The organism is Gammaproteobacteria bacterium, from assembly GCA_037388465.1.
Classification (GTDB): domain Bacteria; phylum Pseudomonadota; class Gammaproteobacteria; order SpSt-1174; family SpSt-1174; genus JARRKE01.
The window spans coordinates 56,924-106,206 of sequence record JARRKE010000002.1 but is presented as its reverse complement, the minus strand read 5'-3'; the positions used below and the strand labels follow the sequence as shown (position 1 = coordinate 106,206).

Below are 49,283 nucleotides of genomic sequence, written 5' to 3'. Positions count from 1 at the left end.
ACGGTTGGTGTCCTCGCTGGTGGCGGACAGCTCCTCGGCCGCGGCCGCCAGCTGCGCCGTCGAACCCGCCACCTGGCCCACCAGTCCCTGAATACGTTCCACAAAACGGTTGAAGGCGTTGCCGAGTTGATCAAGCTCGTCGCGACTGCCCTTGAGCGGCATGCGCTGGGTGAGATCACCCTCGCCGGCGGCGATGTCCTCCATGATCAGCGTGACACCGTTCAGACGGCTCACCACCATCCACACCATAAAGGCCACCAGGCCGCCGCCCAGCACCAGCGCCAGGATATTGAGCACCGCGCTCCAGAAGATGGTGTTCTCGAATTTCGCATGCAGCACGGTATCGTCCGCCCGCATCTGTTTGGAAAGCGTGGCTTCGACCTTTTGCAGATTGATGCGAATGCGGCGCCAGTCGGGATGCGCGTCGTGCATCAGCACCTGCTGGGCCTGCTCGTACTGGCCGTGCTGCGCCATCTCCAAGGCCTGCAGGCGCTGTGCCTTGTTGCGCATCCACAGCGTACCGATCTCGCCGAGCTGGTCGCGAATCTCCGATCCCTTAGGCGCCAGTGCCATCGCCTGCTGATAAGCTTTGTCGAACTTGGCGATGGACGCTTCGCGCTTTGCATGATCCCCTGCTGATAATTGCTCATGGCGGCACGCTGGCCGGTCACTGAGACCACCAATGCGGTAACCACCAGGACGCTTGCAAAAACGATGACTCCCAACAGTTTTGCCTTGATCGTGCGAGGCAGAATTTTCATGCTCAACTCCTGAAAACGTTTCGGGTATAAATGCCCGGACGTATTAATCGTTATGGTTATGGGCAAACCGGGCGCTGCTGCTCCCTGCGCAGTGCTAATCGTTCTAACGTTCGTGGAAGGTATCGGCCCGAAGCGGCAAAGGTTTACCTCGAATGCCGTGCGGCTGTTCAGACGTAGGTATCGAACAGTCCGCGCCGGTAGATCCGCCAGCCGGCCCCGACATCCGGCTCCGCCCCGCCGCCCTCGGCGCCGGTGCCGGCCGACCAGGACGGCGTGGACGACCAGGGGCCCGGCTGCGACTGCGCACCACCCTGCTGAAACGCCTGCTGGCCGCCTGTCCCCTGCTGGTTGAGATCCACACTGACGCTGACCGTCTGCTGACCGCCCTGACCCAGCAGGTCACGCAGATGCGAAGCGGTCGCCTCCAACGCGCTACGCACCGAGGGATGGTGCGTCTGGAACAGGACCTGGGTTTGGTCCCCGTTGACGTGGACGTGCACGGACAGCGGCCCGAGCTGCGGCGGGTTGAGATGCATTTGCACGGCGTGCTGGCCCTGTCCGGTCATCCAGCTGATCTGTTCGCCCACGGCCTGGGAAAATGCCGGATGCCCCACCGGCACGCTAACAGTGGCCTGTGACGCGGCGGTCGGCACGGGCATGGGCGTCGCGGCCTGCCCGTTGGACACCGCGGCCGTTTGTACCGCGGACAAAGTCGGGGCGAACGGCTGCGGCAGAGTATGGCCGGCAGACGTCGAACCGCCCGCCTTGGCGGCCTCGCCCGATGCCGGCGTGCCGGCGGCTTCCAACAACCGGTCCGCCCCGCCTTCATCCGTGAGCGTCGGCATGGACGGTCCACCGGCGGCAGTCGCCGCGCCCTTATGAATATCGTCAGCCTGCGGCTTCGCGGTTGAGCCGGTTTGTGCCGAGCCAGGCGCAGGATGAGGAGTGACCGGCAAAGCGAGCGGCAGAATCGGATTCGCGGACGGCAAGTTCTTGCCGTTGTTCGAGGTATCGTCTTTTGCGGTTTGCCGCGATGCCGGATCGGAATCCCGGGGCGTGGCCGCCGTATCCTGCCCGTCCTTTTCGTTTGCCCGACCGTTTGCCGCCTGATGGAATGTCTTGCCGAAATCCTTGCCGGACGGCCTATGTGCGGGTTTTGCCGACGCCTGCGGTGACGTGTCGTGTGACGTCGCCTGGACGGACGGTTTACCGCCGGCATCGGGCGCGGATGCAAACTGCGAAGATGAAACGGGGGTTGCCAAGATTGCCACTCGTACGTGTTGTTGATGTCCGAGTGGACTAATGCAAAGGGCGTGCCGCTGCCCGGTTACTCTCCCTTGTTCCCGGCGTGATGACGCGCAGCGAATTCGTCCGACTGCTGTTGCTCGCGGCGCTGTTCCTGACGCTCGGCATCGCGTCGATATTGCTCGATGACCTGGGTCAGCGCCGTATGCCGGGTGTGGGTGGCCAGCCATGCCTCGCGCCCGAGCGCCAGCGCGGCTTCCGCCTCGAGCACCACCATGCGCTGTTGTTCGATGGCGTCTCCGAGACGCAACATGAACTCCCGCAGCCCCTGCAGCTCGGCCAGATTGAAACTGCCTTGTGCACGGTCCTCGGCATACTCGCCGTCCCAGGCCTGCAACTCGACCAGGCGTTCCCGCGCCTCGTTGACGCGGCGCTGCAACTCGTTCAATTGCCGGGCGGCGGCACGCTCCTCGCGTGCCGCAATCTCCTTGACCGGCTCGAGACGTTTGGCGCGCGTCACGCCAGCGTCTGCGTTGTAGTGTAATCCGCCAACGGCCGCTGCGGGGCGTCAGCCGAAGGGACATCCCCCGCCTGCAGGCCGGACTCGTCCGCTTTCGCCGGGGCGAACAATTCGCAAACCTGCTGGACGCTGTTCGCGTAATCGACCGCCTCGTGCATGTCCTGGCGCAGGAAGTCTTCCAGCCGCGGGTAGATATCCATGGCTTCGTCGACCTGCGGATCGTTGCCACGCTGATAGGCGCCGACGCTGATCAGATCGCGATGCCGTGCATAGGTGGAATAGACCTGCTTGAAACGTCGTGCCAGCAACAGGTGCTCGCGGTCGACCACGTCGTGCATGATGCGGCTGACGGAGGATTCGATATCGATGGCGGGATAACGGCCGCCGTCGGCGATCTGGCGCGACAACACCACATGACCGTCGAGAATCGCGCGCGCCGAATCGGCGATCGGATCGTTGTGATCGTCGCCCTCGGTCAGCACGGTGTAGAAGGCCGTGATCGAACCGCCGTCGGCGCGGCTGCCGTTGCCCGCCCGTTCGACCAGTTGCGGCAGCTTGGCGAACACCGAGGGGGTATAACCCTTGGTGACCGGCGGCTCACCGATGGCCAGCGCGATCTCGCGTTGCGCCTGTGCGAAGCGCGTCAACGAATCGATCAACAGCAGCACCTTGAGCCCCCGGTCGCGAAAATATTCCGCGATCGCGGTGGCGTACCAGGCGCCGTGCAGACGCGCCAATGGCGGATCGTCCGCCGGCGAGGCCACCACCACGGAACGCTGAAGCCCCTCGGAGCCGAGGCTGTTGCGCACGAACTCGTTCACCTCGCGGCCGCGCTCACCGATCAAACCGACCACCGTTATGTCGGCGCTGGTGTAGCGGGTCATCATGCCGAGCAATACGCTCTTTCCCACGCCGCTGCCGGCGAACAGGCCCATGCGTTGTCCCCGACCCACGCTGAGCAGACCAGCGGCCGCCCTACGCCGTCCACCACCCGGCCCCGCATTTCATGGCCGACCGCAACGGAGTGATCCGTGCCCAACGGTACGACCCGGGCATCCGGCGTCAGGCCGTGGACATGATCGACCGGCATCAAAAAGGTGTTTCCGCCGGAAAACCCCACGACCTCGGCCTCGATCCGCGCACCGCGATCGGAAACGATCTCGCAGCGTCCGCCGAGCGGCACCTGCAGGCCGACCGCTTCCAGGGTCAGCCCGACGATGCGGGTCAGGCGCCCTTCAGCAACCACGCCGCCCGCCAGGCGGGCGCGGGCGCCGGCCTTGTCCAGGGTCTCCAGCCAGTGCTGCGGACGCAGCGCGGGGACCTTCATCCCCCGCCTCCCGTGCGCGCATCCCCCCATACCGAGGCGATGACCTGGTTCAGGCGGTGCTCCAGCGTGGCGTCCACCCGGCTGACGTCGGTGTCGATCCGGCACCCGCCGCGGGTGAGGGCCGGGTCCTCCACGATCCGCCAGGCCCGCTCCTGCGCCGTATCCGACAATACTTCGCGCACCAGCTGGGCGTCGTCGGGATGCATGACCACCCGGATATCGTTCGAATGCGACGGCAGCACACCCAGCGCCTCGCGCACCACCGCGACGATTTCGTCGGGCGAGGTCTGCAGTTCGCGCCGCACCAGTTGCCGGGCGACGGTCACGGCCAGTGTGACGAGTTCCTGCTCAACCTGCTCGTCGGCGGTTTCCAGCGGCCGGGCCAGACTGTGCAGCAACTGATCGAGCTGATCGATCCGGGCGTGGATTTCCTGTTCCCCGGCCTGCAACCCGGCCTCGCGGCCTGCCTGATAGCCTTCTTCATAGGCATCCGACTGAATCTGTTCAAGATGTTCGGCGGTGGGCGGTTGCAGCGACGCCTGTTCCTCGGCGCTCGTACCCCCGGCGGCCACCGTCGGCACCTGCCAAAGGGAAACGACCGTATCGTCCTGCGCCTGTATGACCTTAGACATACTCGTCGCCGCCCTTGCCGCCGAGACTGATCTCGCCGGCGTCGGCCATGCGCCTGGCCACCGCCAGAATCTCCTTTTGCGCAGCCTCCACGTCGCTCAGGCGCACCGGGCCCTTGGCCTCGAGGTCGTCGCGCAGCATCTCCGCCGCGCGCTTGGACATGTTCTTGAAGATCTTCTCGCGCAGCGCTTCCTCCGCCCCCTTGAGCGCCACCACCAGGGTTTCCGTCGAGACCTCGCGCAACAGGGTCTGAATGCCGCGATCGTCGATTTCGACCAGGTTGTCGAACACGAACATCAGTTCCTCTATCTCCTCGGCGACGGAGGGGTCCGATTCGGAGACCTTTTCCAGGATGGAGGTCTCCGCACTGGATTCGAGATAGTTGAGGATGTTGGCCGCGCTCTTGAGTCCGCCCACGGTCGACGACTTGACGCTGGTGTTGCCGGAGAATTGACGTTCCAGCACCTCGTCGAGTTCGCGCAGGGCATTCGGCTGCACCGTCTCCAGGGTCGCGATACGCAGGACGATGTCGGAACGGACGTTCTCCGGCAGGTGCATGAGCACCTCGGCCGACTGGTCGGCGTCCAGGTGACTGAGGACGATGGCGATGATCTGCGGATGTTCGAGCCGGATGATCTCGGTGATCGCCCGCGCATCCAGCCACTTGAGCTGGTCGAGGCCGCTGGTGTTCTGGCCAGCCAGGATACGGTCGATGATGCCGCTGGCCTTGTCCTCGCCCAGCGCCTGCACCAGCACGCTGCGCAGGTAGTCGTCGTTGCCGATGCCCAGCGCGGTCTGGTCGCCCGCCGACTCGTTGAACAGGGTCAATACGTCATGGACCGTGGCGCGCGTCACCTGGCTCAAGGACGCCATGGCGGAACCGATCTTCTGCACCTCGCGCGGGCCCATGTGCTTGAGCACCATGGCGGCGTCCTGTTCGCCCAGGCTCATGAGCAGGATTGCGGCGCGCTCGGCGCCGTTCATAGCCAGCGCCTCACTCATCCTTGGCCAACCAGGTCTTCACGACTTGCGCGACGCGTTTGGGGTCGGATTCCGCCAGGGTGCGCGCCGCCGTCAGCTGCTGATCGTAACCCGACCCGTCCGTCAGGGCGGGCTGAGGCTGGCCGGAGAGGGACACCGTATCCACACCCAGCACCGCTGGCGCCACACCACCCTGGGTAAGGGCGGGAGCCCCCTGCCCCGCGCCCGCCGTGCTTGCAGTAGAAAGGCTGCGCAGCACCGGCCGCAGCACGCCGAACATCAGGAACAGTACCGCCAGGCCACCCAACACCTGCTTGGAAATATCCCAGAACCAGGGCTGGGCCCAGAACGACGGGCCGGCGGGAGCGGCGGCAGTCTGCGGGCGGGCGTCGACCATGAACGGCGCATTGATGACGTTGACCTTGTCGCCTCGTGTCGCGTCGAAGCCGACCGCCTCCTTGACCAGGTTGGTGATATTGGCCATCTCCTGGGACGAGAGCGGAACCTGCTGGGTCTTGCCGTCCTTGCCGACGGTGGACTTGTAATCCACCACCACGGCGACCGAAAGGCGCTTGATGATGCCGGGCGCCTGCTTGATATGCTGAATGGTCTTGTCGATCTCGTAATTGCGCGTCGCCTGCTTGCGCGACTCGAGCATCTTGCCGTTGTTCTGCGTGCTGGTGGCGTTCTGGCCGGTCGCCGTATTCTGGCTGCCGCTGGCCGACTGCTTGGCGGGCTTGCCGGCCGCGGGCGGCTGGTTGGTCAGCGAACCGGGCACGCCGCCGTTTTTGCTGCCGTCCCAGCGGCTGTCGTCGGAGGTCTGTTCGCTGCGCACCACGCTGCTGTTCGGATCGTATTTCTCGCTGGTGGTGTTGATCAGGGAATAATCGAGATCGGTGGTAACCTGGGCGCGTACCCCCGAGGCGCCGACCAGCGGCGAGAGGATATGCGTGATGCGCTTGGCGTAACTCTCGTCCAGGCGGCGGGTGAGCGCATACTGGGCGCTGCTCATGGCGGAACCGGCCATGGCGTCTCCACCGCCCTGGTTGCCGGTGAGCAGGTTGCCCTGCTGATCCACCACGGTGACCTTGTCGGTCTGCAGGCCCGGCACGCTCGAGGCCACCAGGTGCACGATGCCGGCGACCTGCGCCGCATTGAGTTTGCGCCCGGCATACAGATTCACCAGCACCGAGGCCGAAGGCTTGGGGGAATCCTGAATGAACACCGACTGCTTGGGCAGGGCCAGATGCACCTTGTCGTCCTGAACGCTATCCAGGCTCGCGATGGTGCGCTCCAGTTCCTGTTCGATGGCACGGTGATAGCGCACCGTCTCCATGAACTGGCTGGTCCCGAAGGGGCCGGCATTCTTGTTCAGCATATCCAGGCCAGAGGCCGTGCCCTTGGGCAGGCCTTCGGTGGACAGTTTGATGCGGGCCATGTACACCTTGTCGGCCGGCACCATAATGTTGCCGTTGTGGGGATCGACCTTGTACTCGATGCCCGCCGCCTGCAGGGCGTTCATGACCTGCGCGGAATCCTTGTCCGACAGCCCGCCGTAGAGCAGACCGTAGGTCGGTTGCTGCGACCACAGCACGATGGCCACGCCCAGGGCCACGCTGGCCGCCAGACCGACCATGAGACCGAGTTGTCTGAATGCGGAAAGCCCGGCGAAGTTGCCGAACTGGGTGCGCAGTGTTTCGAGGTTGAGCAATGCCATATGAGCCCGGCCGGTTCCTTAAACCTGCATGTTCATGATTTCCTGGTACGCGGAAACCAGTTTGTTGCGCACCTCGGTCATCGCCTCGAAGGAAAGGCTCGCCTTTTGCAGGGCGACCATCACCTGCCCGAGTTCGACATTGGGGTCTCCCTGGGTAAACGAGGTGGCCAGATTGCCCGCATGCTGCTGCGCCTCGTTGACCTTGTCGATCGACTCGGAAAGCAGCTTGCCGAAATCCGGTTTGTCGGCGCCCGGCGCAGCCGTCGCCGGCTGCGCATTGTCGGCGGCCGCGGCCATGGACCGCATCTGGGCCAGCAACTGATTGATCTCGACTTGACTCATCGGTTCGTGATCCCGTTATTTCACTTCCGTTTTCCGCGACCCGCCGGCGATCCGCCACCGGGCGGCGGCAACATCCTGCCGCTGTGGCGCGAATCTCCCATCGATGTCCGCCGTCCCGGTGTTCGCGCGACGGAGGATTGACGCTCGCAAGGTATCAGGCAAATTCAATGCCAACCTCAGGTCGGTACCGCCAGGCCCGCCTCGCGCATCTTGGCGAGCTTGTAGCGCAGGGTGCGCGGGCTGATCCCGAGACGTTCGGCGACCTCCTTGCGGTTGCCGTTGGCGGCGTGCAGGGTGTCGAGAATCAACCGGCTTTCGCGGCGCTTGAGGTCGGTTTCCAGCACCCGCCCCGCCACCGGTTCGGCGTCCTCGGCCGGCGGCGCATCGCGGCGTGAAACCGACTGCAGGCAAATGTCGCCCACCTCGACCCGTTCGCCGTTGCTCAAAATCAGCGCCCGCTGCATCACGTTGTCGAGTTCGCGCACATTGCCCGGCCAGTCGTACGCCAGCAGCCGCTGTTCGGCGGCGGCCTCCAACATCACCTGCCGCCCCGCGTGACGCTTGAGCAGCAACCGCGCCAGCGGCAAGACGTCGGCGGGACGTTCGGCCAGCGCCGGCAGATGCAGCGGGAAGACGTTCAGACGATAAAACAGGTCCTCGCGAAAGCGCCCCTCCGCCACCGCTTCCTGCAGGTCGCGGTTGGAGGTGGCCAGCACGCGCACATCGAGGGGAATCATGCGCTGGCCGCCCAGGCGCTCGACCTCGCGCTCCTGCAGCACGCGCAGCAGCTTGGACTGCAGGTTCATGTCCATTTCGGTGATCTCGTCCAGCAGCAGCGTGCCGCCGTTGGCCTGTTCGAACTTGCCCGGCCGCGCCTCGTGGGCGCCGGTGAAGGCGCCCTTCTCGTAACCGAACAGAATGGCCTCGAGCATGGATTCGGGTATGGCCGCGCAATTGAGCGCCACGAAGGGTCCCTGGGCCCGGCGTGACTGGCGATGAATGATGCGGGCGAAGACCTCCTTGCCGCTGCCGGAGGGCCCGGTGATCATCACGGTGGCCTCGGTGGCCGCCACGCGCCCGGCCAGCGCCAGCAGTTCACGGGTACGGGCATCCTCCGCCACCACCTCGCCGTCATCGGCATCCGCCGGGAACAGCCGCGTCACCATTTCCACCAGCACCGAAGCCTCGAACGGTTTGACCAGATAATCGGTGGCCCCTTCGCGCATCGCGTCCACGGCCTTTTGGATGGTGCCGTAGGCGGTCATGAGCACCACGGGCAGGTCGGGGAAACGCGCCTTGATCCGTTTGAGCATGACGAGCCCGCCCATGGGCTGCATCTGGACGTCGCTGACCACCAGGCCCACCTCCGCCCGCTCCAGGCAACGCAACGCCTCCTGTCCGTCGCCGGCGGAAATCACGTTAAAGCCGGCCAATTCCAGGGTGTCGCACAGGGCTTCCCGCAAATCGATGTCGTCTTCGACTACCAGCACTTTTCGATCGTCGCTCATTTCCTCACCTTCATTCCGATGCTTCAGGTTGCTTCCGGACACTCAATCAAGGGCAGGCGCAGGGTGAAACTCGCGCCCGTCGCACCCGCCTTATCCAACCGCACCTCGCCGCCGTGCGCCTCGATCACGTTGCGCACCACCGCCAGCCCCAGCCCGGTTCCCTGGGTACGGGTGGTAAAAAACGGTTCGAAGATTCTTTCCACTTTATTGGCCGGAATGCCCGGCCCGTTGTCCGCCAGGGTCAGCGACAGCCAGCCGGCGGCGGGACGTGAAATCCTCAGCGTGATGCGCGCCCCGTTACCCGCGGCGTGGATGGCGTTGGTGGCCAGGTTCAGCAGGGCGCCCAGCAGCGCCTCGCGCTGGGCGGCCAGGCAGAGGGCGGCGCCCGGTGCGGACCATTCGATTTCCAGTCGGCCTTCGGCCTCGTCAAGCAGCGGCTTGACCATATCCTCGAAGCCGTGGATCAGTTCCGGCACGCGAACGGGCGTCAACGTCATGGACCGGCCGCGGGCGAACTGCAGCATCTCCATGACCAGGCTTTCCAGATGCTGAACGCGTCCGCGGATCTTGCCCAGCAGACGGTCGCGCTGCGCCTCGTCGAGGTCGCGCCGTTCGAGATGTGGGAGATAAAGCAACACCGAGGACAGTGGGGTACGCACCTGATGCGCGAGACCGGCGGCCATCTCGCCCATGGTGGCCAGCCGGCGGTGGCGGTCGAGCTGTTCGCGCAGGGCGCTGGTCTCGGTCACGTCCTGCAACAGCAGGATCTCGCCGGGTTCGGCACCCAGGGCACGGGTGGACATACTGAGCTTGCGCCCGTTGGGGAGGGTGGCCTCGCCGCCGCGCGGCCCGCCCCGCTCGAAGCGGCGGGCGACGACCGACCATGCGAGGCCGAGCAGCGGGGTACCGAGGAACTCGAATGCGGCCGGATTGGCCTCTGTGATGACGCCGGCGCCGTCCGTGACGACCACGGCGCCGGGCAGCGATTCGAGCAGCCGGCTCAGGCGGTTGGCGAGACGCTCTTTTTCCGCCAGCTCTTCCAGGCGTTCGGAGCGGGCCGCGGCCAGTTCGCCGGACAGCCGCTCGACCTTTTGCTCCAATTCCCTGTAGGAGACGGCCAGTTCTTCGGAAAGCCGGTTGAAGGCGGCAAAGGCCTCAGCCAACCCCTGTTCCTGCGCCACACCCGCCTTCATCAGGGCGGTCGCGGGTGCATAAACGTCGGTTTGCTGTCTGCTCGGATTCATACCCACCATCCAAGCAGAAAGCATACCAATCTTATTTTTTAGTTACTCTTCATATAGTTAAGGTTGAATCAGGCTTTACCGCGTCAACATTCCGTCATCTCGTCGGAACGCGTGATGTCGTACTTACGCAGCTTCTCGACCAGCGTGGTACGGCGCATGCCGAGCCGCTCCGCCGCACGTGCCACCACACCGCCCGCCTCTTCCAGCGCCTGGCGGATGAAGGAAACCTCGAGCTGGGAGAGGTATTCGCGCAGATCGAAGCTCGTCTCCGGGAGCGCGGCGATACCGACCACCGGTTCCTGGTTCGCCGCCGATTCGAGATAGGCAGCGGTCGTGTCGGGAATGCCGACCCGCTCCAGAAACTTGGCGGGCAGATCGCTCACTTCGGCGACACCGTCGGGAATCAGAATCGACAAGCGCTCGACCAGATTGGCGAGTTCGCGCACATTGCCCGGCCAGTCGTATTCCTGCAGGGCCTTCACCACGCCGGCGGACAACATGACACCGCTGCGGCCATCTTGCTTCAGGCGCTGGATGAAATGATCCGCCAGCAGCGGGATGTCCACCTTGCGTTCACGCAGTGCGGGCAGCTCCAGCGGAAACACCTGCAACCGATAGTAAAGGTCTTCGCGGAAGGAGCCTTCGTGGATGGCTTCATCCAGATTGCGGTGAGTCGCGGCGATTACCCGCACGTCGGCGGAAATGCTCTTGTTGCTGCCCACCCGTTCGAAGGTGCGTTCCTGCAGCACCCGCAACAGTTTGACCTGCATGGCCAACGGCATGTCGCCGATCTCGTCGAGAAACAGGGTACCGCCCTGCGCCAGTTCGAAACGCCCCTGGCGGGAAGTGATGGCTCCGGTGAAGGCGCCCTTCTCATGCCCGAACAGCTCGCTCTCCAACAGTTCCGGCGGAATCGCACCGCAGTTGATGGCGACGAAGGGTTTGTCGCGCCGGGTGGAGGAATAGTGCAAGGCCGCGGCCGCAACCTCCTTGCCGGTCCCGGTTTCCCCCTGCAGCAGGACGGTGGCGTCGGTGGCCGCCACGTGTTCGATCAAACGGCGCAGGCGCTGCATGCCCTGACTGCGGCCGATCAGAATCCGATCCAGCCTGTCGCTCTGACCCGCCTCGGATGTATTCACCACATTCGCGAGCGATGTTTGTACCGACTGCAGGGCCCTGGCCTTTTCCAGCACCATGATGAATTCGGAAGAATCGGGCGGCCAGAGCAAGGCGGCCATGGGGTCGATGACACCCTTGACGCCGCGCCGGTCACCCAGGGTGATGAGCGGCAGAGACTCGTTGGTACGCTTGCGCCACGCCAGGGCGTGGTTCAGCATCTGCTCGTCCGCTAGCGTGTTGATGATCAGCGCACAACAAACGGTGTCGACATTCTCATCGAAGCGAACCGGCCGGTAGCCGAGAAAGCCGAGAATCGCTTCGAGCATGCTCAGCCGGTCCTCGCAAGAGTCGGCCAGAATGACGGTTGGCGCTGCCTTTTTCAGTCCCGCGGTATCAAGGTCATCGAGTCGTGCAGACATGGCTTTCACCCTAGGTGTCTAATAATAGTCTTCACGCGGAAGGTCCGTACTCCGCGGTGTCACTTCGCCAAAGCACACTGTCCTGCATGCTGTTTTAGTCAATGTGTGGGACGACTCCGGCCTCAGGCCCTGACCAGGCGATCCGCACACTCACGAAGCGCCCGGGACCTGTTCAAACGGCTGCGTTGCCAGTACCTGGCAACGGGATGATCACAACTTGGAAAGGCTAGCCCGTGGGCTTCGCCAATAATCCGTCGTCATGCCATCCGGTCATGCCGGAAAACTCACACACTGCGACGGCTGGCGATCAGTCTTCGGTGGTGTCTGAAGATCAGCTTGGCAAGACCGTCACGAACATCTTCACTTAATCCCGAAAAGCGCGCCAGTATTTTGGCGGTACCACTTTCCTGTTTTGTGACGGCGTTCACAATTGCGCACACCTTTAGTGGGCGGGGGAAGAAAACATTGAGATAAACCTCCACCAGAACGTGCCGATTTACCTCCGGCAGCTCGGTGCCCTGCCATTCGATTCCATACTCGGAAACGGCGACGGGTGTAGGTTCGGGGACATCCAACTGATGGGCAAGCACCTCGCTCACCAGTTCGAGAACGAGGCTGAGTTTGGAGTCGAGACGGATCAGTTCCTGTGCAATCTCGGGACTGGCGTCCTTGATCTCCGGGGGCTGGTCATCGAGTACCGAAAGCATCCGCAACAGCTTGCAGTTGCTCTCGTTGAGGCTGAGCAGGCGGTCTTCCGAAGGCGGTTCCGTCAGCGGCCGCCAGGCGACCGGCAACGATGCCTGATAGACAACGCCCTGTTCGAGAGGATTATCCACGACGTCCATGCCGGTAAGCATAATGCATGGGCGGCGTTCAGCCCATGACCGTATGACGGTAGGCGACGGCGGCCCGGCGGACCTGATTGGCGTGCCGCATGTCCGAGAACAGCCTCGAGCGTTGACGCTCGATATGCTCGCTGAGGGCGTGGTTGATCACCAGCAGTTCCTGCAACTGGATGCGGACCGCATCGGCCTCATGGCGTTGCAGCGGTTCCTGCAGCACGGATTCGAGTTGCCGGCGCAGCTCAACCTCCCTTTCGCGGATCGTCTGCCACTCGGCAGAACCCTGCGCCGTCTCCAGCAGGGCACGGTAAGCCTCGACCAGGGATGCCAGGCGGGTCACGCGCAGACTGACGCGATTGCTCGTCATAGACCCTGCCCGTCCGCTGCCGCAGGCGCGATCGCGTCCCAACCGGCCTTGATCTCGCCCAGCAGGCCGCTGACCTCGTCCAGCGCCTGCGGATCGTCGTTCATGTTGGCATCGATCAAGCGCCGCGACATGTAGTCGTAAAGCGCGGCCAGGTTGCCGGCAAGCTCGCCCCCGCGTTCGTGGTCCAGATGGATCCGCAGGCCGTCGATGATGCGGATCGCTTCGGGAATCACCTGGGCCTTGCGCATCAGGTCACGGTGCGCCATGGCGCTGCGCGCAGTCGAGATTCTGTCCAGCGCACCGTCCATCAAAAGCTGGATTACGGTATGCGGACTGGTCTCGCCGCTTGCCACATGGCCGGCCAGGCCGACCTGTCGGTATGCATTCAGGGCTTGGTTTGGATGCTGTGTCATGGCTGCTGTCTCTTCGGCTGTCGTGGCTCGGCCACTTCGCTGATGCTCGTCAATGATGTCTGTGGACGGAGGTGCGCTTTGCGTCAACCGCCACTGGAGGAACTGATGCTCGAACTGGTGCCGATTGCCGCAATGCTCGAAAGCTGCTGGGTCAGGTAGTCCCCCGTGCTCTTGAGGTTGGCGACCAGCGTGTCCATCGCGGCGTATTCCTGCAGCAGAGATTGCTGTTCGGCCTGCATCCGGGTATTCAGCCGGCTCAGCTGATCCTGAATATTGCCGAGCTGTGTGTTGATGGTGTCGGTACGCGAGGTCAGGATGCCGCCGCTGCCGGTGATGTTGTCCACCAGGGTGCCAAGCTGCTTGCCGGCGCCCTGCAGGGCGGTCACCACGGCGCCGTAGTCGGTGTTCACCGCGTCGGTCAGCTTGCCGCTGTCCAGGCTCAGGGTACCGTCGGCGTTGGCGGTCACCCCCAGGTCCATGAGCGTGGCATAGCCGGTGCCGGCGCCGGGGATTTTCTGCACCACGCCGTTTTGAAACTGGGAGACCAGATTGCGCAGGGTCGGATCGCCGAGCAGCAGTCCGGCCTGCTTGGTCTTGCTGTCGTAGGACGCCAGCTTTCCGACGTCGTTGGCCAGACCGTTGTAGGCATCGACGAAGGCCTGGACCTTTTTCGTCACGGCGCTGCTGTCCGGCGTGACATCGAGCGACACCGGCACGCCGCTGCTGATGCCGGTGAGATTGAGGGTCACGCCCTGGACGACATCGCTCAGGGTGTTGCTTTGTCCGGTGATGGCGATGCCATTCACGCTCAGCTTGGCATCCTGCGCGGCCGCGGTCTGGCTCACGCCGGAGGTATTGTCCGTGCCGGCATAGGCCAGGCCCGCAAGGGACGGATCGCCGGCGGTAATCTGCAGGGCGTTTTGCGTGCCGCTCTTCGAGGTCAGGGCCAACCGGTAACCCGAGCCATCGTTGACGATGGTGGCCGAGACGCCGAAGTTGGCCTGATTGATCGCCGTCGCCACACCCTGCAGGGTGTTGTTGGAACTGTCGAGCGTGATCGTCTTGCTCGACGTCGCGGCATTGGCCGTGAACGTGGGCGGCGTCGTGCTGTTGTCGTAGCTGCCGAACTGGAAGGTCAGCGTTCCGGTCCCGACGACATCGGTCGGCGCGCTGTAGGATGCGCTGGCCAGGCTTTGCGCCTGCGCCAACTGCGTCACACTGATACTGTAGTTGCCGGCGGTGGCCGTGCTGTCAGTGGTGGCGGTCAACACCGCGCTGTCGCTGGAGCTGGCCTGATAGCCCAGCTGCAGGTCTTTCAGTGCCGACAGGCTGTCGCCGATACTCGACACGTCGCTGCTTAGCGTACCGAAGGCGGACAGCTGTGCATTCAGCGTGCTCGCCTTGTTTTTCAGCGTGGTCTGCTGCGGGCCGAAGTCCGCCTGCAAGAGCTGATTGACCAGGGATTGAACGTCGATCCCTGAACCGATTCCCGGTGAACTGATGGCTCCCGACATGATTCGCTTGTCCTGTGTTGCGTTCAGCCTTCGATTTTGAGGCCGGTGGATGACACCTTCTGGGCCTCATGCAAAGACTGAGCCAGTGCCAGCATGTATTCGGCAGGAATCTGGCGGATGACCTTGCCGCTATCCTGGTCACGCACCTTGATCACCGTCTCGCCGCTGGCCTTGTCCACGCTGAACTCCAGATTGCGGCGCTGGGTCTGCAGATAATCGTTAACCTGAACGACGGCCTGTTCGAGGTTGGCGGTCCCCGATTTGCCGCCCTGCCCGTTCTCCGCCGGCAAGGTCTTGCCGGTATTCGATTCGCCGGGATTCGTGGCCTGGGATTTGGCGGACGCATTCACGCCGGTCAGACTGCCGTAGGCCAGGACGTTGTTGATGAACTGACTCATTGTTAAAGCCTCCCCTGCGTGATCGACAACCTACAGGTACGAATCAGCGGATAAGTGCCGGGGACCCGATGTCCCCGGCACGGTACTACCCTGCCCTTACTTGAGGAGTGAAAGTGCGATCTGGGGCTGGGCATTGGCCTGAGCCACCATCGCCACACCGGCCTGCTGCAGGATCTTCGCGCGGCTCAGCGAAGCCGTTTCGGAAGCGAAGTTCGCATCCTGGATGCGCGAACGGGCGGCCTCGGTGTTCTGAGACGCCGTCTGCAGGTTCGAGATGGTCGCCTGGAAGCGCGACTGCATGGCACCGAGCTGGCCACCGAAACGGCTCAGCTGGGACAGGGCGAAATCCATCGCCTTGATGGCGTTCTTGGCGTCGCCCTCGGTCGACACGCTGGCGCTGTTCAGGGTCAGGGTGTTGCTCGCCGTCACCGAAGCGATACCGACCTTGGCCGCATCCAGGCCCGCGTTGTCGGTCACGGTGATGGAACCGCCGACCTTGGTGTACAGCTCGATACCGGCGCTGAAGGTCTCAGCACCGGCGTTCAACGCGACGTTCGCGCCGGTGGAATCCAGGGCCTGGAAGTCGGTGGTGCTAGCCGCCACCGTGATGTCGGCGCCCGAGCTGTTGGACAGGTCGATGTTGCCACCGTTGTCCTTGGCGGTCACACCGGTCTGATCGCTGTAGGCGTTGATGGCGCTGATCACGTCGGTTTCCGTCGCACCGGCGGCCACGCTGACGTCCACACCGTTGACGGTGATCGTGGACGCGCCGCTGTTGGTGTAGGAGAAGGTGCCCTTGGTGGTGTCGGCACGCTGCGCGTAGACGCCGGTTTCGCTGCTCACGTTGTTGATCGCGGCGGCGACGTCGGACACGCTCGTGGCGCTGCTCAGATCCACCGAGGCGGAGGCGCTGCTGCCCGCGATGGTGATGCTGCCGAGACCGCTGATCTCGGAGGTCAGCACGCTGTTGCCGTCACCGTAGGATGCACCCAGGTTCTGGCCGCGCACGTCCAGGCCCTGCGTGGTGATGGTCTGTCCGGCGTTGGCACCGACCTGGAAGGTCAGCGAGCTCAGGCTGCCGTTGAGGATCGATTGGCCGTTGAACTGGGTGGACTGCGCCGTGCTGTTCACCTGCTGGATGGACTGCTGCACCTCGGAGTTGAGGGCCTGGCGGTCCTGCGGCGAGTTGGTGGAGTTGGCGGCCTGGATCGCCAGGGTACGAATCCGCTGCAGCGAATCGGTGACGGTGTTCAGCGCACCGTTCGCAACCTGGGCGAAAGAGATGCCGTCGTTCGCATTACGCACGGCCTGGTTAAAGCCGTTGATCTGCGAGGTCATACGCTGAGCGATCGCATAGCCTGCCGGATCGTCGGCCGGGCTGTTGATACGCAGACCGGAGGACAGACGGGACAGCGCCTGATCCAACGCACTCTGCGACTTGCTCAGGTTGTTTTGCGCGTTCATCGACGCGATGTTGGTGTTGATTACGAGCGACATGTCTGTAACCTCCGTTACTTGCTAGTCGTTTCGATACACGTTCCGCCACGTGGCGGAGATTCGTCGGTGCAGTCAATGACTGCCTACACCCAGCGTATCGGCCTTAGGGGAGGGAACTTTAGGGACAGGTAAAGAATTTTCTGCGCTCTTTCGGCGACGCACGGCTACGTCGCGGCAAACAAAAAACCGGCGGCCGGCGACACACGCCGACAGACGAAAAGGCCTCCGCTGCGAAGAGGCCCTGTAGCTACGAATGGACTGTGGAGCGTGCTTCAGTCCCGTTTGTCATCCAGCCGGAAGCGCTCCATGATCTGCGTCACATCGATCGAGAGTCTCTCCTGGTGACGACTCTCCTCGGCGGCCTGCATGGAACTCGTGCGCAGCTTGCCGATGCCTTCGCTGATGACCAGCAGGTTGTTGTTCACTTCTTCGGACACGGCGCGCTGTTCTTCGGCCGCCGTCGCGATCTGGGTACTCATGGTATCGATGGTCTTGATCGCATGCGCGATCTCGCCCAGGGACTCCGCCGCCTCTTCCACCTGCTGTTCGCTTCTGTCGGCGTCCTCACGCACGTGCGCCATGAATTCGACCGCCTCCCGGGCACCGCCCTGCAGACCTTCGATCATGGTCTGAATCTCGGCCGTCGAGCTGCGGGTACGGTTGGCCAGCGAGCGTACTTCGTCGGCGACCACGGCAAAGCCCCTGCCCTGCTCGCCGGCGCGCGCGGCCTCGATGGCCGCGTTCAGCGCCAGCAGGTTGGTCTGCTCGGTGATCTGCGTGATCACCTCCAGAATCTTGCTGATGTCCTCGGTCTGCTTTTCGACCCGCCCAATGAGTTCCACGGCCTTGCGCACCCGCCCCACCAGACTGTCGATACCGGTCATCGCCGACGTCGAGGCGAGCGCCCCCTGATGCGACAGTTCCTGGGCATCATGCGTGGCCTTGGCCGTATCCGCTGCATGACGCGAAACCTCCTGACTGGTCGCCGCCATCTGATTCATGGCCGTCGCCACCTGGTCGAGTTCCATGTCCTGTTGCGACAGGGACGATTCCGTTGATTCGGTGATTTCGCGCAACCTCAACACCGACCTGCAGACCTCGTCGGCGGCGTCGCGCACCTGCCCGATCATACTGCCCAGGTGCCGCTGCATGCCGCCGGCGCTTTCCGCGATGCGGCCCAATTCGTCACGGGTGATGACTTCTACGGAATGAGTGAAGTCGCCGTCGGCGAGCCGCTGCAGGTCCTGCACCAGCGCGGCGGTCGGGCGCAGGATCGAGCGCCGCATGAAATACATGAACCAGATAAACGAGATGACGATCGCGACCCCCATCAACGCCATGCTCAGGGAGATCCTGTCCTCGGCGTGCTGCGCGATGGCCTGGATAGCCGGCAGGCTGGTATGACCTTTCTGATAGTGGGCGATGTCATGCAACCCGCTTGATGCCACCCACAGTCCATACAGGGAGGAACCCAACAACAATACCGTTCCCGAGCCTGTAATCACGATCAATTTGTTGCGTAAACTGCTGCCGATGAAACGTATCATTCTCAACCCCGTTCTCCGGCGCGGATCATCGCCAAACCCGCGATGCGTACCGCACCTTTATTTTCGAAGCGTCTCTCCGGACGCTTTTAGGATATTCACCTGCCTGAAACCGAACGCATGTCGATCACCGTTCGTCTTCACAAATACTTGAACAACGACAGTCCCTGCACCTGGAGGTAGGTCTTCTGCGCGGCCTGCAGGCCGGTCAGCTGCAGGTTCAGCTGACTGACCGCCTTGGCGTAATCGAGATCCTGTATGCCTGACTGCGCCGTCTTGAGCTGCACGCCCCAGTCCTGCTGAAGCTGTTGCTGGCTCTGCACGGAAGTCAGCCGTGAACCCACCGCCGCCTGCACATTGACCATTCGTCCCAGACCCTGATCGAGCGCCACCAGACCCTGGTTTATGTTGTTGTGCAGTTTCGCCAGACTGGCGGGACTGCCGGTCGGCGTATTCAGGGTATCGATGACGTTCTGCACCGTCTGAAACAGATCCTGCTGCTGGCTGGGCGCGATGGTGAAAATGTCGCCTGCCGCCGGTGCGCCTTTGATGGATGTCTGGATCCCGGCAAAGCTGATCGATTCGCCGCCTTGATAGGTCTGATTGCTGAGCAGCGTGGTACCGGTCGTGGTATCGACCACGTTATAGGTATTGCCGTTCACGAACTGCAGCTGATAGGTGTCGTGCGTATAGGCAGAGGCATCGATCACCTGCCCGGGGTCGATGACGCCGGTGCCGGTGTTGGTCGCCGCAGCGGTCGCGGTGAAATCGCCGTTGCCGTTGAGGATCTGCATGAACACGCTGCTGCCGGGATCGTTGGTGGCTAGTGTGCGGTTGGCGTCGATCTGCAAAAAACGCTGGGCATTGTCGCCCGCATAGGCAAACCCACCACCGGGTTTGATGGAAAACGGCTGCGTGGTGGTTTGTGAGCCGGCGAAAATGTATTCGCCGTTTGCATCGCGGGTATTGCCCAGGGAGACCAGCTGCTTGAGCGACTGGCTCAGTTCGCTGGCGATGCTCGCCCGGCTTTCGTCCGTTTGAGAATCATTGTTGGCCTGCAACACCAGGGTACGCACGCGCTGCAGTGCGTTGCTCACCTGGCCGAGCGCACTTTGTTCCAGGTTGAGCCGGGCCGTGGCCGCATCGCCGTTGTGCGTGTACTGGGTATTGGTGTCGATGGCGCTTTGCAGGTCGAGCGCCTGTGCTGCACCCGCCGGATCGTCGGCCGGATTGACGATGCGCTTGCCGGTGGACAGCTGCTGCTGGGTTTGGGCCAGCTGGCTTTGCTTGTCCAGGATCAGGCTGATACCGAGGGCGTAGCTTTCACTGGTCGAGATACGCATGACCGTCAACCTCCGCGCACTGCGGACAACAGGGACTGGAACAGCGTGTTGGCAGTGGAGATCACCTTCGCCGACGCCTGGTACGCCTGCTGATACTTGACCAGCTGGGCCGCCTCTTCATCCAGATTCACCCCCGAAATGGATTGCTGGATGGAGGTTGCCTGATCGAGCAGCGACTGCTGGGTGGCGGCGTTGCTCTGCGCAGCCTGCGTGTTGCTGCCGACCTGCGCGACGAGCTGACTGTAGGTATCGCCCAGCGTGGCGGTACCACTCTGCAGGTAACGCTGCTGCTGGATGCCCGCCAGCGCCAGGGCGTTGCCGTTGTCGCCCGGACCGGTCGCGCCGACCGAAAAGCTGTCGCCCGCCTGCGCCGCACCGCCCAGTGTGACCTGCCAGCCGTTGTAGGCGACGGTCGTGCCCGCCGGGTTGTACGCGTTGGTCACGGTCGCACCGCTGGTGTTGTCGGTCAGGGTGTAGGTGTTGGGCGGATTGTTCAACGTGATGGTCACGTCGTGGCGCAGATTGGGATCGGCGATGTTGGTCACCTGCGCCGTCGATACGGTCGCCGTGCCCGTGTTGGTTCCGGCCGCGGCACTGACCACCGGGGCGGCGGCCGCGACCTGGCGCGGATCGTCGATGGCCAGTCCGATGGACTGTGCGGCCTGCCGCGTCGGCTCGATCTGAAATCGGTCACCGGCGGTGACGGTGCTCGGCACCACAATACTCAGCCCGTCCGCCACGAAGGGATTGGCTGCGGTTCCGGCACCGGTCATGGTCACCGTCTGGTTGGTGGTCGCATTTCTGAGCGTCCAGTTACTGCCGTCGTAGCTGAGCTGATAATCCTTGGCGGTCAACGCGGCGGGATCGCTGATCGACACGCTGGGCTGGCCACTGGTAGCTGCGTTGGTCGGGGCCGAAAACACCTTCGGCGTGGGCACGGTGAAGAAATCGCTGCCGAAAGCGCCGGTCAGATCAACCCCCTGATGCTGCTGGACATTGAACTGCTCGGCCAGACCGACGGCCAGGCGGCCCAGAGCGTTCTCTGCGGGGATCACCACCTGATTGCGGGCATCCAGCAGACCGCCCAGCTTGCCGCCGGCAATCACGTTGCCGACCGGCACGTTGCCGCTGCTGGTCTGGAACACCAGGTCGAGCTGGCCGGGATCGCCACTGACGCCCTGCACGGCCAAACGGGTGGTGTTGCCGCCGACCACCAGCGCCTGGCCGGTGCCGATCATCACGTTCACCGAACCGTCGCTTTGCGTGACGGTCTTGACGCTGACGTGCCCGGCCAGTTGCTTGAGCAGCGCGTCGCGCTTGTCGAGCAGGTCGTTCGGCTGGCCGGCCGGACCATTTTGAGGGGACGAAACGATCTGACTGTTCAACTGCGCGATCTGGGTGGCCAGCCCGTTGATGGTGTCGACCTCGTTGGTCAGCTCGCTGTTGACCTGGACACGGCCGCTGTCGATCTGCTGGTACAGGGTCTGGAAGCGGCCGACCAGGACCTGCGCCTGGCTGAGCAGGTCCTGACGCGCCGGGATCGAGTTGGGATCGTTCGCCACGCCGTGCACGGCATCGAAAAAGCCCTGCAGCGCGGGCTGCAGGCCGGCGCTGGAATCGGCCAGCAGGTTGTCCACCTGCGCGGCGTACTGGCTGTAGGTCTGATAGCGGCTGTTGGCCGAGGTCGCGTCGTTCACCTGGTTGTTGGCGAACTGGCTGACCATGCGTTGCACGCCGGCGATCTGCGTCCCGCTGCCGAGGTAGTAATTGCCCGCCAGCGCCGGTTCGTTGCTGGTCTGATCCACGCGTTGACGGCTGTAGCCGTCGGTATTGACGTTGGCGATATTGTGGCTGGTCGTCTGCAACGCCCGCTGGTAGGCCAGCAGCGCCGAGGTACCGATACCCAGAATATCCGATGAGGCCATGCTTGACTCCGATAGACCGTGAGGCTCTCGCCCGCGTTCAGGTTAACGGCGGCTGTCCGGCATTCTTGATACCTGCGATCCAGGTGGCGAAGGCCGGGCGTTTGAGAATGGATTGGATCTTGTCCGCATAGGCCGGATCGGTCGCATATCCGGCATCCTGCAATGCCTGCAGGTACGCCCCCGGCCGGTCGGCCGCAGCCAGTGCGGCGCGGTAACGCGGTTTGCCGCTGATCAGGTCGGCATAGTCGTCGAAGCAGTCCGCCGGCGAGGCATAGGCGCGAAACGCGGCCTGCTCGCGGGTCAGTTGCCCGTCGCGGTATTCGAGCGTGGCGACCCGGGCCTTGTCGCCCGTCCAACCCGCATCGGTCTTGATACCGAACAGGTTGTGGCTGCTGCGCCCGTCACCGGTCTGCGGGACATGACGTCCCCAACCGGTTTCCAGCGCGGCCTGCGCCACCAGCACGGCCGGGTCGACGCCCAGGCGTCTGGCCGCCCGGCTGGCGAGCGGCATCATGTGCCGGACGAACGCCTCGGGTGTACGCGGTACCTCGCCGGCGGACACGGCCGGCGAGGCCGAAGCGGCGGACGCCGTAGTGACGCCGAGTGACGGTTGTGTGCTCTGCCCCAGGGGCGTCGCAGGCGACACCGGCGTCGGCGCCGCTTCGGTCCCGCCCAGGGCGCGCAGAATCATGGCCCGCAGGCCAAGGCCGCCCCCCTGGGCCATGTTCAGGGCCAGTTGCTGATCGTACAGCCCCCGATACAGACGCTGCTGCTGGCTGCCGAACAGCCCGCCCTGCGGCACGGTGTCGCGCATGGACTTGAGCATCATCTGGATAAACAGGGCCTCGAACTGGCGCGCCGCCTCGACCTTGGCCTGCGGGCTCTGCGCCCGGGCCGCCGTCTCCAGGCGCGTCAGCCCCTGGAAGTCGGTGGCCACGGGGGCCGTGGTCGGCGAGGCATCGTAAGGCATGTCAGATCACGACCAGCCGGGCCCGCAGGGCGCCCGCCTTTTTCAGGGCTTCCAGAATCGCCACCAGGTCGTCCGGGGTGGCGCCCACCCGGTTGATGGCCTGCACGATGGAATCCAACGACACGCCCGGCCGGAACACGAAGGCATGCGCCTTTTCCTGTTTGGCCTTCACGTCGGAGCGCGACACCACGGCGGTCTGCCCGCCGCGCGAAAACGGCAGCGGCTGGCTGACCTGCGGCTGCTCGCTGATGGTAACGGTGAGGTTGCCATGCGCTACAGCGGCCGGCAGCACGCGCACGTCGCTGCCGATGATGACCGTGCCGGTCCGGGCGTTGACCACCACCCGCGCCGGGGCGGCGCCGGGCTCGACCTCCAGGCTTTCCAGGGCCGACACGAAATCCACCCGGTCGCTGGCGGCCTGCGGCACCCGGACCTGCACCGAGGCGGCATCGACGGCCTGTGCGGTGCCGGCGCCGAAGGTCTGGTTGATCGCCTGGGTCAGCCGCGCGGCGGTGGTGAAGTCCGGGCTTTGCAGGTTCAGGGTGATGCTGTCGCCCTGATCGAAGGCGGTCGGCACGCTGCGCTCCACCGTGGCGCCGCCCGGAATCAGTCCGTCGGTCAGCGTGTTGACCTGGGTGCTGGAACCGCTCGCCCCCTGGGCACCGTATCCGCCGACCACCAGATTGCCCTGCGCCATGGCGTAGACCTGTCCGTTCGCGCCGCGCAGCGGCGTCATCAGCAGGGTGCCGCCGCGCAGGCTTTTGGCATTGCCGATGGAGGAGACGGTGATGTCCATGTGCTGGCCGGGCTTGGCGAACGGCTGCAGGCTGGCGGTCACCATCACGGCGGCCACGTTCTTGAGCTGCGGATTGACGTTGGACGGCACCGTGATGCCGAAATTCTGCAGCATGTTGATGATGCTCTGGACCGTGAACGGCGTCTGGCTGGTCTGATCGCCGGTGCCGTCCAGGCCGACCACCAGGCCGTATCCGACCAGCTGGTTGCTGCGCAGCCCGGCGATGCTGGCCAGGTCCTTGACCCGTTCGGCCTGCGCGGTAGCGGCACCGAGCAGACCGGCCAGCGCCAGCAGGCAGCCGAGCAGCAAACGTGCGCGGCGACTCACAGCGGCCACCATGCCTGAATGAACTGGGTCAGCCAGCCAGGGCGGTTGGCGTCGTTGACGACGCCGCGGCCACCGTAGGAGATCTCGGCGTTGGCCACCTGCGTGGACAACACCGTATCCCGCGGCGTGATGTCGGCGGGGCGCACGATGCCGCGCACGCGGATGTATTCGCGCCCCTGGTTGAGGGCCACCCACTTTTCGCCCTGCACCACCAGGTTGCCGTTGGACAGCACCTGCGCGACGGTGACGGCGATCACGCCCTGCATCTGGTTGCTCTGCGAGCTGTCGCCCTGACCCTTGAAGGAATTCTTGCTGTTGATGCCGACACCGAGCAGCGGCTTGCCGTTGTACACCACGTCGCCGCCGAGCAGGCTGGGATTGGAAACGTCCATGCTGGTATCGCGCGCCGTGGTGGTGTCCGCCGACTTCTTGGCCGTGGTGCTTTCATTCAGCACCACGGTGAGGATGTCGCCCACCCGATGCGCGCGCTGGTCGGAGAACAGCCGCATGCTGTTGCTGACCTGGTAAATCGCACCGTTGTTGCGCTCCGGTGGACGGGGCGGCTCGGGCATCGTCGCCGCAAACTGCTGATTGTCGCCCGGCGCGGGCCCGGGCGACATGCTGGCGCAGCCGTTCATCAACGCCAGCATGCCGACGACAGCCATCTCCCTGATTATCCTCACCGCGTTCATGTTCGTACCTGCCTCGTCAGACTTAGAGGTTGTTGTTGACGTACTGGAGCATCTGATCGGTGGTGGCGATCGCCTTGGAGTTGATCTCGTAGGCGCGCTGCGTCTCGATCATGTTCACCAGCGATTCCACGGTGTTGACGTTGGAACTCTCCAGCGATCCCTGCTGCAGGGTGCCCACGCCGTTCAGTCCGGGCGTGCTGGTCTGCGGCGGACCGCTGGCGGCGGTTTCCAGGAACAGGTTCTGGCCGATCGGCATCAAGCCGGCGGGATTGATGAAATCGGTCAGCTGCACCGTGCCGAGCTGGGTGGGCTGAGTGTTGCCGGCGACGGTGGCCGTCACCGTGCCGTCGGAACCGATGGTGATGCTGGTGGTGTTCTGCGGCACGGTGATGGTGGGCTGCAGCGGGTTGCCGCTGGAGTCCACGACCTGTCCGTTGCTGTCGAGCTGAAACGAGCCGTTGCGCGTATAGGCGACCGTGCCGTCGGGCATCAGGATCTGGAAAAAACCGCGCCCCTGCACCGCCATGTCGAGATTGTTGCCGGTCTGCACGATGTTGCCCTGGGTGAAGATCTTTTCCGTCGAGTCCACCCGCACGCCGGTGCCGAGCATCAACCCGGAAGGCAGCTGGGTGTTCTGCGATGACTGGGCGCCGGCCTGGCGGACGTTCTGATAGATCAGGTCCTCGAACGAGGCCCGGCCCTTCTTGAAACCGGTGGTGTTGACGTTCGCCAGATTGTTGGCGATGACGTCCATGCGCGTCTGCTGTGCGTCCAGCCCGGTCTTGGCGATCCACAATGCGGGTGTCATGGTTGCTTTCCTCTCCTATCAGCCGGCCTGCAGCAGCTGCGCGCTGGCCTGGTCGTTGTTTTCCGCGGTTTTCATCAGCTTGACCTGCATCTCGTACTGCCGGGCCAGCGCGATCATCCGCACCATCGAATCCACCGTGTTCACGTTGCTGCCCTCCAGCGCGCCGGAGGTGATGGAAACGTCGGCGGATACCGGCGGCAGCTGCCCGTCGCGGGTATGCATCAGGCCGTCCTTACCCTTGGCCAGATTGCTGGCGGGCGGATTCACCAGCTTGATGCGATCGACCACCGCCAGGGCGCTGGGCAATTGTCCGCTGGGCTCCACGGTGATGGTGCCGTCGTGACCGATGTGGATTTGCTGGTTGGGCGGCACCGCGATGGGACCTGAGTTGCCCAGCACCGGATAACCCTGACTGGTGGTGAGCAGGCCGTTGCTGGTGAGCTTGAGCTCGCCGGCGCGAGTGTAGGCCTCGCTGCCGTCCGGCGCCTGCACGGCGATCCAGCCCTTTCCGTTGACGGCCACGTCCAGGGCGCGCCCGGTGGTCGTCAACGGTCCCGGGGTGAAGTCCGTGCCCGCTCCCCCATCCTCGGTATAGGCGCGGCTGTCGTAACCCGGACCCTGGATCGGCACCGCCTGGAAGGCGTCCAGGTCGCGCTTGAAACCGACCGTGCTGGTATTGGCGAGGTTGTTGGTGTTAACCGCCTGCGCCTGCATCAGTTCCTTGGCGCCGGACATGGCGATGTAGAGCATGCGATCCATGATTCAGTACCGGCCGCCGTCTCAGCGTATGTTGATGATGGTCTGGGTGACCGCGTTGGAGGTCGTGATCACCTGCGCATTCGCCTGGAAGTTGCGCTGCTCCGTGATCAGGTCCACCAGTTGCTTGGAGATGTCCACGTTGGAGTTCTCCAGCGAACCCGACTGGATCTGGCCGAACGAACCGCTGCCCGGCGCGCCCTGGCGCACGTCGCCCGAGGCGTAGGTCTGCCCCCAGGTCGTGTTGCCCAGCGGCTGCAGACCCTGCGGGTTGGTGAAGTCCGCCAGCGCTACCTGCCCCAGGGCCTGCGACTGGCCGTTGGTGTAACGCGCCGAGATGACGCCGTCGCCGCTTACGTCCAGACCGGACAGGCGTCCCGAGGTATAGCCGTCCTGGGTCAGGCTGTTGACGCTGCTGTTGTCGCCGAACATGGTGCTGCCGGTGAGATCCAGACTCATGTTGATCGCGGCTGCGCCGGTGGTCGGGGCGTAGGGATCGTAGGCGATCTGCCCCGATGCGGGTGCAGTCAGGTTGCCGTTGTCGTCGAAGCTGATGGTCGCCTGATTGGCGCCGCCCGTGGTCACCGTCGTACCGTCGACCTGTGTCAGCACCTGCCAGGTGGTGGAACCGGGCGTGGCGACGGTGGCCGGCGTGGTGGTGTCCTTGCGGAAGTAATAGATCGCGGTATGCGGCGAACCCAGCGAATCGTAGATGGTGGCCGGCGTCGAATAGGTGTAGGTCGTCGGATCCGCCGTGTTGATGGCGCCCGCACCGAGATCCGGCGCGCTGGCGCTGAGATTCAGCAGCGCGGAGACCTGGGTGGTGGCCTGCGGCGGTCCGGCATTGGTGGACAGCTGCAGGTCGGACAGGCTGCCCAGGTTGAAGGTCGGGTTGCTGGCCGTGGCGTTGATCGGTGAGTAGACCTGCAGGCGCTGACCGTTGGCGTTGACTAGGTAGCCGTTGCGATCGACCTCCAGCGCGCCCGCGCGGCTGTAGACCTGCGAACCGTTGTCGCTGAAGGTCATGAAGCCCTTGCCGCTGATGGCGAGGTCCAGGGTGTTGCCGGTGTTTTCCAGGTTGCCCTGGGTGAACTGCTGGGTGACCGCCTGCAGCTGCACGCCATTGCCGATCGCCTTGTTGCTGATGCCGCCGTAGGCGGTGGCATAGATGTCACCGAACTCGGTGCGGGACGACTTGAATCCGGTGGTGCCGGAATTCGCGATGTTGTTGCCGGTTACCTTGAGCGCCTCGGAGGCGGCATTCAAACCCGTCAATGCAGTACCGAATGACATGACTTGATCTCCTGTTTCGCAGCCTTGTTCAGCTGATTTTCCGGACCTGGCTCAGGTCCACCGTTTCACCATCGACCAATCCCAGCGTTACCGGGCCGCCGTTGCGGCCCAGCGTGACGTTGGAAACCCGGGCCTGCGTCAGTACCGTGCCGGCCTGCGTCTGGCCGTCGTTTTGCACACTGGCGCGCACCGTGTATGTGCCCGCCGGCATCTGCTGCCCGTCCATGCTGATACCGTCCCAGGTGAAGTTCACGGCACCGGCAGACTGCGGCCCCAGATCGAACTGCTTGATCAGCTGTCCGCCGGCGCCGTAGATGCCGACGCTGACCTGCTGGGCCGGCGCGGAAAGCTCGACCATCCCGTTCAAACCGCCGCTGGCGCCGAGCTGCGCCTGACCGGTGGGAACCAGCACATCGCGCCCCACCAGGCTGGCGGCCTGCAGCGCCTGGTTGTTGCTCATCGAGCTGGCCAGGCTGGAAAAGGATTTCTGCATGTCCTGAATGCCGGCCACCGAGCTGAACTGGGCGATCTCGGACAGGAAATTCTTGCTGTCCACCGGCTTGGTGGGATCCTGGTTGGTCAGTTCGGTCACCATGAGCTTGAAGAAGGTTTCCTGCCCGATGGCGGCGGCCGAACCCGAACCGCTGCCGCCCGACGAACTGCCGCTGCTGAAACCCAGTTGTGCGAACAGGTTGTTCGCGGCGTCGGTATTCGTTGTGGAAACGGTCATCGCGGATCTCCTTTTACTTGCCGAGCTGCAACGTGTTACGCAACAGACGCTGCGTGGTCGTCAGCACGTTGACGTTGTTCTGATAACTGCGCGACGCCGAGATCATGTCCGCCATTTGTTCGACGGCGTTGACGTTGCTGGTGTAGACGTAGCCGCTCTTGTCGGCGAGCGGATTGCCGGGCTCGTAACGGCGTCCCACCGGCGCCTGGCTCTCCTGGATGCGGTCCACCTGTACGCCCACCTGGCCCGGATTGCCCTGCGCGTTCTGCAGTTCGGCACTGAAGACCGGCTGGCGTGCGCGGTAGGCGGACTTGGCATCGCCGGTGACGTCGTCAGCATTCGCAAGGTTGCTGGCCACGGTGTTGAGGCGCACGCTCTGCGCCGTCATCGCGGAACCGGCGATATCGAAGATGTTGTAAAGCGCCATGCTTATTGCCCCTTGATCGCCTGCCGCAATCCCTGGATGCGGCCGTTCAGAAAGGTCAGGGTGGCCTCGTAACGCATTGCGGTCTGACCGAACTCGGCCTGATTGCGTTGCAGGTCCACCGTGTTGCCGTCCAACGAAGGCTGCGACGGTACCTGGTACAGCAATTCCTGCCGGGTGCCCGTCGTGCCGCCCGGCTCAATATGTGCAGCACTGGTACGCGTCAGCGCCAGTTGTCCGCCCTGCCCGCCGGCCGCATTCAGCGCTGCCTTGAAGTCGAGGTCGCGCGCCTTGTAGCCGGGGGTGTCGGCGTTGGCGATGTTCGATGCGAGCACTTCCGAACGCTTGCTTTCCAGACGCAGCGCCTCGGGAAAAACACCCAGTGCCTGATTGATCGATAGCGGCATGTCCGCTCCCTAAAGAAATTCCGTAACCAGTCGAAAGCAGGAAAGGTGCCAACCCTGTCGATCCCGATAAATCAATCGATTAGGAACAAACCGATATGCAAAGCGGCAAAGTTTCGCCGGCCGGCGGCAAACTTGCCGCCGGCGGTTCGTCGCGATCCCGAGAAATAAACAGCGGGTTCGCCTGCCGTGGGCAGGCGGCGGTCAGTGCGTCGATGCCGCAGCCGTAGTCGGAGACGGAGCCGTAGTCGGAGACGGAGACGGAGACGGAGACGGAGACGGAGACGGAGACGGAGTTTGCCCGGCGGCGGCCGACCCGCCTTTCGGTGCATAGTCGTAGGCATCGCCCTTGTGCATCGCGGCCTCGGCCTTGCGGCTGAGCACGATGATGCTGATGCGGCGGTTCACCGCGGCCAGCGGATGTTGCTTGTCGAACAGCACCGTATCGCTCAGCCCGACCACGCGCGCGACCTTGGCCGGCTTCATCGTTCCCTGGATCAGGGCACGGCGCGCGGCGTTCGCGCGCTCGGTCGACAGTTCCCAGTTGCTCGTCCCGGCGGACAGGAACCCATGGGCATCGGTATGGCCGGTAATGCTGATCCGGTTGGGCACCCGATTCAGGAAGGCACCGATTTTTTCCAGAATGGTGCGGGCATAGGGTTTGAGCACCGCACTGCCCAGATCGAACATCGGGCGATTCTCCCGGTCGACGATCTGCACCCGCAATCCTTCCGGGGTGATGTCGATCAGCAGCTGATCCTTGAACGGCTTGAGCGCCTGGCTGTGGTCGATGGCCTTTTTGAGTTCCACCTCCAGGCTTTGCAGACGCGCCTGGTCACGCTGTTCGGCAACCGGCTTCGCCTGCGCCTTCGGTGCGGGTGCGGGCACAGGCGAACCGCCGATACTCGGCATCTGCACCGGACCGCTGGTCATATCCTGAGTGCCGCCCAACTTGATCATGCTGGTGCTGGCCCCACCGGGCCCCTGCACCGCGGAAAACGCCATCATGGCGGTCACGAAGTCGGCATAGGCCACCTTCCAGGCACCGCCATGATGCCCGTGTGCCTTGACGATCTTTTTCTTGATGATGATCGGCTGTTTTTTATCTTCCATCGCTCAGGAATCCCTCAACGCTTTTCCTTGAGGAAATCTTCCAGCTCCTGGAAGCTCGGACGAATCGCCGAATACATGGCCTTGCGACCGAACTCCACGGCGATCTGCGGGCTGTAGCCCTGCACCTGGGCTAGGATGCAGGCCTTGACGCTCTCGAGGAAATTCGCCTCTTCGCGGGAACGATGCCCCAGGGCGACGGACAGCGGCGCAACGAAACCGTAGGCCAGCAGAATGCCGAGAAAGGTGCCGACCAGCGCCGCGGCCACGTGTTCGCCGATCACCTGGGGCGGCTTGTCGAGCGAGCCCATGGTGATCACCACGCCCAGCACCGCCGCCACGATACCGAACCCGGGCAGACCGTCCGCAACCCGGTTCAAGGCCTCGGAGGTCAGATGCGATTCCTCGTGATGCGTCTCGAGTTCGAGCGACATCAGATTGTCCAGCTCGAAGGGATTCATGCCACCGGACACGATCAGGCGCAGATAATCGACGATGTAATCCAGTGCGTGGTGATTCTTGAGAATCTTGGGGTAATTGCCAAGCAGGGGACTTTGCTCGGGTTCCTCGATATCCGCCTCGATGGACATGAGGCCTTCCTTGCGGGCCTTGTTGAACAACTGGTACATCAGCCCGAACATCTCCAGGTACATGCCCTTGTTGTATTTCGATCCGCCGAGCAGTGACGGCACACCCTTGATAACCTTGATGACCAGACTCATCGGGTTGGCGGTGACGAAGGCGCCCAGGGCGGCGCCGCCGATGATCATCAACTCGAACGGTTGCAGCAACGCTTCGAGGTGGCCATGCGAAAGCACATAGCCACCCACCACACTACCCACTACCAGAACAAAACCGATAATTGCATTCACTCGACAAGTCCCCGGGATCTGTCACATCAACGACTGCTATCTGCCGGCATGTGTAAACGTGCATGCCGATGTATTCGCGCGAAACGATACAGACGATAGCCAGCCCGCAAGTGGTGATATAGGCTCTCCTGCATGGCGCGCCATTTTGCGTGCGGCTATCCTCATGATCGAACCAGACAAGACCCGCTATGGACAAACCCCGACTACCCTGCCTGGACAGGACGCGTAACGAGCTCAAGAGATTGGCCGATCTGGATACGTTATCGGCCAAACAGCTGGGACATTTAGCCGCCACGGACACGGCACTGGCGGTGGCGTTGATACACCAGGTCGGCACCGTCCGGCATCGTCACCTGGCCAACCCGGTGACGACCCTGCGTCAGGCGGCGCAGATGCTGGGTGTCAACGGCATGATTCGCGAGGCCGAACAGCTGCCCTCGCTGGAGCAGACCCTGCCACCCGAACAGCAGGCGCATTATCGTCGACTGCTTGCGCAAAGCGCCCTGGCCGGACGACTCGGCCTGCGCATCGCCTATGAACAGCACGACCTCGAACCCGGTGAGGTGGCCCTGGCCGCCTTGTTGAACAACCTGGGGCATCTGGCGCTGTGGGTCAGCGATGCACCGCAGATGGAGAGCCTGACCGAACTGGAAACCGCGGGCGGTGCGCCCATACAGGAAGCCGAGTTCGTCGTCTTCGGACAGGGCATCGAACAGACCGCCCGCAGGCTGGCGGCCCAGTGGAGCCTTCCGGAACTCGTCGCCCAGTCCATGGAACCACAAGGCGCCGCCAAACCCCGTATCGTCGGCGTCATGCTGGCCGCCAGACTGGCACAACAGGCACTGCATGCCTGGCGGCTGCCCGGCCTGGGGGACGATTTATCGGTTGCCGCCGACTATCTGCAACTGGAACGGCCGGCACTGGAGCAGTTCATCGACGAGGTCGTCCGGCAGTTCGATGACGACATCGAACGCTACGGCATTGACCCTGTTCCCGCCCAGGCGGAGCAGTCCGTCGAGGCGCAGGAACCCGTCAATCCGCCCTTTTGTCTCGCGCCGCGATCCGACCTGCTGCATGCGACCAAGATCCGCCTCGCCAAGGGGGAATTCGCCGACCGTCAGGCGGTGACTAGAACATTGGTGACCGGACTGCACCGCGGGCTGGGCCTGAACCGCGTGGTGTTCGCGATCTACGCCGGCGGCGACGAGGCGACGCTGACGGCTTCAGTGATGGCCGGCACAGACTACGAGCCGCGCTTCAATCGGTTCCGGCTGGCGCTGGACGGACCGCATCTGTTCACCCGCCTGATGCAAAAACCACAGGCGTACTGGATGCAGGGCGCGGAGCACTACAAGCCCTGGAAGCTGGTACCCATGCGTGTCCGCGATCTGATTCACACCGATCAGTTTTTCGCGGCCTCGCTGTTCACCGAGGGACAACCCTACGGGCTGGTCTACGCTGACCGCCGCCACCCCTTTTGCCGCATGGATGAACTGAGCTTCGCACAGTTCAAGCCGCTGTGCGCCTATGCGACACAGGCGCTGGAAAGACTCACTGCCTGAAGCCGAACCGCCCGACACACCTGCAAAAATCAAAACCCGGTATGCCGGCTCAGCGGCTGTGGCCGGGCAGCATGAATTTCTCCAGCTCCACCAACACGAATACGCTGGCCGAAACCAGTACGATGCGGCCCCAGGCCTCGAGGGTGATGGGCTGGGTCGAAAACAGCAGCTGCATGGGCGGGAAATAGGTATACAGCAGCTGGAACAAAGTCACGGTGACGATCGCGATCCACACATAGGGATTGTCGAACAGGCCGTGCCAGCTCAGCACCGGTTCGCGAATATAACGGGTGTTGAGCAGGTAGAAGGCCTCGAACATCACCAGCGTGTTCACCGCGATGGTGCGGGCATATTCGATCGAGGCGCCCTGCCCGCGCTCCCACAGAAACAGACCGAATACGCCTGCGACGAGAATGGCCGCAACGAACACGATGCGCCAGATCAAAAATCGCGACAGCAGCGGTTCGCCGGGATTGCGCGGCGGGCGGCGCATCACGCCGTGTTCGGGCGGTTCGAACGCCAGTGACAGTGCGAGCGTCACGGCCGTGATCATGTTCACCCACAGGATCTGTACCGCCGTGATGGGCAGCAGACGCCCCATCAGGATCGCGGCGACGATCACCATTGCCTCGGCGGCATTGGTGGGCAGGATGAACAGGATGGATTTTTTGATGTTGTCGTAAATGGTGCGCCCTTCCTCCACCGCGGCGGCGATGGAAGCGAAGTTGTCGTCGGCCAGCACCATCTCGGCCGCCTGCTTAGCCGCGTCGGTACCCTTGAGTCCCATGGCGGTGCCGACGTCGGCGCGCTTGAGCGCGGGCGCGTCGTTCACGCCGTCACCGGTCATGGCGACCACATGACCGTTGCCTTGCAGGGCCTGCACGAGGCGCAGTTTTTGCTCGGGACTCACCCGTGCAAAAACATCGGTATCCTCCACGGCATGCTGCAACGCATCGTCGTCCATGCGGCACAGGGATTCCTCCGTGAGTACGTTTTCACCGTCACCGATCCCCATCTGCATACCGATGGCCCGTGCCGTAGCCGCATGGTCGCCGGTAATCATCTTCACCCGCACCCCGGCCTGATGACAGCGCGCCACGGCCTCGATGGCCTCGGCCCGCGGCGGATCGGCAAGGCCGGTCAGCCCCAGCAGGGTAAGACCCCCTTCCACATCGTCGAAGTCCAGTTCGCGCTGGGTGTCAGAGGCCACCTTGAACGCCAGGGCAAGCACCCGCTGGCCCTGGGCCGCAAGATGGTCGAGCGATGCCTGCCAGAAATCGCGATCGATGGATTCGTCCTCGCCGGCCTCGCGCTGGAAGGCGCAGCGCGGCAACACGACCTCCGGCGCACCCTTGAGATAGATGAACCCGTGTCCGCTGTGATCGTGATGTAGGGTGGCCATATAGCGGTACTCGGCGGCGAACGGAATCACGTCCGTGCGCGGCCAGTTCTCGCGTTCGAAATCGGGCTCCAGGCCCGCCTTGTGGGCCAGCGTGATCAGCGCCACCTCGGTCGGGTCGCCGGCATGTCTCCAGCCGTCCTCGGCCTGATGCAGATCCGCATCGTTGCAAAGCAGGCCGGCGCGCGCGATTTCCTCCACCACCGGGTAGCGGTCGGTTTCGCAGACCTGCTCGCCGCACAGCAGTTCGCCGTGCGGATCATAGCCGCTGCCGGTCACGCGCAGTTCGATTTCCTTCGCCACGATACCCTGCACGCTCATTTCGTTATGAGTCAGCGTACCGGTCTTGTCGGAGCAGATGACCGTCACCGAGCCCAGAGTTTCGACGGCGGGCAGCTGTCGGATGATCGCGTTGCGTGATGCCATGCGTTGCACGCCGATGGCGAGGGTGATGGTCATGATCGCCGGCAGACCTTCGGGGATCGCCGCCACCGCGAGACCCACCGCCGCCATGAACATGTCGACGGCACCGTAATCGCGCCAGAAATAACCGCCCACGAAGGTCAGCGCCGCCAGGCCGAGGATCGCGCCCGTCAGCCAGCGGGCGAAGTCATTCATGCGGCGTAGCAACGGCGTGGTCAGAGTCTGCACGTCGGCCAGCAGGCGACTGATGCGCCCGATTTCGGTGGCGCTGCCGGTGGCGGCCACGATCCCTGTTCCCTGGCCGTAGGTCACCAGGGTGCCGGACCAGACCATGCAGCTGCGTTCCGCCAGTACGGTGTCCTCCGCGACGGCGGTGACGTGCTTGTCCACCGGCAACGACTCGCCGGTCAGCAGCGACTCGTCCACGCTCAGATCACGCACCGCAAGCAGGCGCAGATCGGCGGGAATACGATCGCCCGGTGCGAGCAGAACAATATCGCCGGGGACCAGTTCTTCCGCAGGAATGGTGATCAGGCGCCCGCCGCGCTTGACGACGGCTTGCGGCGAAAGCAGACCGGCGATGGCCTCCAGGGCGTGCTCGGCCTTGCCTTCCTGGATAAAACCTATCAGCGCATTGATGACGACCACGCCGATGATCACGCCAGTATCCACCCATTCGGTGAGCGAGGCGGTGACCGCGGCGGCGGCGAGCAGGACGTAGATCAGCAGGTTGTTGAACTGCTCCGCAAAGCGGCGCAAGGCGGAGCGGCGGGCGGGCGGCGGCAAACGATTGAAACCGTAGGTCTCACGACGGCGCGCGATTTCCTCGACGGCGAGGCCGTCCGGCGTGGACGACAGGGCCGCCAGCGCCTTTTCGGCACTCAGGTTGTACCACGGCTGTTGTGTCATGATGCAGCGCTCAACGAATCATATTCAGCCGGCGCTGCGGACCCTGAGGGCGTCCTCCTGCTCCAGCATTTCGATCATCGATTCCAGTTCGCGGATATCGTCGCTCAATTCGGGAATCAGCACATCCTCCAGCGCCCGGGTGCGCCGTTCCGTCTTCAGGTAATCCTCGTACAGCCGGTTGAGGTTGCCTTCCAGCGCCGCCATCTCCGCGCACAAAATGACCAGGTCGCGAAAGCGCGAACGGCAGAGATCGCCTTCCGGACTCAGGCCGGCGGCCGGAATCTCGTCCGCCACCTCGGTCTCGACATCCACCAGAGATACGCCCAGCAGTTCACGGGGTGCGGCATGCAGCTTCACGCCCTCGAGGCCGGCGGGCGGATAGGTTTGCAGGCCGTCCAGGCCGTGCCGAGCCGACGCCATCTGCAATGCCTGCACGGCGGCGGCGAACGCCGTTTCGAAGCGGCGGCGCACTTCGATGAAGCCTTTGAGCTGGTGAATGATCTCGGCGGCGACCAGGGCGCGCTTTTCGTCCAGAAAGGCGTGTCCCTCGCGCATCACGGTGCGCTCTTCGCGCAGCTCCAGCAATACGGACTGCGAGGGTGTCAGGTCTTCACGCATCGGCCAACTGCGGTTTGATGTACGTCTCGATTTGTTCGTCGCTCAGCCGGTGCAGCTCGCGCAACGGCAGCACGGCCAGCAACCGCCAGCCGATCTCCATGCTTTGCTCCAGCGAGCGGCGTCCATCCTGTTGCACGAATTCGCGTTCGAAACGCGTGCCGAACTCCAGATATAGCCGGTCGGTCGGCGACAGCCCGTCCTCGCCCACCACGCTGGCCAGTACGCGGGCCTGGCGCGCACGCGCATAGGCGGCATACAACTGGGTGGCTAGGGCGGGATGATCTTCATGCGTATAGCCGCGACCGGTGCCGTCCTTCATGAGGCGCGACAGGCTGGGCAGCACCTTGATGGGCGGGAACACGCCCTGCCGGTCCAGCACCCGGTCGAACACGATCTGCCCCTCGGTGATATAGCCGGACAGGTCGGGGATCGGGTGGGTAATGTCGTCCGCCGGCATGGACAGGATCGGCATCTGGGTCAAGGTACCGTCATGGCCGTGAATACGCCCCGCCCGCTCGTACAGGGTGGCCAGGTCGGAGTACATGTAACCGGGGTAACCCTTGCGGCTGGGAATCTCGCCCAGGCCGGTGGAGACCTCGCGCAGCGCCTCACAGTAGTTGGTCATGTCGGTCAGGATGACCAGCACGTGCTTGCCCTGTTCGAAGGCGAGATACTCCGCGGCGGTGAGCGCGAAGCGCGGCGTCAGCAGCCGCTGGGTGCTCGAATCGGAGGCCAGGTTGAGGAACAGCGCGGTGCGCTCCAGCGCCCCGCTTTCTTCCAGGGAACGGCGGTAGTATTCGGCGCTGTCATAGGGCACGCCGATACCGGCGAACACGATGGCGAAATCCTCATGACTGCTGCGCAGCCGCGCGTCGCGCGCGATCTGCACCGCCAGCCGATCGTGCGGCAGCCCGGCGCCGGAGAAGAACGGCAGCTTCTGGCCGCGCACCAGGCTGTTGAGGATGTCGATGCTCGAAACGCCGGTTTCGATGAAGTCGCGCGGCGTCTCCCGCTCCACCGGATTGATCGGCAGGCCGTCGATGGCCAGATGTTCGTGCGCCGCGATGGGCGGTCCACCATCGATCACCTGTCCCACGCCATTGAACACGCGGCCCAGGATGCCGGGACCGACGCCGAATTCGATGGGGTTGTAGAAGATATCGACTTCCACGTCGTCCAGGTTGAGTCCCATGGACTGGTCGAGTATCTCGATGGTCATGTGGGTCTCGTCCAGCGCCACGATACGGCCCATGCGCCGGCGGCCGTCCTGGCCACGCACATGCACCGCAAAATTCGCGGCCACATGCACCGGCCGGCGCATGAACAGCAGAGAACCTTCCAGACGCTCCGCGTTCTGGGTCAGGGTGAGTTGGGCGTGCATGCGTTCAACCGGCATGGGCTTCCTCCGCGCCGTGCTGATCGAGCAGGGACTGCATCTCCTCGTCCAGCTGGTGCTTGAGCGTTTCGAAGGTTTCCATCTGATCTTCGCCGATCTCCTCGCTCATGCGCTGCAGGCGACGATAGATCGGCAACTCGGTAATACGGTCCGGATGCACGGCACGCGCCACGGCCTGCTCGGCCTGATCCATGAAGCGCATCAGCAGCTCGAGAATCGCGGTCTGGCGCCCCGGTGAGCAATAGCGGTCGATTTCGGAAAAGGCCGACTGGCGCAGGAAGGCGTCGTTGACCAGTTCGGCGCAGGCCAGACGCAGCTGTTGTCGATACGGCATTGCGTCCTTGCCGATGATGCGCGCCATACGTTCAAGGCGGACCTGGTCCTCCAACAGACCCAATACCGATCGGCGCAGCTCCTGCCAGCGGCTGTTGCCCTGGGTCTGCCACCAGCCGGACAGCACGTCGGCGTCCTCCGAGTAGGACAGCAGCGGGTTGATAGCCGGATACATGCGCGCCTGTGCGCGCTGTGCGTCCAGCGCCCAGAAACAGCGTACATAGCGCTTGGTGTGCACAACCACCGGTTCGGAAAAATCGCCGGAAGGCGGACTGACCGTGCCCATGACAGTCACCGAGCCTTCTTCCCCGCTCAGGGTCCGCACCCGTGCAGCGCGTTCGTAGAAATCAGCCAAGCGGGAACTGAGGTAGGCGGGATAACCAGCCTCCCCCGGCAGTTCGCCAAGCCGCCCGGAGATTTCGCGCAGGGCCTCCGCCCAGCGGCTGGTCGAATCGGCCATCAGGGCGACGTCCAGGCCCTGGTCGCGGAAGTACTCGGCCACGGTAATCGCGGTATAAATGCTCGCCTCGCGCGCGGCCACCGGCATGTTGGAGGTATTGGCGATGATCACCGTACGCTCCATGAGCGGCCGGTCGTTGCGCGGATCGACCAGTTGCGGGAATTCCTCCAGCATGCCCGTCAGTTCGTTGCCACGTTCCCCGCAACCGACGTAGACGATCACGTCCGCGCTGCACCAGCGTGCCAGCGTTTCCAGCAACACGGTCTTGCCGGTACCGAAACCGCCCGGCACCGCCGCCTTGCCGCCGAGCGCGACCGGGAACAGCGAGTCCAGAATACGCTGCCCGGTAATCAGCGGCTGGGAGACCGGCAGCCGTTCGGCGATCGGCCGCGGCACCCGCACCGGCCAATGATGGACGCCCTGCATTTCCCGGCGCCCGTGCGGGGTTTCGATCTCGCACAATACGTCGCCGATGGTGTATTCGCCGGCCTCGACGAGGCGGTCGACCCGGCCGGCCAGATCGGGCGGCGTCAGCAGCAACTGATCGGCGGCGTTGGCACGGCTGACCTTGGCGATGGGCTGGCCGGCGGCCACCTCGGTGCCGACGGCAATCATCGGCTCGAAGCGGAAGGTGTCATCCAGCTTGGGTTGAAATCCGCGCGGTACGAACGGCGTATCGAAACCGGTCAGCGGGCGCAGCAGCCCGTCGAAGATGCCGCCGAGTACCGCGGGTGACAACGGGATCGACAGCGGCTGGCCGTGTCCGGTGACCTCGTCGCCCGGGGACAATCCCGTGCTGTCCTCGTAGACCTGGACGGTGATCTCGTTTTTGTTGAGACGAATAACCTCGCCGAGCAGTCGGTGCTCACCGACCTGCACCGATTCGAACAGGGAGAACGGCCGCGTGGTACGGGCCCGTAACAACGGGCCCTGGATTTCGATAATGGTTGCCTGCTGTCCGCTCACGGCGTTTCCTCCCCGGCAATGCGCTCCAGACAGGCCAGCAGACGTGCATTGATGCCCTCGTCATGGGCCAGCAACCCGTTCAGGGTACCGTCGAAGATCACACCTTCAACGTGTATACGGATACCCGCCTCGATCATGTCGTCGAGTACGAAGCGTGGATCCACGTCGCTGCAGTAAGCCAGCTGTTCCCTTACCGGGTGCTCCTGGCGCGTGTCCCAGACGGCACCGTGATGAATCTCCCAGACCCCTTTGGGCAACACGGCGCAGGCATGGCGAACGATGTTTTCCAGCCATGCGGTCTGCACCCGCGGCGACTTCCAACCCTCCAGCAAGGTCTCGCGCAAAACCTCACGCGCCTGCTCCAGGAGAGCGGTGAAATGGCGCTGGTGGTGCTGGCGGCGCGCGGTCGCCAGGCGCGACTTGGCGTATTCGGTTTCACGGGCGATCAGGGTCCGTTCCTCGGCCACCGCCGTGGCCGCGCGTGTACGGGCGGCCCGGAAAGCTGTCCGTATGGTCTCCTCGGCCTCATGCCGGGCCTGCTCAAGGATCGCCTCGCTGCGCTTGCGTCCCTCGTCTTCCAGGTATTCGGTCAGGACTTCGGTTTGCTGCTCGGCCTTCATTGTGACGCTCCGTGGGCAAAGTCCTCGCGCAAGCCGAGGTGACTGCGGATTGCACTGGTGAAGTCCCCCGGTTCCGAAAGCCGACGCACATCCGGCACCTCAAGCACCAGGGGCATCGTCCGCTGACGCAGATCACGCATGACGTCGGCCGGCAGGCCGCGGGCGATATCGACGGTCATGATCAGCATGTCGACGTGGGGCAGATGCGCCTCCAGGGCGAGCAGTGCCTCCTCCGGGCCGACCGCCAGGGACTGGCAGCCCGCCATGCGAAACGCGGCCGCGCTCAATTCATCCCCGAGAAACAAGACCCGCATGACGTCCGCGATCAGACCAGTCGGTTGAGAATAAGGATCGAGATGATCAGGCCGTAAATGGCGATACCTTCCGCCAGACCGACCAGGATCAGCAGACGACCGAACAGTTCGGGTTTCTCGGCCATGGCGCCGACGGCCGCGGAACCGACCCTGCCGACCGCGATGCCCGCCGCCAGCGAGGACATGCCGGTGGCCAGCGCGGCGGCGATCAATCCGCCGACCCACGTATTGCCGCTCATCACCGGCGCCGCGACCGTGGCGGCGTTTTCGGCGGCGGCCCAGGCGTCGGTCCACAACACCGCGGTGAGCAACACGCTGGCAGCTGTCGTAACCAGTACGAGCAGAACAGCCGTATTACGAATTTTTCTGGACATGATCACTCCTGTTGGCCGAGGGGGGGAAAGGCACGGGCCGAAAGGGTCTGCCCGTACCTTGAAGAAAGCGCACAAAAAACTCAAACAACACCAGACGGGTGGTCTGAATGGATACCACCAGCCCTTCGATGGCGAGGATCAGGACATTGCCGATGACCAGGATCACCACAAAGCCGAACCGGTTGCCGGTGGTTTCCGCCAGGCTGATCACTGCAGAGGATAGCCCGGCATGCGCCAATGCGAAGGCGCCGACACGCAAAAAGGAAAGGGTGTTGATCAGGATCTGGAAGGTCGTCTCGATGAGGTGTGCCAGCGCACCGAGCATGCTCGCCAGCATGCGGCCGCGCTCGGCATGGCCCAGCAGATACACCAGCAGGCCCAGCAGGGCCAGCATGAAAAGTCCGCTGTTCAGAAAACCGCCCACCAGGCCCCAGTAAATGACCAGAAACCCGGCATCCCCAACCCAGGCGAAACCGCCGGGGCGGCGCCAGCGCGACTCGAACCCGTTGATGACAATCCCCAGCGTAAGCAGCAGGACCCCGCCGATCAGCGGAATCTCCAGCAATAACAGGGGATCGGAGAGCGGATGCAGCCAGAGCGGCGGGAGCAGGTTTTCCAGCGAAAACACGCTGCCGAACAACGCGCCAAATAATACGGCCGCGCCGCCGCAGATCACCAGAATGCGCGCCACCGGCCAGCGGCGCTGCAGGATCAGGCCGGCGACCGCCAATACCGCGCCCTGCCCCACGTCGCCGAACATGTAGCCGAACATCAGCGGCACGATCACCGCCAGCAGCGCGCTGGGATCCGCCTCGTCGCGGCCGGGAATGCCCAGCGCACGCGTGAACACCTCGAACGGCCTGACCCAGCTGCTGTGGCGCATGCGCAGCGGGGGCGACTTGTCGGTGGGGGCCGGCGGGAAATGCACCAGTCCTCTGACGCCGGCCTTTTCCAGCGCCTTGTCCAGCGGCTCGGTGTTCTCGAGCGTGGTCCAGCCGGTCAGCCAGGACAGGTGCGCGCTTGCTGGCAGATTGTCTACATGCTGCAGCAGCCACTTGCCGCGCTCCAGCTCACCGAGGGCCGAGGGCATGTCGTGGCGCTGATTGATATCGGCCAGCTGCTCCCGGTACTGCGCATCCTCGGCGGCGATGGCCTGCTCGCGCGCGGCGATCTGCGCCTCGAAGTCCGTCACATCCTGCAGCCAGTCGGGCAGATCGCGGCATACCGCGTGGGCGAGACTCATGCCGCGCATGAAAACGCCTTCGCGGTTGCCCGGCACCAGCGCCAGCAGGCAGGCGCCGGTGGGCGTATAGAACGGCAGCGACAGCACGTCCTCGTAAACAGGCTGGGATCCTTCAGGCAGCTGGCAGCAGCACTTGACCGACAGGAACTCGCCGCGGCTCAGCAGGGACAACTCGATTCCCGCCGTATGCAATGCAGTCAGGGCCTCGCGCCAGAACTGGCATTCCTCGCGCTGCGAACGCAACGACTCCAGGGTGTTGATGGACGTGTCGGCATCGACCTGCCAGTCCTCGATGTGCTGAAGCGCGGTGTCCAGCACCGATTCGGGCGGCAGGTCTTCCTGCCCGACGCGCTGAAAGACCGGCTCGGGCCACCAGGTCTGATAACGACGCGTCAGCTTGTCGTAATGCGCCACCTGTTCACGCATGACGTCGAGCCGCAGGCTTTGCTGGCGCCCTTCGCGCATTTCCAGTTCGACCTCGCCGGTGGCGGCGAGCGCTTCCAGCGCGATGACGCATGAGGTGCGCGGCACCACGATCTCGAACCAACGGGCCGGAACCGGACGCAGGCTCATGCGAATCCCACCCTGGCCTCGAAGATGCGCCGGCTGATCAATTCGGCCTGAAGACGTTCCAGCATCCAGAAAAACAACACCAGATAGACTGGCAGCATGATGCGGGCGTCCAGATAGCGGTGCAGCAGACTGCGCAGCGATGGCGCGACCTCGGCCACACCGGCCTGTACAGGGTGCATATGCAAGGCCAGGGAGACGCGCTCCAGCAGTGTGTTTCCTGCGACCGATTCGACCAGGGACGCGGGCAGCCGGGAGCGCAGGCCAGCGAGCCAGAGTTCGCGTATCCCGACATCGGCGGCCAGCGGTGAGCTGAATGTATCACTCAGTCCACCGCGATCCTCGCCGCTGATCCAGGCATCGAGAAACGGATCTTCACGCATCCAGCTGTAGACCTCCCCCTCACGCGCCAGGTGCTCGATTACGCCCAGATAGGGCAGATATCGGCACCACGCCACGGCATCCTCAGTTCCCTCGACCGTCCAGTGGCTCAGCGTTTCGACTTCAGCGAGATAGCGGGCGCGCAGCCGTCGCTCGATTGCATGCGCACCGTCATCGGGCTGCAGTAGCTGGACCCAGGGACCCAACGGCGTGGCACGCGCGCTTGCCAGGAAATGCGCGTAGTCGTTGACGGGATTGAGATACGACCAGTCCTGCTCTGAAGGCAGCTTGGAAAGGCGCCCGAGAATGCGTGCCTCGGTATACGCCGCATCATTGACGATACTCACGAGGCGGCCTTCTTTCCTCCCCTGCTGACGCCGAGCAGTTCATCCGCCATTTCCGAGGCGGCACGACGCACATAGTCCGCATCGTGTTCGCTCATCAGCGGTGCCTCGCGGACTGCCTCGGTCTCGGCGCGGATATCGGCCAGCAACTGGTCCAGCCGGCTTTCCCGTCCCTGGTGAAGCGCCCGGATACGCGCATCAGCACGGGATTCGATCCGGCGCGCGGTCGCACGCGCCTGTTTGAGCAGATCGGCAGCCTCGTCACGCGCCGTTTCGACGGCGTCGGTCGCCGACTGTTCGGCGCTCAGGACGCGATTGATCGCGTCGCTGAGCCCGAACTCCGGTTGGCTGTCATCCGCCGGCATGGCTTCAGTTCACCTTGACCTGCACCAGTTCCTTGCCGTCCTTGTCGACCATATGCACGGCACAGGCGATGCAGGGATCGAAGCTGTGAATCGTGCGCAGGATTTCCAGTGGCTTTTTCGGATCGGCCAGGGTGTGGCGGTCGGCCAGCGCGGCCTCGTAGGGGCCGTCCTGGCCTTGCGCGTCGCGCGGACCCGCATTCCAGGTACTGGGCACCACGGCCTGGTAGTTGTTGATCTTTTCGTCCTCGATCACCACCCAGTGCGCCAGCGCGCCGCGCGGCGCCTCCATAAACCCGACGCCCTTGGCCTGCTTGGGCCAGGTCGACGGATCCCAGAGCTTGTCGTTGAAGGTGGTGAGGTCGCCGCCCTTGATGTTGGCCACCAGGTTGTCGTACCAGGTCGACATCATGTCGACGATGATCTTGGTCTCCAGGGTACGCGCAGCGGTGCGTCCCAGGGTGGAGAACATCGCCTCCAGCGGCAGGTCGAGCTTCTTGAGCGCGTAGTTCGCCAGCTCCTGCGTCTGCTTGTGGCCGGTGGCGTAAAGCATCAGCACGCGTGACAGGGGACCGACCTCCATCACATGGCCGCGCCAGCGCGGCGACTTGAGCCAGGAATACGACGCATCCACGTCGAGATGCTCGTACGGCGGTTTCGGCCCGCTGTAGTCCAGGTTGGTCTGGCCGACGTAGGGATGCAGGCCCTTGTCCTTGCCGACCGAGTAGTCGTACCAGGAATGGGCGACGAATTCCTGCACCTGCTCGGGGTCGTTGAGGTCCACCGGGTGAACCTTGCTGAGGTCGCGGTTCAGGATGACGCCGGAGGGGATGAGATAGCTGGCCGGGTCGTCCATGCCCTTTTCCGGGAAGTCCCCGAAGGTCATAAAGTTGCCGACCCCCTCGCCGCGTGCGAACCAGTCCTTGTAGAAACCGGCGATCGCCAGCGTATCCGGCAGGTAGACGTTGTCGACGAAGTCGCGCATCTCATCGATGACGTTCTTGATCTCCGCCAGGCCGGTGAGGTTGAGCGCGGTCGCGCCCGCGTTGCCGGTATTCGTCGTATCGATGCTGATGGCGCTCGGGGCACCGCCGACCAGGAAGTTGGGATGCGGATTCTTGCCGCCGAGAATGGCGTGCAGCTTGACCACGTTGCGCTGCCAGGTGAGCGCGTCGAGGTAATGCGCCACGGCCATCAGGTTCGCTTCCGGCGGCAGCTTGTAGGCCGGATGCCCCCAATAGGCGTTGGCGAAAATACCAAGCTGGCCGGACTCCACCAGGCCCTTGACCTTGTCCTGGGCGTCCTTGAAGTAGCCCGGTGAGGTCTTGGAATAATTGCTGATCGACTGCGCCAGCTCCGAGGTCTTTTTCGGATCGGCCTTGAGCGCCGACACCACGTCCACCCAGTCCAGGGCATGCAGATGATAAAAGTGCATGACATGGTCATGCACGTACTGGGCCGCGATCATCAGATTGCGGATCAGCTGCGCGTTGGCGGGAATCGTATACTGCAGTGCGTTCTCCACAGCGCGCACGGAGGCGATGCCGTGCACCAGGGTGCAAACGCCGCAGATACGCTGGGCGAAGGCCCAGGCATCGCGGGGATCGCGTCCGCGCAGGATCAGTTCGATACCGCGCACCATGGTGCCCGAGCTGGAGGCGCGCTTGATATTGCCCTGATCATCGGCCTCCGCCTCGATACGCAGGTGTCCTTCGATACGTGTGATCGGATCGACTACGATCGTCTGTGCACTCATTTATTTAAGCCTCCGCAATATTGTCGGCGACCAGCTCCAGCAGGCTGTGCATGGTCTTGTCCCAATGGAAGTGTTCTTGGCCATCGTCGAAGGTCTGACGGCAGTTGGAGCAGCTCGAGATCAGCATTTCGGCCTGGGTTTCCTCGACCTGATGCATCTTGATCTCGAAGGCCTTGTAACGGACCGGATCGGCGCGATGAATCGTCACCACACCGCCACCGCCGCCGCAGCACCAGTTGAAGCCGTGCGAATCCTTCATTTCCCGCAGATCGACGCCCAGCGCGTTCAATACATCGCGCGGGGCCTGGATGGCACCGCCGCGGCGCGACACCTGGCACGGGTCATGGAAGGTGACCGACTTGTTGACCTTCTTGAGCTTGAGCTTGCCGTTGCGCACGTTTTCCGCCAGGAATTCGGAAATATGCTGCACACGAAACGGCAACGGCTTGCCGTAGACGTTGGCACCGCTCCAGCGCATGGCCCCGTAGGCATGGCCGCATTCGGGCAACACCAGCAACTTGGCGCCGATCTTGATGCAGGCCTCGATGAGCTTCATGCTCATGTCGCGCTGCCACTCGCTGTTGCCGGACAGCATGCCGAAGTTGGTGGCCTCGTAACCGTCGGTGCGGAAGGTCCAGGAAAGCCCCAGGGTGTTCATCACCTTGGCCGTATCGGCGATGGCCTTGGGATATTTCATGATCTCGATGGAGGACATCGCCAGCACGACGTCGGCCTGTTCCTCGTCGATATGCATTTCGACGTCGTTTTCGTCGCCCATCCATTCCACACGGTCCGCGAACACGTCGGGCTTGGCGCCCAGCGGGCTGCCCTCGCGTTCGGCGCGCTCGGCCACGGCCCACAGTTCATGCGGCACCAGGCCGGCCTTGAACATGCCGTGGCGTGCCTGGCCGACCAGGGTGGCGATGTCGATGCCCATGGGGCAGACCAGCGAGCAGCGTCCGCACATGGTGCAGGAGTCGTAGACCAGTTCCTGCCATTGCTTGAGCTGGTCGGTCGTCACCTTATGCTTCAGATTGAGCGCGCGGTAGACCGGCGCGAACGGGCCCATCTCCCGCTTGTAGGCCTGCTTGAACGGCTCCAGCTTCCAGATCGGCGTGTACTTCGGGTCGTTGGTCTGCACGTAGAAATGGCAGGCCTCGGCGCACTGGCCGCAGTGGACGCAGGCCTCCATGTGGGAGGCGGCAGTCGCCCCGAAGTCCTTGACGAAACTCTTCATGGCGAGATGAACGCGTTCGTCGTCGTTCATGTCACCCTGCTTGTCGTAACGGACCTCAGGCTTCTTGACGCTGAAGCGGGCGGATTCGGTATCCAGCGGATGTTCGGTATCGATATCGGTTGCACTCATGACTGGGCTCCTTTACGCGCGAACGCGGCGCCCTCCGTGCCGCGTGAAATGAATACCATAAAGCTGTGGCCCAGCTTGGAGAAAGGCAGCCAGACAAACAGCAGTTCCACGCTCAGGATATGCAGTGCGAGCATGGTTTCGTAGCGCAGGGCCAGGTGGGAAAAGGTCATGAGCCCGGTAAGCACCGGCAGGATGGTGACCAGCCAGCTGAAGTAATCGTCGAAATTCGAGATCACCCGCAACACCGGGTGCGTCCAGCGGCGGACCAGCAGCACCACCATGGCGGCGATGGTCAATACGCCGGCGAAGTAGATGATGCTGTTTGGCAGCCCCGGCCAGGACAGGCCGGTAATGTCCTTGATGAGCAGGATGTGCGGCACAAAGAAGAACACCACCACGAACAGGCCGATGTGGAACACATAACTCAACAGGGTGGAGAACAGGACCCGGGAGCGGAAGGCAGCATTCGGCCAGGAACGCGAGAAGATCGTGCCGATCGCGCCGCGCCAGGTACCCGTACCGCGCGGTTCGCTCAGATCGCGCTTGCGCGGCAGGAACAAGACGCCGGCAATGCGCCAGAGGATGCCGAGTACCAGAATGGTCAGCGACCATTGCAGCCCGGGACCACGGGCAAAATCAAGCAAGGTCATTTGTTTTCCTCCTCGGTAAATTTCTTCTGTCGTGCGCGGGCCAAAGCCGCAGCCGCCGCGCCGACGGCCACGCCGCCGGCCGCCGCCAGGGCGATGCCCTCCGCCGTCCCCCAGTGCCCGGTGGAGAGCGGATTGTAGAACCCGCCGGCATCCCAGAAGTTGGGTTCGGAGCAGCCCAGGCACCCATGACCGGACTGGATGGGGAAGCTGACCCCGCCGTTCCATTTGGTGGTGGCGCAGCTGTTGTAGGTGGTCGGCCCCTTGCAGCCCAGTTCGTACAGACACCAGCCGGCGCGGGCACCTTCATCGTCGAAGGTCTTGGCGAACTTGCCCTGATCGTAAAACGGCCGGCGGTAGCAGCGGTCGTGAATGGTGTTGCCGAAGAAGGTCAGCGGGCGCTTGAGGTTGTCCAGTTCGGGCAGCTTGCCGAAGGTCACCACATACGCCAGCGTCCCGGCCATCACTTCGGGAATCGGCGGACACCCCGGCACGTTGATGACCGGCTTGTCGGTGATGATGTCCATCAGGGCCTTGGCGCCGGTGGGATTCGGTTTGGCGCCCGCGATACCGCTGAACGACGCGCAGTTGCCGACCGCAACCAGGGCGGCGGCATCCTTGGCGACCCGGTGCAGGGTGTCGAGCGCGGTATGGCCGGCGGCGGTGTGATATACGCCGCCGTCGCCGGTGGGGATGCTACCGTCCACCACGACCAGATACTTGCCCTTGTTCTTTTCCATGGCCTGCTCGCGGGCCTGTTCGGCCTGCTCGCCGGCGGCGGCCATCAGGGTGTCGTTGTAGTCCAGCGAAATGACGTCGAACAGCAGGGACTGGATGGTCGGGGAGAAGGAGCGCGTCAGCGACTCCAGACAACCGGTGCATTCCTGAAACGAGAGGTAAATAACCGACTGGCGCGGCTTGGTGCTCAGCATGTCGGCCATCTCGGCGGCGCGGGTCGGCGGCAGGGCGAGTACCGAAGACATGGCGGCGCAGAACTTCAGAAATGTTCGCCGGCTTACTCCGTATTCGCTTAGATGCTCGCCGAGTGTCTTTTCGTTATTCATGTGGCGTTCCTCCATCTGCGGGGGTAATCGGAAGATTTCAGGACGACCCGGGGTCGGCCTGTTTGAAGCGTCGTAACGCGGTGCGTATATCTTCGGGATGCGTTTGCAGCATCTCGGGGCAACGGGTCACCTCGATGACGTCGAGAATGGCCTCGCCGTCCATTTCGTAATAGGTCAGCCACCAGACGCCCGGATAGGCCGTTTCGCGGATCTCGGTCAGACCGGCCGCGTCGACCCGGGCGTTGACCTCGCCCTGCCCCAGCTTGTCGCGCAGGATATCGAGGTCGGCCGCCGTCAACGGCAGGCTTTTCAGGTCGACGGCGTTCGCCGTGCCGGATTCCACCAGCTGCTCGAGATGGGATTCGATCTCGCGCATCACGGCATCCGCCATGCCGGTGGGGCCGTCGGGTACCGGTGCGGGTTCGGCGGGTACGACAGAGACTGGAATATCCTGAAGACTCATGCGTCCCAGCGTTCCAATGTCTGACGAACCAGATTGCAGGCCTGGGGAATAACGGCGTTCAGTTCGGGAGTGGGTTCCTCACCCCAGTCGAACATCTTCGGCTGGATCGCGATCAATGCACGGGGTTCCGGGAGATGGCCTTCGAGCCGGGTGATCGAGAGCAGATCGTTGAGACCGACTTCATGGACGCTGCTCTTCTTGCCGGTGGCCACGAAATGGTCCATATCGCCGTTTTCGAAACACTGCATGGTGCCGGGTTCGGCATCCAGGTCCGCGGTGTCGACGACGATCAGGCGCTTGGCCTCGTAAAGCGGACCGGCCAGGGTGAAGCTCAGGGTGCCGCCGTCCATGTACTGGATTTGGTCGTCCGCGCCTTCTTCGGCAAGCCGGCGCACGATATGCACACCAACGCCTTCATCCATCAGCAGCGTGTTGCCCAGCCCGAGTATCAGCGTATCCATCCCAAGGCTCCAGAGTGTTTTCGGCGCGCGCGAATCAGGCCTATGACCCGTCGGCAAACGCCATTCGAGTATACGCCGATTTCTCTTACTCTCAACATCGACACTATCGGAAAAGTGAAGTTCATGCCGGACGATTTTTCAAGCCCGACATGACCCCAGGCATGTTTCAACCGAATCTGACGCGTGTTAGATTGAGTTGCAGAAAAATCCGGGCATGGAGGAGAAAACCGGCATGTGTCTGACCATTCCCATGCGCATCCTGTCCATCGACGGTCTCGTTGCGCATTGCGAAGCCAAGGGGACCACGCGCGACGCAAGCCTGCTGATGATGCAGGATGAACCGTTACAGCCCGGTGACTATGTGCTGATTCACCTCGGCCAGGTCACGCAAAAAGTGACCGCCGAGGAAGCTGC

General features: G+C 63.7%; 48 protein-coding genes and 1 pseudogene (1 of these 49 cut by a window edge). 2 read left to right on the top strand and 47 right to left on the bottom strand.

Features of this window, described 5'->3' with window-relative positions; all coding sequences use genetic code 11:
* From P8Y64_00915 to motA, 31 genes and pseudogenes are all read right to left on the bottom strand, one after another.
* Nucleotides 1-573: HAMP domain-containing protein (locus P8Y64_00915; GenBank protein MEJ2059037.1), on the bottom strand; the 573-nt coding region annotated here is incomplete at its 3' end.
* A 355-nt stretch (nucleotides 574-928) separates the two neighbouring features.
* Nucleotides 929-1,606: a flagellar hook-length control protein FliK gene (locus P8Y64_00910; protein ID MEJ2059036.1), complete on the bottom strand. Its 678-nt coding sequence runs from the start codon at nucleotides 1,604-1,606 to the stop codon at nucleotides 929-931.
* 482 nt (nucleotides 1,607-2,088) lie between these two features.
* Complete coding sequence (fliJ, locus tag P8Y64_00905; GenBank protein MEJ2059035.1) at nucleotides 2,089-2,526, bottom strand: flagellar export protein FliJ; 438 nt, start codon at nucleotides 2,524-2,526, stop codon at nucleotides 2,089-2,091.
* A pseudogene (locus tag P8Y64_00900) lies at nucleotides 2,523-3,853 on the bottom strand (FliI/YscN family ATPase). The gene fliJ and the pseudogene P8Y64_00900 overlap by 4 nt, the downstream one beginning before the upstream one ends.
* Nucleotides 3,850-4,485, bottom strand: a complete 636-nt coding sequence (locus tag P8Y64_00895) for a flagellar assembly protein FliH (GenBank protein ID MEJ2059034.1) — start codon at nucleotides 4,483-4,485, stop codon at nucleotides 3,850-3,852. Before P8Y64_00895 ends, P8Y64_00900 begins: the two are co-directional and overlap by 4 nt.
* Nucleotides 4,478-5,485 (bottom strand): flagellar motor switch protein FliG, encoded by a 1,008-nt coding sequence (gene fliG / locus P8Y64_00890; GenBank protein MEJ2059033.1) that lies wholly within the window; start codon nucleotides 5,483-5,485, stop codon nucleotides 4,478-4,480. The genes P8Y64_00895 and fliG overlap by 8 nt, the downstream gene beginning before the upstream one ends.
* The gene (gene fliF, locus P8Y64_00885) at nucleotides 5,478-7,181 is read right to left on the bottom strand and encodes a flagellar basal-body MS-ring/collar protein FliF (GenBank protein MEJ2059032.1); all 1,704 of its coding nucleotides are present in this window, start codon (nucleotides 7,179-7,181) and stop codon (nucleotides 5,478-5,480) included. Before fliF ends, fliG begins: the two co-directional genes overlap by 8 nt.
* Nucleotides 7,182-7,199: 18 nt before the next feature.
* Nucleotides 7,200-7,523, bottom strand: a complete 324-nt coding sequence (gene fliE, locus P8Y64_00880; protein MEJ2059031.1) for a flagellar hook-basal body complex protein FliE — start codon at nucleotides 7,521-7,523, stop codon at nucleotides 7,200-7,202.
* A 176-nt stretch (nucleotides 7,524-7,699) separates the two neighbouring features.
* Complete coding sequence (locus P8Y64_00875; GenBank protein ID MEJ2059030.1) at nucleotides 7,700-9,031, bottom strand: sigma-54 dependent transcriptional regulator; 1,332 nt, start codon at nucleotides 9,029-9,031, stop codon at nucleotides 7,700-7,702.
* 23 nt (nucleotides 9,032-9,054) lie between these two features.
* Complete coding sequence (locus P8Y64_00870; protein MEJ2059029.1) at nucleotides 9,055-10,275, bottom strand: ATP-binding protein; 1,221 nt, start codon at nucleotides 10,273-10,275, stop codon at nucleotides 9,055-9,057.
* Between the two features lie 83 nt (nucleotides 10,276-10,358).
* Entirely contained in the window at nucleotides 10,359-11,813 is a 1,455-nt protein-coding gene (locus tag P8Y64_00865; GenBank protein MEJ2059028.1) for a sigma-54 dependent transcriptional regulator, read from the bottom strand.
* Nucleotides 11,814-12,097: 284 nt separating this feature from the next.
* Nucleotides 12,098-12,658 (bottom strand): PilZ domain-containing protein, encoded by a 561-nt coding sequence (locus tag P8Y64_00860; GenBank protein ID MEJ2059027.1) that lies wholly within the window; start codon nucleotides 12,656-12,658, stop codon nucleotides 12,098-12,100.
* Between the two features lie 28 nt (nucleotides 12,659-12,686).
* Nucleotides 12,687-13,022: a hypothetical protein gene (locus P8Y64_00855; GenBank protein MEJ2059026.1), complete on the bottom strand. Its 336-nt coding sequence runs from the start codon at nucleotides 13,020-13,022 to the stop codon at nucleotides 12,687-12,689.
* The gene (fliS, locus tag P8Y64_00850) at nucleotides 13,019-13,435 is read right to left on the bottom strand and encodes a flagellar export chaperone FliS (GenBank protein ID MEJ2059025.1); all 417 of its coding nucleotides are present in this window, start codon (nucleotides 13,433-13,435) and stop codon (nucleotides 13,019-13,021) included. The genes P8Y64_00855 and fliS overlap by 4 nt, the downstream gene beginning before the upstream one ends.
* An 83-nt stretch (nucleotides 13,436-13,518) precedes the next feature.
* Complete coding sequence (fliD, locus tag P8Y64_00845; GenBank protein MEJ2059024.1) at nucleotides 13,519-14,949, bottom strand: flagellar filament capping protein FliD; 1,431 nt, start codon at nucleotides 14,947-14,949, stop codon at nucleotides 13,519-13,521.
* A gap of 23 nt (nucleotides 14,950-14,972) precedes the next feature.
* The gene (locus P8Y64_00840; protein ID MEJ2059023.1) at nucleotides 14,973-15,347 is read right to left on the bottom strand and encodes a flagellar protein FlaG; all 375 of its coding nucleotides are present in this window, start codon (nucleotides 15,345-15,347) and stop codon (nucleotides 14,973-14,975) included.
* Between the two features lie 96 nt (nucleotides 15,348-15,443).
* Nucleotides 15,444-16,844: a flagellin gene (locus tag P8Y64_00835; protein MEJ2059022.1), complete on the bottom strand. Its 1,401-nt coding sequence runs from the start codon at nucleotides 16,842-16,844 to the stop codon at nucleotides 15,444-15,446.
* Nucleotides 16,845-17,116: 272 nt separating this feature from the next.
* The gene (locus P8Y64_00830) at nucleotides 17,117-18,391 is read right to left on the bottom strand and encodes a methyl-accepting chemotaxis protein (GenBank protein MEJ2059021.1); all 1,275 of its coding nucleotides are present in this window, start codon (nucleotides 18,389-18,391) and stop codon (nucleotides 17,117-17,119) included.
* 137 nt (nucleotides 18,392-18,528) lie between these two features.
* On the bottom strand, nucleotides 18,529-19,731 hold the full coding sequence (flgL, locus tag P8Y64_00825; protein MEJ2059020.1) for a flagellar hook-associated protein FlgL: 1,203 nt from the start codon (nucleotides 19,729-19,731) through the stop codon (nucleotides 18,529-18,531).
* A 5-nt stretch (nucleotides 19,732-19,736) separates the two neighbouring features.
* Nucleotides 19,737-21,656, bottom strand: coding sequence for a flagellar hook-associated protein FlgK (flgK, locus tag P8Y64_00820; GenBank protein ID MEJ2059019.1), 1,920 nt, complete (start codon nucleotides 21,654-21,656; stop codon nucleotides 19,737-19,739).
* A 37-nt stretch (nucleotides 21,657-21,693) separates the two neighbouring features.
* Nucleotides 21,694-22,626: a flagellar assembly peptidoglycan hydrolase FlgJ gene (flgJ, locus tag P8Y64_00815; protein MEJ2059018.1), complete on the bottom strand. Its 933-nt coding sequence runs from the start codon at nucleotides 22,624-22,626 to the stop codon at nucleotides 21,694-21,696.
* A 1-nt stretch (nucleotide 22,627) separates the two neighbouring features.
* Nucleotides 22,628-23,728: a flagellar basal body P-ring protein FlgI gene (locus P8Y64_00810; protein MEJ2059017.1), complete on the bottom strand. Its 1,101-nt coding sequence runs from the start codon at nucleotides 23,726-23,728 to the stop codon at nucleotides 22,628-22,630.
* Nucleotides 23,729-23,745: 17 nt separating this feature from the next.
* On the bottom strand, nucleotides 23,746-24,441 hold the full coding sequence (gene flgH / locus P8Y64_00805) for a flagellar basal body L-ring protein FlgH (protein MEJ2059016.1): 696 nt from the start codon (nucleotides 24,439-24,441) through the stop codon (nucleotides 23,746-23,748).
* A gap of 22 nt (nucleotides 24,442-24,463) precedes the next feature.
* Nucleotides 24,464-25,249 carry a flagellar basal-body rod protein FlgG gene (gene flgG / locus P8Y64_00800; protein MEJ2059015.1) on the bottom strand — a complete coding sequence of 262 codons (786 nt, stop codon included), beginning with the start codon at nucleotides 25,247-25,249 and terminating at the stop codon, nucleotides 24,464-24,466.
* 18 nt (nucleotides 25,250-25,267) lie between these two features.
* Entirely contained in the window at nucleotides 25,268-26,008 is a 741-nt protein-coding gene (flgF, locus tag P8Y64_00795; GenBank protein MEJ2059014.1) for a flagellar basal-body rod protein FlgF, read from the bottom strand.
* Between the two features lie 21 nt (nucleotides 26,009-26,029).
* Entirely contained in the window at nucleotides 26,030-27,298 is a 1,269-nt protein-coding gene (flgE, locus tag P8Y64_00790) for a flagellar hook protein FlgE (GenBank protein ID MEJ2059013.1), read from the bottom strand.
* A gap of 28 nt (nucleotides 27,299-27,326) precedes the next feature.
* Nucleotides 27,327-28,028, bottom strand: a complete 702-nt coding sequence (locus tag P8Y64_00785) for a flagellar hook assembly protein FlgD (GenBank protein MEJ2059012.1) — start codon at nucleotides 28,026-28,028, stop codon at nucleotides 27,327-27,329.
* Nucleotides 28,029-28,041: 13 nt separating this feature from the next.
* Nucleotides 28,042-28,455, bottom strand: a complete 414-nt coding sequence (gene flgC, locus P8Y64_00780; protein ID MEJ2059011.1) for a flagellar basal body rod protein FlgC — start codon at nucleotides 28,453-28,455, stop codon at nucleotides 28,042-28,044.
* A gap of 2 nt (nucleotides 28,456-28,457) precedes the next feature.
* Nucleotides 28,458-28,859, bottom strand: coding sequence for a flagellar basal body rod protein FlgB (flgB, locus tag P8Y64_00775; GenBank protein MEJ2059010.1), 402 nt, complete (start codon nucleotides 28,857-28,859; stop codon nucleotides 28,458-28,460).
* Between the two features lie 201 nt (nucleotides 28,860-29,060).
* Nucleotides 29,061-29,969 carry an OmpA family protein gene (locus P8Y64_00770; protein MEJ2059009.1) on the bottom strand — a complete coding sequence of 303 codons (909 nt, stop codon included), beginning with the start codon at nucleotides 29,967-29,969 and terminating at the stop codon, nucleotides 29,061-29,063.
* Nucleotides 29,970-29,983: 14 nt separating this feature from the next.
* Nucleotides 29,984-30,838 (bottom strand): flagellar motor stator protein MotA, encoded by an 855-nt coding sequence (motA, locus tag P8Y64_00765; protein MEJ2059008.1) that lies wholly within the window; start codon nucleotides 30,836-30,838, stop codon nucleotides 29,984-29,986.
* Nucleotides 30,839-31,026: 188 nt separating this feature from the next.
* On the opposite strand from motA, the gene P8Y64_00760 reads away from it, so the two are divergent.
* A complete protein-coding gene (locus tag P8Y64_00760; protein MEJ2059007.1) occupies nucleotides 31,027-32,400 on the top strand; it encodes an HDOD domain-containing protein in 1,374 nt (457 codons plus the stop codon).
* A gap of 49 nt (nucleotides 32,401-32,449) precedes the next feature.
* Here P8Y64_00760 and P8Y64_00755 read toward each other — a convergent pair whose 3' ends face one another.
* Genes P8Y64_00755 through P8Y64_00680 form a run of 16 tightly spaced genes read right to left on the bottom strand, consistent with a single transcriptional unit; the run spans nucleotide 32,450 to nucleotide 48,869 of the window.
* The gene (locus tag P8Y64_00755; protein MEJ2059006.1) at nucleotides 32,450-35,131 is read right to left on the bottom strand and encodes a cation-transporting P-type ATPase; all 2,682 of its coding nucleotides are present in this window, start codon (nucleotides 35,129-35,131) and stop codon (nucleotides 32,450-32,452) included.
* 24 nt (nucleotides 35,132-35,155) lie between these two features.
* Complete coding sequence (locus P8Y64_00750) at nucleotides 35,156-35,749, bottom strand: V-type ATP synthase subunit D (GenBank protein ID MEJ2059005.1); 594 nt, start codon at nucleotides 35,747-35,749, stop codon at nucleotides 35,156-35,158.
* Complete coding sequence (locus tag P8Y64_00745) at nucleotides 35,742-37,145, bottom strand: V-type ATP synthase subunit B (protein ID MEJ2059004.1); 1,404 nt, start codon at nucleotides 37,143-37,145, stop codon at nucleotides 35,742-35,744. Before P8Y64_00745 ends, P8Y64_00750 begins: the two co-directional genes overlap by 8 nt.
* Nucleotides 37,135-38,904, bottom strand: a complete 1,770-nt coding sequence (locus P8Y64_00740; protein MEJ2059003.1) for a V-type ATP synthase subunit A — start codon at nucleotides 38,902-38,904, stop codon at nucleotides 37,135-37,137. The genes P8Y64_00745 and P8Y64_00740 overlap by 11 nt, the downstream gene beginning before the upstream one ends.
* Nucleotides 38,901-39,524, bottom strand: a complete 624-nt coding sequence (locus P8Y64_00735) for a hypothetical protein (GenBank protein ID MEJ2059002.1) — start codon at nucleotides 39,522-39,524, stop codon at nucleotides 38,901-38,903. Before P8Y64_00735 ends, P8Y64_00740 begins: the two co-directional genes overlap by 4 nt.
* A complete protein-coding gene (locus P8Y64_00730; GenBank protein MEJ2059001.1) occupies nucleotides 39,521-39,838 on the bottom strand; it encodes a V-type ATP synthase subunit F in 318 nt (105 codons plus the stop codon). The genes P8Y64_00735 and P8Y64_00730 overlap by 4 nt, the downstream gene beginning before the upstream one ends.
* Before the next feature lie 11 nt (nucleotides 39,839-39,849).
* Nucleotides 39,850-40,212, bottom strand: a complete 363-nt coding sequence (locus tag P8Y64_00725; protein ID MEJ2059000.1) for an ATP synthase subunit C — start codon at nucleotides 40,210-40,212, stop codon at nucleotides 39,850-39,852.
* Nucleotides 40,193-42,028 (bottom strand): V-type ATPase 116kDa subunit family protein, encoded by a 1,836-nt coding sequence (locus P8Y64_00720; GenBank protein ID MEJ2058999.1) that lies wholly within the window; start codon nucleotides 42,026-42,028, stop codon nucleotides 40,193-40,195. Before P8Y64_00720 ends, P8Y64_00725 begins: the two co-directional genes overlap by 20 nt.
* The gene (locus P8Y64_00715; protein MEJ2058998.1) at nucleotides 42,025-42,753 is read right to left on the bottom strand and encodes a hypothetical protein; all 729 of its coding nucleotides are present in this window, start codon (nucleotides 42,751-42,753) and stop codon (nucleotides 42,025-42,027) included. Before P8Y64_00715 ends, P8Y64_00720 begins: the two co-directional genes overlap by 4 nt.
* Complete coding sequence (locus tag P8Y64_00710; GenBank protein MEJ2058997.1) at nucleotides 42,750-43,115, bottom strand: V-type ATPase subunit subunit G family protein; 366 nt, start codon at nucleotides 43,113-43,115, stop codon at nucleotides 42,750-42,752. Before P8Y64_00710 ends, P8Y64_00715 begins: the two co-directional genes overlap by 4 nt.
* A 4-nt stretch (nucleotides 43,116-43,119) precedes the next feature.
* The gene (locus tag P8Y64_00705; protein ID MEJ2058996.1) at nucleotides 43,120-44,868 is read right to left on the bottom strand and encodes a nickel-dependent hydrogenase large subunit; all 1,749 of its coding nucleotides are present in this window, start codon (nucleotides 44,866-44,868) and stop codon (nucleotides 43,120-43,122) included.
* Nucleotides 44,869-44,872: 4 nt separating this feature from the next.
* Nucleotides 44,873-46,234 (bottom strand): (Fe-S)-binding protein, encoded by a 1,362-nt coding sequence (locus tag P8Y64_00700; GenBank protein MEJ2058995.1) that lies wholly within the window; start codon nucleotides 46,232-46,234, stop codon nucleotides 44,873-44,875.
* On the bottom strand, nucleotides 46,231-46,884 hold the full coding sequence (locus tag P8Y64_00695) for a nitrate reductase (protein ID MEJ2058994.1): 654 nt from the start codon (nucleotides 46,882-46,884) through the stop codon (nucleotides 46,231-46,233). The genes P8Y64_00700 and P8Y64_00695 overlap by 4 nt, the downstream gene beginning before the upstream one ends.
* Nucleotides 46,881-47,945 (bottom strand): hydrogenase small subunit, encoded by a 1,065-nt coding sequence (locus P8Y64_00690; GenBank protein ID MEJ2058993.1) that lies wholly within the window; start codon nucleotides 47,943-47,945, stop codon nucleotides 46,881-46,883. The genes P8Y64_00695 and P8Y64_00690 overlap by 4 nt, the downstream gene beginning before the upstream one ends.
* Before the next feature lie 37 nt (nucleotides 47,946-47,982).
* Entirely contained in the window at nucleotides 47,983-48,408 is a 426-nt protein-coding gene (locus tag P8Y64_00685) for a hydrogenase expression/formation C-terminal domain-containing protein (GenBank protein ID MEJ2058992.1), read from the bottom strand.
* The gene (locus P8Y64_00680; GenBank protein MEJ2058991.1) at nucleotides 48,405-48,869 is read right to left on the bottom strand and encodes a HyaD/HybD family hydrogenase maturation endopeptidase; all 465 of its coding nucleotides are present in this window, start codon (nucleotides 48,867-48,869) and stop codon (nucleotides 48,405-48,407) included. The genes P8Y64_00685 and P8Y64_00680 overlap by 4 nt, the downstream gene beginning before the upstream one ends.
* Nucleotides 48,870-49,101: 232 nt before the next feature.
* Here P8Y64_00680 and P8Y64_00675 point away from each other — a divergent pair, with 232 nt between their 5' ends.
* A protein-coding gene (locus P8Y64_00675) for a HypC/HybG/HupF family hydrogenase formation chaperone (GenBank protein ID MEJ2058990.1) crosses the window boundary here: on the top strand, nucleotides 49,102-49,283 show its 5' portion. Its footprint extends 58 nt past the window's final position; the window shows 182 of its 240 coding nt (coding positions 1-182); its start codon is at nucleotides 49,102-49,104; the stop codon falls past the right edge of the window.

Excerpts from the sequence above, each read along its gene's own strand:
- fliG (MEJ2059033.1), bottom strand. The coding sequence starts at position 5,485 with ATGAGTGAGGCGCTGGCTATGAACGGCGCCGAGCGCGCCGCAATCCTG.
- fliE (MEJ2059031.1), bottom strand. The coding sequence starts at position 7,523 with ATGAGTCAAGTCGAGATCAATCAGTTGCTGGCCCAGATGCGGTCCATG.
- P8Y64_00910 (MEJ2059036.1), bottom strand. The coding sequence starts at position 1,606 with ATGCCGACGCTCACGGATGAAGGCGGGGCGGACCGGTTGTTGGAAGCC.
- P8Y64_00840 (MEJ2059023.1), bottom strand. The coding sequence starts at position 15,347 with ATGAGTCAGTTCATCAACAACGTCCTGGCCTACGGCAGTCTGACCGGC.
- P8Y64_00685 (MEJ2058992.1), bottom strand. The coding sequence starts at position 48,408 with ATGAGTCTTCAGGATATTCCAGTCTCTGTCGTACCCGCCGAACCCGCA.
- P8Y64_00830 (MEJ2059021.1), bottom strand. The coding sequence starts at position 18,391 with ATGATACGTTTCATCGGCAGCAGTTTACGCAACAAATTGATCGTGATT.
- flgB (MEJ2059010.1), bottom strand. The coding sequence starts at position 28,859 with ATGCCGCTATCGATCAATCAGGCACTGGGTGTTTTTCCCGAGGCGCTG.
- fliS (MEJ2059025.1), bottom strand. The coding sequence starts at position 13,435 with ATGACACAGCATCCAAACCAAGCCCTGAATGCATACCGACAGGTCGGC.
- P8Y64_00760 (MEJ2059007.1), top strand. The coding sequence starts at position 31,027 with ATGGACAAACCCCGACTACCCTGCCTGGACAGGACGCGTAACGAGCTC.
- P8Y64_00875 (MEJ2059030.1), bottom strand. The coding sequence starts at position 9,031 with ATGAGCGACGATCGAAAAGTGCTGGTAGTCGAAGACGACATCGATTTG.
- P8Y64_00785 (MEJ2059012.1), bottom strand. The coding sequence starts at position 28,028 with ATGACCGTTTCCACAACGAATACCGACGCCGCGAACAACCTGTTCGCA.
- P8Y64_00735 (MEJ2059002.1), bottom strand. The coding sequence starts at position 39,524 with ATGAAGGCCGAGCAGCAAACCGAAGTCCTGACCGAATACCTGGAAGAC.
- P8Y64_00705 (MEJ2058996.1), bottom strand. The coding sequence starts at position 44,868 with ATGAGTGCACAGACGATCGTAGTCGATCCGATCACACGTATCGAAGGA.
- P8Y64_00725 (MEJ2059000.1), bottom strand. The coding sequence starts at position 40,212 with ATGTCCAGAAAAATTCGTAATACGGCTGTTCTGCTCGTACTGGTTACG.
- P8Y64_00750 (MEJ2059005.1), bottom strand. The coding sequence starts at position 35,749 with ATGCGTGAAGACCTGACACCCTCGCAGTCCGTATTGCTGGAGCTGCGC.
- flgG (MEJ2059015.1), bottom strand. The coding sequence starts at position 25,249 with ATGACACCCGCATTGTGGATCGCCAAGACCGGGCTGGACGCACAGCAG.
- P8Y64_00870 (MEJ2059029.1), bottom strand. The coding sequence starts at position 10,275 with ATGAATCCGAGCAGACAGCAAACCGACGTTTATGCACCCGCGACCGCC.
- P8Y64_00680 (MEJ2058991.1), bottom strand. The coding sequence starts at position 48,869 with ATGGATACGCTGATACTCGGGCTGGGCAACACGCTGCTGATGGATGAA.
- P8Y64_00745 (MEJ2059004.1), bottom strand. The coding sequence starts at position 37,145 with ATGCCGGTTGAACGCATGCACGCCCAACTCACCCTGACCCAGAACGCG.
- flgK (MEJ2059019.1), bottom strand. The coding sequence starts at position 21,656 with ATGGCCTCATCGGATATTCTGGGTATCGGTACCTCGGCGCTGCTGGCC.
- flgL (MEJ2059020.1), bottom strand. The coding sequence starts at position 19,731 with ATGCGTATCTCGACCAGTGAAAGCTACGCCCTCGGTATCAGCCTGATC.
- P8Y64_00710 (MEJ2058997.1), bottom strand. The coding sequence starts at position 43,115 with ATGCCGGCGGATGACAGCCAACCGGAGTTCGGGCTCAGCGACGCGATC.
- flgC (MEJ2059011.1), bottom strand. The coding sequence starts at position 28,455 with ATGGCGCTTTACAACATCTTCGATATCGCCGGTTCCGCGATGACGGCG.
- P8Y64_00755 (MEJ2059006.1), bottom strand. The coding sequence starts at position 35,131 with ATGACACAACAGCCGTGGTACAACCTGAGTGCCGAAAAGGCGCTGGCG.
- fliD (MEJ2059024.1), bottom strand. The coding sequence starts at position 14,949 with ATGTCGGGAGCCATCAGTTCACCGGGAATCGGTTCAGGGATCGACGTT.
- P8Y64_00860 (MEJ2059027.1), bottom strand. The coding sequence starts at position 12,658 with ATGGACGTCGTGGATAATCCTCTCGAACAGGGCGTTGTCTATCAGGCA.
- P8Y64_00730 (MEJ2059001.1), bottom strand. The coding sequence starts at position 39,838 with ATGCGGGTCTTGTTTCTCGGGGATGAATTGAGCGCGGCCGCGTTTCGC.
- P8Y64_00895 (MEJ2059034.1), bottom strand. The coding sequence starts at position 4,485 with ATGTCTAAGGTCATACAGGCGCAGGACGATACGGTCGTTTCCCTTTGG.
- P8Y64_00855 (MEJ2059026.1), bottom strand. The coding sequence starts at position 13,022 with ATGACGAGCAATCGCGTCAGTCTGCGCGTGACCCGCCTGGCATCCCTG.
- flgE (MEJ2059013.1), bottom strand. The coding sequence starts at position 27,298 with ATGTCATTCGGTACTGCATTGACGGGTTTGAATGCCGCCTCCGAGGCG.
- P8Y64_00865 (MEJ2059028.1), bottom strand. The coding sequence starts at position 11,813 with ATGTCTGCACGACTCGATGACCTTGATACCGCGGGACTGAAAAAGGCA.
- P8Y64_00690 (MEJ2058993.1), bottom strand. The coding sequence starts at position 47,945 with ATGAATAACGAAAAGACACTCGGCGAGCATCTAAGCGAATACGGAGTA.
- P8Y64_00700 (MEJ2058995.1), bottom strand. The coding sequence starts at position 46,234 with ATGAGTGCAACCGATATCGATACCGAACATCCGCTGGATACCGAATCC.
- P8Y64_00770 (MEJ2059009.1), bottom strand. The coding sequence starts at position 29,969 with ATGGAAGATAAAAAACAGCCGATCATCATCAAGAAAAAGATCGTCAAG.
- fliF (MEJ2059032.1), bottom strand. The coding sequence starts at position 7,181 with ATGGCATTGCTCAACCTCGAAACACTGCGCACCCAGTTCGGCAACTTC.
- P8Y64_00695 (MEJ2058994.1), bottom strand. The coding sequence starts at position 46,884 with ATGACCTTGCTTGATTTTGCCCGTGGTCCCGGGCTGCAATGGTCGCTG.
- flgH (MEJ2059016.1), bottom strand. The coding sequence starts at position 24,441 with ATGAACGCGGTGAGGATAATCAGGGAGATGGCTGTCGTCGGCATGCTG.
- P8Y64_00720 (MEJ2058999.1), bottom strand. The coding sequence starts at position 42,028 with ATGAGCCTGCGTCCGGTTCCGGCCCGTTGGTTCGAGATCGTGGTGCCG.
- flgJ (MEJ2059018.1), bottom strand. The coding sequence starts at position 22,626 with ATGCCTTACGATGCCTCGCCGACCACGGCCCCCGTGGCCACCGACTTC.
- flgF (MEJ2059014.1), bottom strand. The coding sequence starts at position 26,008 with ATGGATCGCATGCTCTACATCGCCATGTCCGGCGCCAAGGAACTGATG.
- P8Y64_00835 (MEJ2059022.1), bottom strand. The coding sequence starts at position 16,844 with ATGTCGCTCGTAATCAACACCAACATCGCGTCGATGAACGCGCAAAAC.